The following is a 53,944-nucleotide window of genomic DNA, read 5'->3' on the forward strand; positions in this document are numbered from 1 at the left end:
CGTCCTTAGAGCTGTACGCCAGAGAATGACATGAAGCCCAGCGACATCAGGCCGATGGTGATGAAGGTGATGCCCAGACCCTGCAGGCCATCCGGTACATCGCTGTACTTCAGCTTCTCGCGGATACCCGCCAGCAAGGCAATGGCCAGCGCCCAAGACAGACCCGAGCCCACGCCATATACCACGCTCTCGCCGAGGTTGTAGTCGCGTTCGACCATGAACAGCGTGCCACCCATGATGGCGCAGTTCACGGTAATCAGCGGCAGGAAGACCCCGAGAGCGTTGTAAAGGCTGGGAACATACTTATCGAGCAGCATTTCAAGAATCTGCACGATTGCCGCGATCACGCCGATGTAGCTCAGCAGACCGAGGAAGCTCAGATCGACGTCCGGCAAACCGGCCCAGGACAAAGCCCCGGCCTTGAGCAGGTAGACGTAGATCAGGTTGTTGGCCGGTACGGTAATGGCTTGCACCACGATGACCGCGATGCCCAGACCGATGGCCGTCTCAACCTTCTTCGAGATGGCGATGAAGGTACACATGCCGAGGAAGAACGCCAGGGCCATGTTCTCGATGAACACGGCGCGGACGAACAGGCTGATGTAATGCTCCATTAGTAAGCCTCCTTGTTAGAGACTTGCGGGGCCATCTTGAAGGAAGGCTTCTCAACCTGATCCTTCTTCCAGGCGCGAATGGCCCAGATGAACAGGCCGATGAGGAAGAATGCCGAAGGTGGCAGCAGCATCATGCCGTTAGGCAGGTACCAGCCACCGTCATTGACGGTCGGCAGAATGGTGTAGCCCATCAGCTTGCCGGCACCTGTCAGCTCGCGAATGATACCCAGCGCGATCAGCATGGCGCTGTAGCCCAGCCCGTTGCCGATGCCGTCGAAGAACGACAGTACCGGCGGGTTCTGCATGGCAAAAGCTTCAGCACGGCCCATCACGATACAGTTGGTGATGATCAGACCGACGAACACCGACAGCTGCTTGGACAGCGAGAAGGCATAAGCCTTCAGCAGCTGATCCACCACAATCACCAGCGAGGCGATGATCACCATCTGCACGATCATTCGGATCGAGCTGGGGATCTGGCTGCGAATCATCGAGATGAACAGGTTTGAAAAGCCCGTCACCAGCGTCAACGCTACCGACATCACCAGGGCAGTGTTCAGGTTGGAGGTAACCGCCAGGGCCGAACAGATCCCGAGAATCTGCAGACCGATGGGGTTGTTGTTGAAGATCGGATCGAACAGAACTTGCTTGATAGTGGGTTGCGACATGCTCATGCCTCCCCTGTGCGCAGATTGGCGATAAAGGTGCCGAAGCCGTTTTCACCCAGCCAGAAGTGCAGCAGATTGTTTACGCCGTTGGTCGTGAGGGTCGCACCGGCCAGACCATCGACCTGATGTTGAGCCCTCGGGCTCTGCGGATCGACGTTGCCCTTGACGATCTGCACAGCCAACTTGTTGCTGTCATCGAACAATTCCTTGCCCGGCCACAGGCCGCGCCACTTCGGATTGTCGATTTCGCCTCCGAGGCCAGGCGTTTCACCGTGCTGGTAGAAGCCGAAGCCGGCAACGGTATCCAGGTCGCCTTGTACCGCCATGAAGCCATAAAGCGTCGACCACAAACCGTAGCCGCGAACCGGCAGGATCAGCGTGTCGATATCACCATCCTGGCCCTCAACGATATAAACGGTGCTGTAACGCTCACGGCGCTTGATCGAAGCGATATCCTGGTTGCCAGGCAGCGCCTTGGACAACGCCGGATCCTTCGCCGCCACCAGCGGATCGAATGTCTGGGCATCGAACTCGTCGCTGAACCTGCCGGTTTCCAGATCGACCAGTCGGGCCACGATACGCTCGTCGAACAGCGACTTGATCTGATTACCGGACATGCCTGGCTGGCCCAGGCCGGCGATAGCGAGGATGCTGCGCTGCTTGTCCAGCAGACGGTTTTCTTCCTGGGTCGGGCGCAGCGCCACGGCGGCGCCCGCCACGAAGATGGAGCACACCAGGCAGACCAACAGGGCTACCGTCAGCGTGCGGACGGTGGATTCTTTCTGACTAGACATTACGTGCCAGCCTCCGCTTGATATTGGCCTGGATGACGAAATGGTCGATCAGCGGCGCACACAGGTTGGCGAACAGGATCGCCAGCATCATGCCTTCCGGGAAGGCCGGGTTGACCACGCGGATCAGCACCACCATCACACCGATGAGAATGCCGAACACCCATTTGCCGGTATTGGTCATGGAGGCCGAAACCGGGTCGGTTGCCATGAAGATCAGACCGAAGGCGAAACCACCCACCACCATATGCCAGTACCACGGCATGCCGAATAGTGGATTGGTGTCGGAGCCGATCAGGTTGAACAGGTAGCTCAGGGCAATCATGCCGATCATCACACCGGCGACGATGCGCCAGGAGGCAATCTTGGTCAGCAGCAGGATTGCACCGCCGATGAAGATCGCCAGCGTGCTGGTTTCACCTATGGAGCCATGCATGGTGCCGATGAAGGCATCCATCCAGCTGATGCCGTTGTCGATCACGTTCTCGATGCCGCCGACGAAGCCGAGGCTCAGCGCGGTCGCGCCGGAGAAACCATCCACAGCGGTCCACACCGCATCCCCGGACATCTGCGCCGGATAGGCGAAGAACAGGAAGGCACGCGCGGTCAGCGCCGGGTTGAGGAAGTTCTTGCCGGTACCGCCGAAGATTTCCTTGCCGATCACCACACCAAAGCTGATACCCAGCGCAACCTGCCACAGCGGGATGGTCGGCGGCAGGATCAGTGCGAACAGTACGGAGGTGACGAAGAAGCCCTCGTTGACTTCATGCTTGCGGATGGAAGCGAACAGCACTTCCCAGAAACCGCCAGCAATGAAGGCCACCGCGTAGATTGGCAGGAAGTAAGCCGCGCCCTGGATGAAGTTGTCCCACAGGCTGTTCGGATCGAAGCCGGCAAACATGCCGATCAGGCCGAAGCGCCAGCCGTCCTGCGCAGCCAGAAGATCCGGGTTCTGCGCAAAAATCAGGTTGGCCTGGTAGCCGGTGTTCCACATACCGAAGAACATCGCCGGGAACGTACACAGCCAGACGGTGATCATCATGCGCTTGAGGTCGATACCGTCGCGCACGTGAGCGGTGGTCTTGGTGACGCTGCCCGGGCGATAGAGGAAGGTATCGGCAGCTTCGTACAGTGCGTACCACTTCTCGTACTTGCCGCCTTTTTCGAAATGATGCTCGATCTTGTCGAGGAATGCGCGAATGCCCATGCCTTACCCCTCCTTCTCGATGCGGGTCAGATTGTCCCGCAGGATCGGGCCGTATTCGTATTTGCCGGCGCAGACATAGCTGCACAGCGCCAGGTCCTCCTCATCGAGCTCCAGGCAGCCAAGCTTCTGCGCCACCTCGGTATCACCGACGATCAGCGCACGCAGCAGTTGGGTCGGCAGAACGTCCAGCGGCATGACCTCTTCGTAGTTGCCCACCGGCACCATGGCGCGCGGGCTGCCATTGGTGGAGGTGGAAAACGCGAACTTCTTGCCGGCACTCAGCTTGGAAATGAAGATATTCAGCACCGAGTGCTTTTCGACACCCGCACGCATGTAATGCAGCATCTCGCGCTCCTTGCCTTCACGCAGGCAGGAGACTTGCTGGTGGTAACGCCCCAGATAGGCAAAGGCGCCATGAGCGGTACGCCCGCCCAGCACCGAACCGGAAATCACGCGATTGGCCCCAGGCTGCAGCTCGCCAGCACTCAGCTCATCCAGGTTGGCACCCAGTCGAGTGCGCAGCAGACGCGGATTTTCCACCACCGGACCGGCCAGCGACACGACGCGCTCAACCGAAATGCGCCCCGTCGTGAACAGCTTGCCGATGGCGATCACGTCCTGATAGCCGATGCTCCAGACGCTCTTGCTGGCGCTTACCGGATCGAGGAAATGAATGTGGGTGCCGGCCAGCCCCGCCGGATGCGGCCCCGCGAAGGCTGCAGTCTGCACCTTGGCCAGGCTCTCGCCCGGCAGCGCGCTTTCCGGCGCCTTGCACAGAAATATCTTGGCCAGGTTGCCGAGCACCTTGAGCCCCGCCTCGAAATCGCCCGCCTGCTCGCCGATGACCACCGACGGATCGGCCGCCAGCGGATGCGTGTCGATGGCCGTCACGAAGATCGAACTGGGCGTTGCGTCGATGGCCGGCACCTTGCTGTAAGGGCGGGTGCGCAGAGCTGCCCAGAGACCGGACTGCTGCAGGTTCTCACGAACCTGAGCGTCACTGAGCGCCTCCAGCTCCGTGGCAGCATACTGACTGAACGTCAGCTCATCCGTGCCGTCGAGGTCGATGACCACCGACTGCAGGACACGCTTTTCGCCACGATGAATGGCGCTGACGACACCCGCGCCAGGCGCGGTGAAATGAACCCCCGGAGACTTCTTGTCGGAAAAGAGGATCTGCCCCAGTTTGACGCGATCACCGACCTGAACCTCCATGGTCGGCTTCATGCCTGGGTAATCGAACCCTATTACGGCGACGCTTCGCACGGGCCTTGCGGCCTCGATACGCTGCGTCGGCGCACCTGTAATGGGCAAATCAAGCCCACGTTTTATATTGATCATCGGCCCGCCTAACCACTGATTTTCAGAACCTGGGAACCCCGACGACTAGCGAAAAGTCCAATTGCTCAACACGCGCCATTAAGTTAATGGCGCGACGCTATGTCGCGGAATGTAGAAATCTGCACGATTATAAGGGCCGTCAGCCTTGAGTGGCCACCCAAGTGCTTTCAAATTTTGACTGACGACAAGCGCGCCTTGCCAAATAAGCAATAAAGGTCGGCAATCCACAGCAAGCCGGTCATTTCAGGCCTCGACATTTGCGCCGCAGCACTAACAACTGCAACGAATAAGCCACAGGAGCTCGGCCATGCCTTTCAATGCAAACTACGCCACCGATGTACCCACACGCGCCGAAGTGGATGCGCTGACGGGTTTCACTTTGCTGGAATTTGGCACCGGATGGTGCGGCCATTGCCAGGCAGTGCAACCCCTGCTGGCCACCGCAATGACCGACCGGGACATTCATCACTTGAAGATAGAGGATGGGCCGGGCCGCCCGCTGGGCCGTTCGTTTCGGGTCAAGCTCTGGCCGACACTGATCCTCCTGCGCCAGGGAGAGGAACTGGCCCGTCTGGTTCGCCCGACGAGGGCGGAGGATATCGCCCAGGCGCTGGACCTGGCAGGCAGCAGGGGCGCCAACATGGCATAATTCGCAACCCTGTCTGGCCCACAAGCGAAATTCGTTTATGCCTCACGAAAACAAAAGACTCCATCTGTATGGCATCAAGGCCTGCGACACCATGAAGAAGGCCCGTACCTGGCTTGACCAGCAGGGGCTGAATTACACCTTCCATGATTACAAGAGCGCCGGCATCGACCACGCTCATCTGCAGGCCTGGTGCGACGAACATGGCTGGCAGACCATCCTCAACCGTGCCGGCACTACCTTTCGCAAGCTCGACGAGACGCAGAAGGCCAACCTTGACCAGGCCAAAGCTATCGCCTTGATGCTGGCGCAGCCCTCGATGATCAAGCGCCCGGTGCTCGACCTTGGCGACAGAACACTGGTCGGCTTCAAGCCCGATCTCTATGCCGCCGCGCTGACCGAGACGAACTGAGCGCGCTCGCCGCAAGCGCCTGCACCCGACAAATTCAGGATTACTCATGAACAACACGCTTTTCAGCCTCGCCTTCGGTGTCGGCACCCAGAACCGCCAGGGCAGCTGGCTCGAAGTCTTCTACGCACAACCCCTGCGGCAACCCGCCCCCGAGCTGGTCGCCGCCATCGCGCCGCTGCTGGCTTACGAAGGCGGCAACCAGGCCATCGCCATTACCATTGCCCAGGCCGCACAACTGGCCGATGCGATCAAACCGCTGGATGCCGCTCAACATGCGCTGCTGACTCGCCTGGCCGAAAGCCAGCGTCCACTGGTGGTCACCCTACTGGCAGAAGATGCCGCACCGACCTCCACACCCGAGGCCTACCTCAAGCTGCACCTGCTGTCTCACCGCCTGGCCAGACCGCATGAACTGAGCCTGGCCGGTATCTTCGCCCTGCTGCCCAATGTCGCCTGGACCAACCAGGGCGCCGTGGACCTGGCCGAACTGGCCGAACGTCAACTGGAGGCACGGCTGAAGGGCAACCTGCTGGCAGTCACCTCAGTCGACAAGTTTCCGAAGATGAGCGACTACGTGATTCCCACCGGCGTGCGCATCGCCGATACCGCGCGCATCCGTCTGGGTGCCTACATCGGCGAAGGCACCACGGTGATGCATGAAGGTTTCGTCAACTTCAATGCCGGTACCGAAGGCCCCGGCATGATCGAAGGCCGTGTCTCGGCAGGCGTCTTCGTCGGCAAGGGTTCGGATCTCGGCGGCGGCTGCTCCACCATGGGCACCCTCTCCGGCGGCGGCAATATCGTCATTTCCGTGGGCGAAGGCTGCCTGATCGGCGCCAATGCCGGCATCGGCATTCCCTTGGGTGACCGCAACACCGTGGAGTCAGGCCTGTACATCACCGCAGGGACCAAGGTGAACCTGCTCGACGAACAGGGCGAGCTGGTCAAGGTGGTCAAGGCGCGCGAACTGGCTGGCCAGACCGACCTGCTGTTCCGTCGCAACTCCCTGAGCGGCGCCGTGGAGTGCAAAACCCACAAATCCGCCATCGAACTGAACGAGGCGCTGCACGCGCATAACTAAGCCGATCAGAGGCGCTGGAGGCTGGAGGCGAAACGGAGAGCGTGCTGTGGCGTTCTCGTCCAGCCTTCAGCCTCCAGCGGCTTTCAAACTCCGAGCCGAAGGGTCGAACGATGTCTCTGGTATCTCCCTGGCGTTCCGACTTTCCTGCCCTGGCCATTCTCGAAGCCCAGGGGCAGACCTATCTCGACAGCGCGGCGACCTCGCAAAAGCCCCAGGCGCTGATCGATGCGCTGACCGGTTACTACACCAGCGGCACCGCCAATGTGCATCGCGCCCAGCACCAGACCGCCGAGCGGGCGACACGGGCCTTCGAGAATGCTCGGATCAAGGTAGCGCACTGGTTGAACGCCCGCAGCCCCACCGAAATCGTCTTTACTCACGGCGCCACCGAAGCGCTGAACCTGCTGGCCTATGGCCTGGAACATCTGCTGCGACCGGACGACGAGATCGTTGTCAGCGCTCTCGAACACCACGCCAACCTGCTGCCCTGGCAACAGCTGGCCAGGCGGCGCGGCGTCAAGTTGGTGGTTTTGCCGCTGGATGCACACGGCCTGATCGATCTGGAAATGGCCGCAAAACTGATCGGGCCGCGCACACGCCTGCTCGCCGTCAGCCAGCTGTCCAATGTCCTGGGTGCCTGGCAACCTCTGGCGCAGTTGTTGCCACTGGCCAAGGCCCAGGGCGCGCTGACCATCGTCGACGGCGCCCAGGGCGTGGTGCATGGGCGGCATGACATGCAGACACTGGCCTGCGACTTCTACGTACTGTCCAGCCACAAGCTCTATGGCCCGGAAGGGGTCGGCGCGCTTTATGGTCGCGGCGAATCCCTGCTCAAGCTCGACCACTGGCAGTTCGGTGGCGAGATGGTCCGGGTGGCCGACTTCCAGAGTGCCGAATTCCACGCCGCGCCACTGGGTTTCGAGGCCGGCACCCCGCCCATCGGAGCGGTGATCGGCCTCGGCGCAACCCTGGATTACCTGTCGAAACTGGACGCCACAGCCGTAGCCGCTCACGAGCAGAAACTGCACAACCAGTTGCTGAGCGGATTGGCCGCCTGCCCAGGCGTGCAGCTGCTAGGCAACCCCCAGGTGGCGCTGGCCAGCTTTACCGTCAACGGCATTCATCATGGCGATCTGGCGCATCTGCTGACCGAACAGGGCATCGCCGTGCGCAGCGGAACCCACTGCACACAACCGCTGATGAAGACTCTGGGCATCGATGGCGCCATTCGCGTATCGCTCGGGCTGTACAGCGACGGCGGCGACCTGCAGCGTTTCTTCACCGCGCTGGAGCGTGCACTGGAGCTGCTGCAATGAACGACCTGCCGACTGCCGCTCGCGAGGTACTGGTTGAATTCCAACAGGCAGCCGGCTGGGAACAGCGCGCGCGCCTGCTGATGCAATGGGGTGATCGACTGGAACCGGTCGACGAGGACGAGCGCAACGAAACCAACCTGGTCAGCGGTTGCGAAAGCCGGGTGTGGCTGATCGGTGACAGACCGGGCCATCACTGGCATTTCCGCGCCACCAGCGAAGCACGCCTGCTGCGCGGCCTGCTCGCCGTGCTGCTGGCGCGCGTCAATGGGCTCGACAGCTACCAGCTGTTGCAGCTCGACGTCACGCACTGGTTCGAACAGCTCGGTCTGTCCCGGCAGCTGTCGCCCTCACGCAGCAATGGCATGAATGCGGTACTCGAACGCATGCACCACATCAGCCAGCATGCGGGTTAAAGCTACCTGCCGGTTCGAGCCAGACAGCCGCAGCCATCCGACCCGAGGCGAATCAGACTGTAGCCTGGATTAGCCGAAGGCGTAATCCGGGTTTCCGAAGGCGTAATCCAGATATTGAAGACGTAATCCTTTTACGCCTTCAGATCAACCCTTGAGCTTGATCGCGGTCTTGGCCACCAGCTCGCCCTGGTAGCGGGCGATGGTCAGTTCCTTGGTGGAAGGCTGGCGCGAGCCGTCGCCACCGGCAATGGTCGAGGCGCCGTAGGGCGTGCCGCCGTTGGTTTCGGAAATATCGAAGAATTCGCCGATACCATAACCGGTCGGCACGATGATCATTCCGTGGTGCGCCAGGGTGGTCCAGGTAGAGGTGATGGTCATCTCCTGGCCACCGCCGGTGCCGGTGGAGGTAAAGACGCTGGCGACCTTGCCGTGCAGCGCGCCCTTGGCCCAGAGCCCGCCGGTCTGGTCGAGGAAATTGCGCATCTGCCCGGACATGTTGCCGAAGCGGGTGGGTGTGCCGAAGATGATCGCATCGTAGTCGGGCAGTTCGCTCGGGCTGGCCACCGGCGCAGCCTGGTCGGCCTTGCCGCCAGCGTTTTTGAACACCTCTTCAGGCATCGTCTCCGGCACCCGCTTGATGGTCACCTCGGCACCCGAAACGCCGCGCGCGCCTTCGGCGATGGCGTTGGCCATGGTTTCAATATGGCCGTACATGGAATGGTAGAGCACAAGAATCTTCGCCATTATTTCTTCCTCTTTGATCAGATCAGGTTGAATTGCCAGCCCGCTCAGCGGACATCCACCAGCACCACTTCGCTATCTTCCAAGGCTTTCACGCTCAGCAGAACCTCATCACGCACCGCCACGCCGTCGCCACTGCTGGCAATGACATCACCGACCTCGATCCGTCCGCTGGCCGGGACCAGATAGACCTTTCGGCCTTCTTCAATCGGGTATTGGGCAACCTGTCCGGCAGAAAGTGTCGCCGCCACCAGCCGCGCATCGGCGCGAATCGACAGGACGTCGGTGTCGTCCTCGATACCGCTGGCCAGGGTCACGAAGACGCCGGCGCGCTCACCTCGCGGAAAAGGCTGCGTACCCCAGCTCGGCGGCAGGCCGCTACGATCAGGGTAGATCCATATCTGGAAGAGTTCGCAGGTTTCGTCTTCCCGGTTGAATTCGCTGTGGGCGATACCGGTACCGGCGCTCATTACCTGTACGTCGCCGGCCAGGGTTCGACCTCGGTTACCAAGGCTGTCCTCGTGCGTGATAGCGCCCTTGCGCACATAGGTAATGATTTCCATGTCGCGGTGGGGATGAGTGGGAAAGCCTGAATGAGGCGCGATACGATCGTCATTCCAGACGCGCAGCCGTCCCCAGTGCATGCGCAGCGGATCATGGTAGTCGGCAAAGGAAAAATGATGACGGGTATCGAGCCAGCCATGGCTGGCTCTACCCAGTTCGCTACGTGGACGTAATTCGATCATTGCTTGCAGCCTCGCTCACTGGATGCCGGCCCCGCGTTTCAGCAGGGCCATGGCCTTGATTGAGACCATCTTCTATCGAATACACTCCCTTATGGTTGGAATTTACTGCGCAAAGCCATCGATAAACTCGATATATCGATAGCTTTTACTGTCAGCCAAGCGTCAGCGGCACGAACAAGGCGATCAGAATCCCCAGCAGACTCATACCCAGCGCCGCGAAAGCGCCGCATTCCTCACCCTCTTCCAGAGCACGCGCCGTGCCGATGGCGTGGGCATTGATGCCGTAGCTCAAACCACGCGCAGCCGGATGATCGACGCCGGCCCAACCCAGCAGCAGCGGCCCCAGTGCCGTGCCTATCACCCCGGTGAGCATTACGAAGACCGCCGCCAGCGAGGCAAGACCGCCGATCTGCTCGGCCACCAGCATCGCGATCGGCATGGTCGCCGCCTTCGGCGCCAGGCTCATCAGCACCGTCATGTCCGCGCCCATGATTCCCGAGATCACCAGAGTCAGCCCTACGCAGAGCACGCCCCCCACCCCCAGCGTGATCAGGATCGGCCAGAACAACTGCCGGATGCGCCGCAGATGACGATACAGCGGTATCGCCAGCGCCACGGTGGCCGGACCGACCAATATGGCGATCATCGACGCGCCTTCGCGATAGGTCTGGTAATCCAGCCCACTCAGATGCAGCACGCTCACCACCAGCAGCATGCCGATCATCACCGGCTGCAGCACCAGCCAGCCACTGCGGCGGTACAGCGCCAGGGCCAGCTGAAAAGCGATCAGGGTCAGGCCCGCCGAGAACAGCGGATGCTCCAGGGTCAGCGTCCAGACCGTGGCCAGGTCGAGATTGCTCATGCCTTGTCCTCCTGACGGCGATCCATGCGCCGGATCAGCACCTGCATCAGCCAGCCGCAGAACGGCACGGTGATGATCAGCGACAGCACCAGGCCAGCGGCGATGGCCGGCAGGTCACCCAGCAGCGCATCACTGCTGGTCATGATGCCTGCCGCCGGAACGATCAGCAGCAGCGGCAGATATTGCAGCAGCAACGCAGCGGTTTTCTCCAGCGGCTCGGGAATGCCCCGGCGCAGCAGCAACGCAATGAACAGCAGCACCATGCCGATGATGGGACCGGGCAGCGCCGGCAGCAGCAGGAGATTTATGACGCTGCCGAGCAGCTGCAGCAATATCAGCCAGGTCAGGCCTTTGAGAATCATGGTGGTTCCTTGCACGTCAGGCAGAACGGAGAAAGCCCGCCAATCGCAGCCAGCACGGCAAGCGGCTCTGCGAGCTTGCGCAGAATGGCGTCTTTGTACGGCGAAACAGGCGACTATCGCCCAAATAGGCACTCGCTAACAGAGTCAGATGCACCCTAATAATACGGATCAGTTGCCAGCACACCAAACCAGCTGACATAGATCAGTACAGATTCATCCACTTCCTGAAAGCCATCTTTTCACACCAACTGATCCGTATTTTTGAAAAACATCTGAGTCTGTTACTCAAACAGTATCCCATCGATCATCCACCCCCGCCTGAAAGCCTGAGGGGGCAATGCCATGACCGAACGAATTACAGCCAGGATCATCGACACCGTTGACCCGGACAAGCCCATACGCCTGACACCAGCCCAGGCCGGCGGGCCTATTCATACCCGCAGTTTCAGCGGCCTTTTTCGCAACCTGCGACTGTTTGGCACAGGCATTCTGTTTCTGCTCTATTTCGGTACGGTATGGCTGAACTGGAATGGCCGGCAGGCGGTGCTCTGGGATATCGGCAAACAGCAGTTCCATATCTTCGGCGCCACCTTCTGGCCGCAGGATTTCATTCTGCTTTCGGCGCTGTTGATCATTGCCGCCTTCGGCCTGTTCTTCATCACCGTCCTGGCAGGCCGCATCTGGTGTGGCTATACCTGCCCACAAAGCACCTGGACCTGGATCTTCATGTGGGCCGAGAAGGTCACCGAAGGCGACCGCAGCCAGCGCATCAGGCTCGACGCCGCGCCCTGGTCGACCGGGAAAATCCTGCGTCGCACAGCCAAGCACGTACTCTGGCTTGCTGTGAGCCTGGCCACCGCGCTGGCCTTCGTCGGCTACTTCACGCCGGTCCGCGAGCTGGTGCGTGATGTGTTCACACTGCAAGTGGGGGTGACGACCGGCTTCTGGCTGTTCTTCTTCACCGCCGCCACCTACATCAATGCCGGCTGGCTGCGCGAGAAGGTCTGCCTGCACATGTGCCCCTATTCGCGCTTCCAGAGCGTGATGTTCGATGCCGACACCCTGGTGGTTTCCTACGACACAAGCCGCGGTGAGCAGCGCGGCGCACGGCGCAAGGACAGCGACCCGCGTGCGCAGAGCCTCGGCGATTGCATCGATTGCACGCTGTGCGTGCAGGTCTGCCCCACCGGCATCGACATTCGTGACGGCCTGCAGCTCGATTGCATCAGCTGCGGTGCCTGCATCGATGCCTGCAACGAGGTCATGGACAAGATGGGCTATGACCGAGGTCTTGTGCGCTATACCTCCGAACACGCCCTGCAGGGTGGCAAAACCCGGCTGCTGCGCCCCCGCCTGATTGGCTATGCGGCGGCGCTGCTGCTGATGTTCGGCGCCTTCGGCTGGGCGCTGGCCGAACGCCCCCTGCTCTCGCTGGATGTCACCAAGGACCGCACCCTGTTCCGCGAGAACGGCCAGGGCCAGGTCGAGAACATGTACAGCCTCAAGGTCATCAACAAGACCCAGCAGCATCGTCAGTACGCCGTATCGCTTGGTGACGGGCCGTTCCAGTTGCAGGGCTCGCGTGAACTCAGCCTGGCGCCGGGAGAAATCTTCAGCCTGCCGCTGAGCGTGGCGCTGGTCGATGCCGGAAAGACCCAGAGCCTGAGTCGCCGGTTGCAATTCGAGGTACGCGACCTGAACGATCCAGCCAGCGTGGCGCGCGCCGACAGTACCTTTGTAGCACCGACCAACCGCTGATAACGCATGCGCCTAGCCATCCTGGTGCAGTATCGTCCCAGGCAATGCCGCACCGAGCCCGGACACGATGAAACGCTACGAGAAATTCGCTGACGAGATTGCCGAACTGATCCGCACCGGCGCGCTGGAACCGGGGGAAAAGGTACCCTCGGTACGCCACGCCAGCCGTACCTGGGGCATCAGCCCGTCCACGGTGTTCCAGGCCTATTACCTGCTGGAGGATCGCGGGCTGATCCAGGCGCGAGCGCGCTCTGGCTATTTCGTACGCGAGCATGCCAAGCGCCCGCTGCATGAACCGGATGTCAGCCCGCGCCCAGCCGAAACCACCGAGGTTGACGTCAGCGAACTGGTGTTCTCGGTACTCGGCTCGCTGCGTGATCCCGATACGGTGCCATTCGGTTCGGCCTTCCCCAGCGCCGACCTGTTTCCACTGCAGCGGCTGGCGCGCTCGATGGCGCAGAGCGTGCGCGACATGCCGGCGCGCGAGGTGATCAGCGAGATGACCAGCGGCAATCCCGACCTGCTCCGGCAGATCGCCCTGCGCTACATGGTCGGCGGCGTGAGGCTGCCGATGGAAGAACTTGTGATCACCACTGGCGCCATGGAAGCGCTGAATCTTTGTCTGCAAGTGGTGACCGAGCCGGGCGATCTGGTCGCCATCGAAGCGCCGGCCTTTTATGCCACGCTGCAGGTGCTGGAGCGCCTCAAGCTCAAGGCCGTGGAAATCCCGGTACATCCACGCGAAGGCATCGACCTGGATGTTCTTGCCGACAGCCTCACCAACCTGCCGATCAAGGCCTGCTGGTTCATGAGCAGCCTGCAGAATCCCCTGGGCGCCAGCATGAATGAAACTCGCAAGCGGCAGCTCTACGCGCTGTTGCAGCGTCATCAGGTGCCGTTGATCGAGGACGATGTCTACGCCGAACTGTATTTCACCCGCGAGCCGCCGAAGCCGGTCAAGAGCCATGATCGCGACGGCCTGGTGATGCACTGCGGCTCGTTCTCCAAGAGCCTGGCGCCGGGCTACCGGGTCGGCTGGGTCGCCGGTGGACGCTATGCCGAGCAGATCAGTCGGCTCAAGCTGATGACCACCATTTCACCTTCAGTGCCGGCGCAGGCGGCCATCGCCGACTATCTGCAGCATGGTGGCTACGACCGCCACCTGCGCAAGCTGCGCCACGCGCTGGAAATGCAGCAGGGCGCCATGCTCGCCTCCGCCGCCCGGCATTTTCCCGCCAGCACGCGGGTGACTCGCCCGAGCGGTGGCTACTTTCTCTGGTTCGAATTCCCTGAGCAGGTCGATTCGCTGCAACTGCTGCAGCTGGCGCTGGCCCAGGGCATCAGCCTGGCGCCCGGCCCGATCTTCTCCGCCACCCGGCGCTTCAGAAACTGCGCGCGGCTGAACCACGGCCATCCCTGGGATGCCCGCAGTGAAAAGGCCATGGAGCTGCTGGGACGGATGATCAAATCGTTCTGAATGAACCATAGAACCGAACTCGTTCGGCCTTTGCGAGGACCTGCATTCAGGGTTTCGCGTCCGCACCGGCGGTCAGGGTGGGCTTTATCGGCTGCGCCGCAGGCTGGCACTGCGCCTGCTCACCGCCCTGCAGATAAGGTTGGAGAATCGGCGCCATGCCCTTGAGCACCTGCACCGGCAAGGCCGAAGTGAAGCGGAAGCTGTCCGCCTTGTGCCCCGGCACGTAGGCCGTCAGGGTGCCGAAGTGATTCGGGCCGAGGAAGAAGACGAAGGTGGCGGTGCGATTCATCGCGGCGGAGCTGATCAGCCGGCCACCGGCACCGATGGTCTGGATTCGGTTGTCGCCCGTACCGGTCTTGCCGCCCACACGCATGGGTTCGCCATCAGCCTGCAGGAAACTGCCTCGCAGGCGACGGCCAGTGCCCTCCTCGACCACACTGTGCAGCGCTGCGCGCAAGGCGGCTGCCACTTCGCTCGGCAGTACCCGCTCACCGGTATCCGGGCTGATGCCCAGACGCGTCTCGTAGGGTGTGTCGCGGGCAAAATGCAGGCTGTCGATGCGCACGCTCGGCAGCCGCACGCCGTCGTTGACGATGATGCCCATCAGTTCCGCCAGCGCCGCCGGGCGATCGCCGGAGCTGCCCAGCGCGGTGGCCAGCGAGGGCACCAGATGCTCGAAGGGATAGCCCAGGCGCTGCCAGCGGCGATGAATGTCGGTAAAGGCTTCCACTTCGAGCATGATCCGGATGCGGCTGTCGCGAGCGCTCTTGTGACGACTGCGGAACAGCCAGCCATAGACTTCCTGGCGCTCGTCGGCGCTGGCGGCAATGGCCTCGACGATACCCGCCTCGGGATACCTGATCAGATAACCGAGCAGCCACAGATCCAGCGGATGCACACGGGCGATATAGCCCTGATCCGGCAGACTGTAGGCGCCGGGGCCGTAGCGTTCATACAGCGAGGCGAGCGCAGCATCACCCAGCGCGGCATCGGGCAGGCGCGCCGTGAGAAAACGGTCGAAGTCCGCGCGGCCAGCATCCGGCATCAGATAGCGATGGACGGCAGCCAGGCGTGACGGCGTGGGCCGTATGCCATCGAGCAACACTTCGATACGCTCATCGGCGCTCTTGCCCCGGTATTTTTTCCAGAACCGCAGCAGGAACACAGAACCTTCACGATCGGCAAAACGCTTCAGGTATTCACTGCGCTGCGGATTGTCGTCATCCTTCAGCAGCTCGGCGCCATTGGCCGTCTGGTAGGTGCTGTAGCTCACCAGATCACGCATCAGGCGCACGAACGGCAGGTTGATCGACTCCCGCAGCGCTTCGTGCATGGTGGGCAGGCGACTGTCATCCTCGCGACGGAAGTTGCCGAAGCTGTGCATGCCGGCACCGGTGAAGAAGCGCTCGCCGGGGCTGGCCGAATAGCGCCGTTCGAGCGCCGCATCGAGCATCGCCGGCAGGCTGGGCTCAGGCGTCCGGATCAGATATCCCAAAGCCCAGCGCGTCAGCGGATCATGCGCCTCGACCTGGCGCAATTCATCACGGCTCAGCCGGACATGACGCTCGTACAGCTCGGCGATGATTTCGAGATAGGTGGTCAGCACGCGCAGCTTAGCCGTGGAGCCCAGCTCCAGCTTGCTGCCCTCGTTGATGTCGAACGGCTGGTTGGTGTTGTCGGTCTGCACCCTTACGCGAAAGCCCTGCTCACCGCGCTCGAACAGGGTGAAGCTGTAGCGAACGTCGGCGGTGCGCTCCGGCGACAACATCCGTTCGCCAAACAACCCGACCTCGCCAGCGAACCCAGGGTCGGCCAGGCGCTCGAGATAGGCGCTGATCTGACTCTGCAGCTCGCCATGCAGCGGTGTGGTTGCCGCCAGATCAAGGCGATCGAGTTCATACAGCGACACGCCCAGCAGGTTGCTCAGGCGCATCCGTGCGGCGCTGATGCCCTTGTTCGCAGCCACTTCGCGGATGCCCGGCTCGCGGCGCAGATCACGGAACACCACCTGCTGTTGCAGGGCCGCATCGCGCAGCCGGGTGTCGATCACGCCGCCGTTGGCCAGCAGGCGCAGATGGCTGTCGGTGAGTTCCGCCAGCTCCTTGTGCCCGGAGACGAGGTAATAGGACGGGCGACGCTGGGCGATCAGCAGAGACAGCACCTGGCGCAGCGCCAGGCCTTGGGCTTCGAGGGGCGTATCGGCATTGCGGCGCGAGTCGAGCAGGCGGTTGACCTCGGCGAAGTCAGCGCCGAACCAGAGCCGCAAGCCATCGGCGATGCCATGCACCTCGCCATGCCCGTAAGCGGCGGACAGGGGCACGCTGTTAAGGTAGTCACGCACGATGTGCTGGCGCGCGTCTATCGTCAGTTGTCCCTGGCTATAAGCCCGCACGCTGGCGGAAACCATCTGCCGGAGCTTCTCCTCGGCGCTGCCGGTCCGGCCTTCCGGCGAATGCCGGTATTTTTCCACCTGAGTCGCCAGCGTACTGCCGCCAGCCGTCTGTCCCGGCAGCCCAAGCTGCCTTTCCACCTGGGTGATGACCGCTCGGGTGAAACGCGGCCAGTCCACCGCCGGATTGGCCAGCGGACGCCCGGCATCGAGCAGCCCGCGATCCTCGATGAACAGCAGGCTCATAGCCACCAGGGGCGGCACCTCCTCGAAGGTTTCGTAGTACTGGTGCGGGTAACTGTTGGCGTACAGCGGCTCGCCGCGACAATCATCGATGCTCAGCCCGGCCTGGAACTTTTCCAAGTAGGGTACGAAGAAACCCCGGCTGACGTAGCGCTGCAACGCCGGCGAAAAGCGCACCTGTTGCTCGATGGCGAAGCCATTGGCCTTCAGCCGTTCAAGAAAATCCGGCAGTTGCGAGTAACCCAGGCGACGGTCGAAAGGCCCGGCCTCGGGAAACAGGATGCTGGGGCTGGCGCCGGGCTTGAGCTGGTAATCGAGATTGTCGGCGTAACGGCTCAGCCATAGCGCCTGCAGCTTGGAGCTGTGCATTTCATGCCAGGCCGCGTAGCCGCCACCAGCCAACAGGGAAACGATCAGCAGCCAGCCCATACGGCGTGCCAGTCGGCGACCGTTGCTGGTTTTCTTTCCCGCCTCGCCGGGTATTGGCGCACGCTTGCCGCTACCCGCACGGGATCTGTCGGACCGCCATACTGCGCCCATTGTTTTCGGCCTGGCTTCCTGGGGAGTCATGACCTGAGCGTAGCTTATGGCGGTTCGTCAGTCAGCCCCTTCGCGCCCCCTGAACCAGGCCGTATAGAGCCCCGGCAGAAACAGCAGCGTGAACGATCAGCCCGCTCATGATGGCTACCGCCATGAGGCAAGTGGACTAAATCTCGACACTACCCTGCAGGTACTTCACCACGCCGCCAGCAACGAATACACGCTCACCCTCAACGCGGCAGTGCAGCAAACCACTGCGCCTCGAAGCTTGCAGCGCGACGAGCGACGACTTGCCCAGACGCGCGGCCCAATAGGGCGCCAGGCCGGCATGGATGGAACCGGTGACCGGATCTTCATCACCGCCGTTTGCGGGCCAGAAATAACGCGAGGCGAAGTCCTGCCGGTCGCCAGGCGCCGTCACCACCACATCCAGCGGCGCCAGCGCCTTGAGCGCTTCGAGATCAGGCGATGCGGCACGCACCTGCGCTTCGTCTGCATAGACGACGAACCAGGCCTGAGGATTCTTCAGCACCGCCTCAGGGACGATATCAAGAGCATCCAGCAAGGCTTGCGGCGGCTCGGCGACCGGCTCCGGCGCACGATTGGGAAAGCTCATTTCCAGCAGCCCATCATCGCGTCGGGTAAGCGGGATATCCCCTACAGCAGCGGCACGAAAGGTCAGCGGAGCCTTGGCAACCCCCTGCTCGAGGATCACGAACGCGCTGGCCAGCGTCGCGTGACCGCAGAAGTCGATTTCAGTCAGCGGCGAAAACCAGCGAATATGGAAGGCGCCATCGGGTTCACGGACGAAGAAGGCTGTTTCCGAAAGGTTGTTTTCCGCAGCGATGGCCTGCATCTGCGCATCACTCAGCCACTGTTCCAGCGGCACCACGGCGGCCGGATTGCCCTTGAAACGTTCATTCGTGAAGGCATCGACCTGGAAAATTGGCAACTGCATCTCAAACATCCTCGCGGGCTCACCATCGGCTGCCGATCAGCCTATTCGTCTTTGATCATTTCCGAAACTGAGCCTCGTTGGCTATTTCACTTATGGTGGCATGGCCGCGCCAAGCCACCAAATGCGAGCCAGACGTCGCTTCAGATCGGTTCACATAGGACTGCACCCAGCCGGGATAGAACCCCAGGCCGTGAGCTCCCGCCGATCCACCGGTTGAATATCTCCAGGTTTGGCATTTGGCTTTTCGGGTTGGCCGAGCGTGTCTCCCCCGAAAAAGTAGCGGGTATCACGCCACGGGTATTGACCGGATCCTGGCGGAACCCGGCGTAGCCAAGATGACTTTGTACAAGCACTTCAATCCAAGGAAGAGTTGATCCTTGCAGTGCTGGAAACTCGCACGCCAACTGCAATATCTGCTCGAAGGCGCGCTCAGCATGGCCCACATCAAAGGCCCCGGCGAACAGGCGCGGGATGCCAAGGATGCCGCACAGCTGCTACTCAGCGCCGCCGGTATCTGAGCCGGCGGCTATGACACGACCCAAAAGTCGCTCAGTTTCTGGCGACTTCCTTCTCATGGACGCGAAACCACGTCGCATAAAGCGCCGGCAGAAACAGCAGCGTGAGCACGGTGGCGACGATCAGCCCGCCCATGATGGCCACCGCCATAGGCCCGAAGAACACGCTGCGTGACAGCGGGATCATGGCCAGCACCGCCGCCAGCGCGGTCAGCACGATGGGCCGGAAGCGACGCACGGTGGCGTCGATGATGGCGCTGAATCGATCATGCCCGGCGCCAATGTCCTGCTCGATCTGATCGACCAGAATCACCGAGTTGCGCATGATCATCCCCGACAGCGCGATGGTGCCGAGCATGGCGACGAAGCCGAATGGCTGGCCGAACAGCAGCAGGAACAGCGTGACACCGATCAGCCCCAGAGGCGCCGTGAGAAAGACCATGACCGTGCGCGAGAAGCTCCTGAGCTGGATCATCAGCAGGCTCAGCACGACGATGATGAACAGCGGTATGCCGGCGTTCACCGAAGCCTGGCCACGGCTGGAGTCCTCCACGGAACCACCGACTTCCAGCAGGTAGCCGCCGGGCAGCGCCTTGCGCACCTCGCTCAGCGTCGGCTCGATCTGCCTGACCAGCGTGGCCGGCTGCTGCTCACCGTAGATATCGGCGCGCACCGTGACCGTCGGCAGGCGGTTGCGGTGCCAGATCACCCCTTCCTCGAAGCCGTATTCCAGGGTCGCGACCTGTGCCAGCGGCACGCTGCGCCCGCTGGCGGTGGGAATCGCCAGGCTGGGCAGCATCGACAGGGTTTCACGCTCGCGTGCGGTGCCGCGCAGGAGGATTTCGATCAGTTCGTTGTCTTCGCGAAAGCGGCTCGCCGTGGCCCCGGTGAAGGTGCGCTGGAGAAAACCCGACAGCTCCAGCGTGCTCACGCCGAGGGCGCGGGCACGGTCCTGATCGATATTCAGCCAGACCACCTTGCTCGGCTCCTGCCAGTCGAGGTGGACGTTGACCACATGCGGATTCGCCCTCACCTTCGCGGCCACCTGGCGGGCCAGGTCGCGCACCACATCGATATGCTCGCCGGTCACCCGGAACTGCACCGGATAGCCCACGGGCGGGCCGTTCTCCAGGCGGCTGACGCGACCGCGCAGGTTCGGGAAGTCATGTTCCAGGCGCTCGATCAGCCAGCTGCGCAGGGCTTCACGCTGCTCGATGCTGTCGGCCAGCACCACGAACTGGGCAAAGCTGGTCGCTGGCAGCTGCTGGTCCAGCGGCAGATAGAAACGGGGCGAACCGTTGCCGACATAGGCGACGTAGTTGTCGATCCCGGCGCGCGCCTTGAGCATCTCCTCCAGGCGCCGCACCTCGGCTTCGGTGGCCTTGAGCGATGCACCTTCGGCCAGTTTCAGGTCAACCATCAGCTCCAGGCGACTCGACGCCGGGAAGAACTGCTGCGGAACGATGCGGAACAGCCCAATGGAGGCGACGAAGAGCAGCAGCGTCAGCACGATCACCGTCTTGCGCCAACGCACGCAGAAGTGGATCAGCCGTCTCACCCGTAGGTAGAAAGGCGTCGCATAGGGATCATGGCCACGGTCGCTGCCGCCATGTTTCTGCGCATGGCGCAGGGCCAGATCCGGCAGCAGCTTCTCGCCCAGTAGCGGCACGAACATCACCGCCGCGATCCAGGAGGCGATCAGCGCGATGGTCACCACCTGGAAGATCGAGCGTGTGTATTCGCCCGTGCTGGACTGCGCGGTGGCAATCGGCAGGAAGCCGGCGGCGGTGATCAGGGTGCCGGTGAGCATCGGAAAGGCCGTGCTGGTCCAGGCGAAACTGGCGGCCTTGAGCCGGTCGAAGCCCTGTTCCATCTTGATCGCCATCATCTCCACCGCGATGATCGCATCGTCCACCATCAGCCCCAGCGCCAGCACCAGGGCGCCGAGGGATATCTTGTGCAGACCTATATCGAAGTAGTGCATCGAGGCGAAGGTCATCGCCAGCACCAGCGGGATCGACAGCGCCACCACCAGGCCGGTGCGCACACCGAGGGAAAAGAAACTCACCAGCAGGACGATGACCAGCGCCTCGATCAGCACCTTGACGAACTCGCCGACACCGGTTTTCACCGCCGCCGGCTGGTCGGAAACCTTGCGCAGCTCCATGCCCGCAGGCAGTTCCTGCTGCAGGCGGGCGAACTCGCTCTGCAGCGCCTCGCCGAGCAGGAGGATATCGCCGCCGTCCTTCATGGATACCGCCAGGCCGATGGCCGGCTCGCCCATGAAGCGCATGCGCGGCGCCGGCGGATCGTTGAAGCCGCGATAGACCTGCGCCACATCGCCGATGCGGAAGGTCCGCCCCGCTACCCGGATGGGGAAATCACGAATCTGCTCGACCGTCTCGAAGCTGCCCGTCACGCGCAACTGCACGCGGTCGCTGGGCGTTTCGACGAAGCCCGCCGACATCAGCGTATTCTGCGCTTCGAGCGCCTGTCTCACCGCTTCGAGCGGCACGCCGAGGGTGGCCAGCTTGACGTTGGACAGCTCGATCCAGATCTTCTCGTCCTGCAGGCCGATCAGCTCGACCTTGCCGACACTCTTGACCCGTTGCAGCTGCAACTGGATGCGGTCGGCGTAATCCTTGAGCACGGCATAATCGAAACCCTTGCCGGTCAGCGCGTAGATATTGCCGAAGGTGGTGCCGAACTCGTCATTGAAGAACGGCCCCTGCACGCCAGCGGGCAAGGTATGCCGGATATCGCCGATTTTCTTCCGTATTTCGTACCAGAGATCGGGAATCTGCCGGGAGCGCAACGAATCGAGGGCCATGAAGGTCACGTTGGATTCGCCCGGTCGCGAGAAGGAGACGATACGTTCGTACGCGCCGGTCTCCATCAGCTTCTTCTCGATGCGCTCGGTGACCTGGCGGGACACTTCCTCGGCGGTGGCGCCGGGCCAGTGGGTCTGGATCACCATCGCCTTGAAGGTGAACGGCGGGTCCTCGCTCTGGCCGAGCTTGCCGTAGGAGAGCACGCCCACGGCGGCCACCAGCAGCATGAGAAAGACCACGATCTGCCGATTGCCCAGCGCCCAGGCGGAGAGGTTGAAGCGCATCGCGATTACTCCTGGCCAGCCAGCGCAACCGGACGATTGTCGCGGTCGATGGGCCGGACCGCCTGGCCTTCATGCAGCAGCTGCACACCGGCCATGACGACCCAGTCATCGGCCCGCAGCCCCGCCAGCACCGGCACCTGGGTTTCGCCGAAGGCGCCGATGCGCACGGCGACGCGCTCCAGGGTGGCCTCTTCCGTCACTCGCCAGACATACGCCTTGCCCTGCTCGGCGGTGACGGCGGACAACGGCACCGCGAGCGATACTTCCTCGGCGCTGCGAATCGACACCAGCGCGCTCTGGCCCAGTTCGACCGGCACATCGGCCTGGGTAAAGGCCACCCGCGCCGAATAGGTCCGCGACTGTTCATCGGCCGCCGGCGACAGCTCGCGAATCCGCCCCGGATACTGCTTGCCCGGCTGTGACCAGAGCTCCACCGCAACCTCCTGCCCCACCGAATAGCGCTCCAGCGCCTGTTCGGGCAGGTTGATCGACACCTCGCGTTCACCGTCGGCGGCCAGGACAAAGGCCGTCTGGCCGGCGGCGATCACCTGGCCGACCTCGACGCGGCGCTGGGCAATCACCCCGTCACGGCTGGCGCGCAACACGGCGTAATCAACCTGATTGCTGGCCACGTCGAACTCGGCACGCGCCTGCTGCAAGCGTGCCTGGGCGGAACGGTAGGCATTTTCCGAGGCGTCGAACTGCGAACGGCTGACCAGTTGCCGCTGCATCAGGGTCTTGTAGCGCTCGTGCTCGGCCTGCGCGACCCGCAGATTCGCCTCGGCAGCCGCCACCTGGGCGCGAATACCTTCGAGCTGCAGGCGCACGTCCTGCGGATCGAGGCTGGCCAGCGGCTGATCCTTGCGCACGCGCTCACCGGCCTCGACCAGGCGCTCGACCACCTTGCCGCCGATACGAAACGCCAGCTCGGGCTCGTAACGGGCATGGATCTCGCCCGGATAGCTTGCGAAGGCTTCGCTCGCCGGTTGCGGCTGGATCACCATCACCGGGCGCACCGAGACGGATTCGGGCTCACCGTTGCCACAGCCGGCCAGCAAGGCTAAACCAAGGGCACCGATGAAAAGCAGGGCAGGTCTGGGCACGCGGGTTCTCTCTCGCAAAACGAACGTGAATACTTATACTGCCGGGTATAGTAAAAATAACCAAACCAGCCAGTCCAGTATTAAACGTATCCCATGATTGAAGACCTGCCCGCTCCATCCGGCCCTGGCCGACCGAAGGACCCCGCCAAGCGCGAGGCGATACTTGCCGCCGCGCAGACACTGTTCCTCGGCAACGGCTACGAGGGCAGCAGCATGGAGGCCATCGCCGCCGAGGCCGGGGTTTCCAAACTCACGCTGTATAGCCATTTCAAGGACAAGGAAGCGCTGTTCGCCGCTGCGGTGAAGACCACCTGCGAAACGCGCCTGCCGCGCAAACTGTTCGTGCTGGCAGAGGATTGCTCGATCCGGCAGGCATTGCTCGATCTCGGCCATGCGTTTCAGGATCTGGCCAACAGTCCCGAATCCATTGGCCTGCACCGCGTCATGGTGGCGCTGGCGACGCAGAATCCGGGGCTGTCACGGATGTTCTACGACGCCGGTCCGCAGCGGCTGCTGCAGGATCTCGAACAGCTGCTGGCCCAGGCCCACGCACGCGGCCTGCTGGCCGTGCCGGCCCCCAAGCACGCCGCCGAGCACTTCTGCGCACTACTCAAGGGCGGCACACATTTCCGTCTGCTGATCGGCTACGACACTGCGCCGGATGCCGCCGAGGCGCGCAGGCATGTGGAGGATGTGGTCACCCTGTTCCTGCGCGCTTATGCGGCTGGAGATTAACTGCGCTGGCTGAACTACAGCGCCGACAGGGTGCGAAATTCATCCTGGGCGAGCTGATCGGTCATGCCGCTGACGAAGTCCTGCAGCATCCGGCAGCGGTAGTAGAACGCCCACAACGGCTGGTCGGGCGAACCTTCGGGGTGGTTCTTCAGCGCTTCGTGATAGGCCTTGATCAGCTGGCTGGGCAAGCGCCTGGCCAGCATCTGCAGGTGCGGTTCGCTGCGGCAGACGCCTTCGGTCAGAGCATGGAACACCGGCACGGGAACCCCCAGCAGCGGCGCGTAGCTATCCAGCAATCCCTGCAGAATCCGGTAGCCCTGAAGTTGCAGCGTATCCACCTCGCGATGACAGAAGACATGCTCCGTCGCCACGTCCTTGAAGGTCTGCACGATGGCATTCTCCAGGCTGGCATCCTCCAGCAGGGCGCGGTCCAGGGTGCCGTGGTACACCGCCTCGATATGCTCGATGAACTGCCGGGCCGCGTGCTGCACCAGGGGATGCACCATGTTCACCCGCAGCCAGATGAAGAACTCGCCAACCTTGTTGATCGTCTCCTTCTGCGCCCGCGCTTCGGCATAGGCGACCATGCTGCGAAAGCTGCGTCCGGTCGTGCCGATCGGCTCATCCGGCGAGCCGTGCTCGGCGAACTTGTCCACCAGCAACCGGGCCAGTTGCTCGATGCTGAAGATGCCCTTCTCCACCGAATCCTCGATATCGGCCAGGCAATAGGCGATATCGTCAGCCGCCTCCATGATGTAGGCGAGCGGATGGCGCGTGCCGGGCGCCAGCCCCAGGGCCGCCTGCAACTCGCTGACGAAGGGTTCCTCGGACAGATAGAAGCCCGGCTTCTTCAGCAGATAGGCCCCTGGCGAGTCTTTCGCCGGTTTCGGCGCATAGGCGGCACGCACGTACTTGAGCAGCCCGGCGGTCTGGGTATAGGTCAGGTTCAGCCGCTGCAGGCTGACCACCAGGCGAATCGCCTGGGCATTGCCTTCGAACGCCCTCAGATCGTTCAGCATCCGCGCACGCAAGGCCTCGTTGCCCTGCCCGCCCGGCACGGCAGCGTCGAACAGTGCCTCCAGATGACGCGTGAACCACTCGCCAATGGCGAATTCACCAAAATGACCGAAAGGCGGATTGCCGATGTCGTGCATCAGGCAGGTCATTTCCACCAGGCTTTCCAGCGCACCTTCCAGGCCGTCCAGCCCATAGTCGCGGGCCTTGTCGCCGAGCTGCTTGTACAGCGTGCGCACGATGAAGCGACCGGTCTGCTGCACTTCCAGCGAATGCGTCAGGCGGCTGCGTACTGCGGCATTGCGCTCCAGCGGAAAGACCTGGGTCTTTTGCTGCAGACGGCGCACGCCGGCGGAATTGATGATGCGTCCACGGTCGCTTTCAAGCTGATCGACGATCAGCGTCAGGTCGCATTCCGATGCCTTGAGTTCTCCTTCCACCCGGCCATAGGGCCGCTGGCGGGAAATCTTGTTCTTGAAGTTCACAGGCACCGGCATGGATCGCACTCGCAAAACGAAGAAGAGACGAGCCTAACGCGGCACGCCGGGTTTACCAAGGCGGCCTGAACGCCGGAAGCCCAAACATCACCTCAGGTCGAAGACTGTCTCAGGGCCGTGCGCATCCGACCGAGCAACCAGCCGCCGCCCACGTTGATCACCAGCCCCAGCATCACCAGCAGCGCGCCGAGGGTCTGCAGCAATCCCAGGTGCTCATCGAGCAGCCAGGCCGCCGAAGTGAGACCGACTACCGGCACCAGCAACGAGAACGGCGCCACAGTGCCGGCCGGATAGCGCGACAGCAGACGGCTCCACAGGCCGTAGCCGAGAATGGTCGCGCCAAAGGAGAGATAAGCCAGCACCAGGAGCGAATCCAGCCCGATGCCACTCAGGGCCGTCTCGATGCGTACCGGGCCTTCCAGTAGCCAGGAAAGCGCGAAAAACGGCAGCGGTGGAATCAGGCTGCCCCAGACCACCAAGCCCACCAGATTCACCTTGCCCACCTTGCGCGTGACGATATTGCCCAGCGCCCACATCGAGGCCGCGCAGATGGTCAGCACGAAGCCGGCCAGGGTCATGCTGCGATCATCCTGCAGGCCGATCAACAGCAGGCCGCCCGCGGCGACCAGCAGGCCGATCAGGTTGGCCACGCGCAGGCGCTCGCCCAGGAACAGCGCCGCGAAGAACAGCGTGAAGAAGGCCTGGGATTGCAGCACCAACGAGGCCAACCCGGCGGGCATGCCGACGTTCATCGCGGAGAAGAGAAAAGCGAACTGACCCAGGGAAATCGTCGCGCCGTAGGCGAACAGCCAGCGCAGCGGCAACTGCGGGCGCTTGATGAAGAATACCGCCGGAAAGGCCGCCAGCAGGAAACGCAACGCGCCCAGCAGCATCGGCGGAATATCTTCCAGGCCAACCTTGATCACCACGAAGTTCATGCCCCAGACGACGATCACCACCAGGGCCAGCAACAGGTCTTTGGGCGACATGGCACAACGTTCCGGGTAAAGAACTCATTAAAGCCGGGTTCTGCGAACTTGCCCTCGTACAGCCAGCAACGGTTTTGGCCATACAGTTGGCCTGATCGCGCTCACATCCTCACCCGTCACATATCGCGGCCCGTGCCAGCGTTGCCCGCAACGGCTAGAATCGACGCCTGAACGAAACCAGAGAAGCAGCCATGGGCGCACAGTGGAAAGCAAAGCATAAAGAAGCGGCAGCCAACGCCAAGGGACGTACCTTCGGCAAGCTGGCGAAAGAGATCATGATCGCCGCGCGTAGCGGTGCCGATCCGGACATGAACCCGCGCCTGCGCCTGGTGGTGGAACAGGCGAAAAAAGCCTCGATGCCGCGCGAAACCCTGGAACGCGCCATCAAGAAAGGCGCCGGCCTGCTTGGCGAAAGCGTGCATTACGAGCGCACCACCTACGAAGGCTTCGCGCCGCATCAGGTGCCGGTGATCGTCGAGTGCCTGACCGACAACGTCAACCGCACCGTGGCCGAGATTCGCGTACTGTTCCGCAAGGGTCAGCTGGGTGCTTCGGGGTCGGTCGCCTGGGATTTCGACCATTGCGGCCTGATCGAAGCGGCGCCCGCCAGCGCCGATGCCGATCCGGAACTCGCCGCAATCGAAGCCGGCGCCCAGGACTTCGAAGAAGCTGACGAAGGCGCCTGGCTGTTCATCAGCGACACCACGGACCTGGATACGGTCTGCCGCGCCCTGCCCGAACATGGTTTCAGCGTGCAGTCGGCACAGCTCGGCTATCGCCCGAAGAACCCGGTAACCACACTGTCCGCGGAAGAACTCGAAGAAGTCGAAGCCTTCCTCGCCACCATCGATGCTCACGACGACGTGCAGAACGTCTACGTCGGGCTGGCAGGCTGACGGCTGCACGATACCGATTGATCGCCTTTGTCAGCAGGATATGCCCATGAGTACCAACAAACCGAACACACCTTACGCCCAGCGCGAGCAGGGGTATCGTGAAAAAGCCCTGAAGATGTACCCCTGGGTGTGCGGGCGTTGCGCCCGTGAGTTTTCAGGCAAGCGTTTGAGTGAACTGACGGTCCATCACAAGGACCACAACCACGACAACAACCCTGAAGACGGCTCGAACTGGGAACTGCTCTGCCTGTATTGCCACGACAACGAACATTCACGCTATACGGATAATCAGTACCAGGCCGAAGCCCGGCCCGGCAGTGACCTGGGCCCGAAGGAAACCTTCAAGGCCTTCGCCAACCTGGCCGACCTGCTCAAGAAAAAGCCGGACTGAAACCAGCCCGGCTTTTTCGCTGCAATCTATTTCTTTTATTTCACCAGCAGGACCGGCACCGACACCTCATGAATCACCCGGTTGGCGACCGAGCCCAGCAGCATGCCGGTGAAACTGCCCAGGCCGCGCGTGCCCATCACCACGGTATCGCAACCCAGGCGCTTGACGGCCTCATTCACTTGCTCGGCCACGTTGCCCAGAGCGGCATGGCCTTCATGGGCAATACTCGCCGCCTGCAACACCGTCGTCGCCTCGGCAATGATGGCGCGCGACTTGGCCAGAAGACTGTTGTTGAGATCCTCGATCATATTGGAGGTGACGTATTCGCCATAGATCACTGGCTCATGCTGGGCATTGAGCACATGCACTTCGAGCGGTTTGGGTGCATCGGTGGCGAGATTGACGATGTATTGCAGCGCCCGTCTGGAATTGTCCGAGCCATCGAAAGCGAGAAGAATATTGCGCATGTCGAACCCTCCATGAAATATGTGAAATCAGCATAACCCAATGCACGGACGCTTCGACCATACACATAGCCATTCATTGATCTGCAGCATGCCCGCCAAACCACGGAGCAGAAGCGCGGAAGAAATCGACCGCCAACATGACCAGAACCACCATGCTCGATGACCGGCTGCGCCTGCTGCCAGACGAACACAGGCCACTTCTGGAGAAATTCTACCGTGCCCATCGCAGCCATATGCGCGTTCAGGGCGGAGCACACTGCTGGGTCGCTGGCGCCACTGAAATCATGGCAGCACTCTGCCTGACCAGTGTCGAGAACGGGCACTGGCTGACCGGATTACTGGTGGCACCGGAGCAGCGCAAAAAAGGGCTGGGCGCACGCCTGGTAACCAAGGCAATGAGTGAAAGCACGGGACCAGTCTGGTTGTTCTGCGTTCCGGAGTTGATACCCTTCTATCAGCGACTCGGCTTCAGCGAAAGCACGCTGCTGCCCGAATCACTGGCCTCGCGCCTGCTGCGTTACAACCGCAACAGAACGCTGACGGCGCTACAGCATGATAATGGAGGCAGATAGGCTGAGAGTAGCCGCTCGGCTGCTCCTGATGCTCAGTTACGGAGAAATGGGGTCGCTGGCGGGGAAGGTTTCTTCCAGTGCTTCATCGAGCTGGTCTTCGTCCGCCTCGTCCGGACCGCGGTCGACATGATCGTCTTGCGGCTGTTCCGGCTGTGAAGGTTCGTGCGAGGGTTTGCCGTTCATGATGAGCTCCTGCGAGTTGGTCATGAGTTTAGTCTGCCAATCGCGGAAGTCGTTCCGAGAAGCCGGCTGGCGGTCAGTTACCACTCACCTGCCACGTCACTTTATTGCACACAAAAAAAGGGGCGGGGTTTAAGCCCCGCCCGCCTCCTTCCATGCTTCCTTCTATTTCCTGCTCATCGTCCTGATGAAGCCACTTCTTGCGGCTGTTCCTGACCGACATCCTTGCCGGCTGTGCCTTGTCCCTGAGCACGGCTGTGATATTAAGCATCTGGTCGCCCACGGCAACTCGCAGAAAATTTATGCCGAATCAGAAAAACTCAACGGTATTGAAATTTTTTACTTTTAAATCAATTGCTTAAGTTATACATAAGCTTGGTAACAGAGGGCTTTTCCGTTTTTTGCTTACACCTCGCGTAAGCGAATGCTTACACACAATACAGCCTTGGAAAGGCTTCAGAGCACGGAGGGATTAACCTGACAGGTGCTCTTCTCGCACACAGAAGCATGCACTCGCACTGGAAGAGCGCACAGCCCCTTGCCAGTATCTGGCAAGGGGCTGGCAGATCAGCCGTTCGTTAACCGAACAGCGCTTCGCTGGACAATCCATTGCGCTCGAAAATCTCGCGCATGCGCTTGAGTGCCTCGACCTGGATCTGACGCACCCGCTCGCGGGTCAGGCCGATTTCCTTGCCGACTTCCTCAAGCGTACAGCTCTCATGGCCGCGCAAACCGAACCGCCGAATGACTACTTCCCGCTGCTTTTCGGTCAAGTCGGACAACCACTGATCGATGCTGGCCGAGAGATCATCATCGAGCAGCAGCTCACAAGGATCGTTCGGCTTGTCATCGCTGAGGGTATCGAGCAGCGTCTTGTCGGTGTCCGGGCCGAGCGACACATCCACGGAGCTCACCCGCTCGTTCAGCCCGAGCATGCGCTTGACGTCGGCAACCGGCCTTTCCAGCAGGCTGGCGATTTCCTCGGGGCTGGGTTCGTGGTCGAGCTTCTGAGTCAGTTCGCGAGCTGCGCGCAGATAGACGTTCAGCTCCTTGACCACGTGAATCGGCAGGCGAATGGTGCGGGTCTGGTTCATGATCGCCCGCTCGACAGTCTGCCGAATCCACCAGGTGGCATAGGTGGAAAAACGGAAGCCGCGCTCGGGGTCGAATTTCTCTACGGCCCGGATCAGCCCGAGGTTGCCCTCTTCGACCAGATCCAGCAGTGACAGCCCGCGATTGACGTAACGCCGGGCGATCTTCACCACCAGCCGCAGGTTGCTTTCGATCATGCGCTTGCGTCCCGCCGGATCGCCCTTTCGGGCCAGACGAGCGAAATGCACTTCTTCTTCGGGGGTCAGGAGGGGGGAAAAGCCGATTTCATTGAGGTACAGCTGGGTCGCGTCGAGCGCCCGGTTGTAATCGATGAATTTGTGTTGCCTGGCGGTTGTAGCCCCCGAGCGGGAGCCGATCGAGCGAACGCGGGTGGTGTCGCTGGAGCGTTTCGATCCAGCAGTCTGGTCCATAAGTAGAACGCTATCGTCTACGTCAAACTCCGGCACTTCTTTTTTGAGAGCCATTATTGTTGTCCTGTTCTGAGTTCGACAACAGGCTCGGGTGGCACGCAATCCCTGGCAACACACGAGCCCCCTGTGACCGGAACAGGCAGGCCTCAGCTCAAGGTTTGGGCAGGTATTGCAGAGGATCTACAGGCTTGCCCTGGCGGCGAATCTCAAAGTGCAGCTTCACCCGGTCGGTTCCAGTCGATCCCATCTCGGCAATTGTCTGCCCAGCTTTGACTTGTTGGCCTTCCTGAACCAGCAGCCTGCGGTTGTGGCCGTAGGCACTTACATAGGTATCGCTGTGCTTGATGATCACAAGTTCGCCGTAACCCCGTAAACCACTACCGGCGTACACAACAGCCCCATCAGAAGCAGCTAAAACAGGCTGTCCTAATTCCCCGGCGATATCAATGCCTTTATTCAAACTACCGTTTGAGGAAAAACGACCGATGATCTGCCCTTTCGCCGGCCATGCCCAGCCGCTTGCCGAACGGGACACCGGCGTGACCGGGGTGGTGGCTTGCGGGCTCGCCTGGGGTGCCCTGGTGATGGGTGGCGGCGCAGGCACTGGCGTTGCGACCACTGGCGCATTGGCGCGAGGTGCCGGTACAGGTGATGGGCTTGCAGGCCGTGTGGCGACACTGCGCGGCGCACTGCCGCTGAACTGGATGCGCTGGCCAGGGTGGATCACATGCGGCGGGCCAATACCGTTAAGCTGAGCCAGTGCCTTCCAGTCCCAGCCGAAGCGAAAGGCGATGGACCAGAGGGTATCGCCACGCTGAACGATGTAATGGCCACTGGTCACGCGATCACGAGTGTTGCGATCAACTACCTGCACACCCCCCGTAGGCGAGCTCGCACAACCGGCCAGCAAAACACCGGCCAGCACCATGACCAGCGCAGCATGGGCCGAAGGCTTGCGAATCCACCGCACAACTGCTGTGAGCCTCAACGAACACTCCCTGGACTTAGTCTGCTCAGACGTTCTGAGCCATAGGCTGACGCCGACCGGCAAACCATTCAAGCCCCACTACCAGCACAATGCCTGCAACAGCCATCAGCACGGCCAGCATGAGTTGCGGGTCCTGCCCGGTGAGGCTGGCATAACTGTCCGGTGAAATATTCTGCTCCAGCAAGGGCGTACGCTCACCCTGGGAGTTGGTGCGCCAGGTGAGTGTTTCCTTCCAGGGCCAGACCTTGTTCAGCGAGCCCAGCATCAAGCCGGTGAGAAAGGCCAGGGTAAGGTCGCGCCAGCGCTCGAGCATCCAGCTGAGCACACGCGCGAAGCTCAGAATACCGACCAGGCAGCCTGCTGCGAAAATTGCCAGTATGCCGATATCGAGTGTTTTCACCGCTGCCAATACAACCGGGTACAAGCCCAGCAATACCAGAATGAAACTGCCGGAAATGCCCGGCAGGATCATCGCGCAGATCGCGATGGCGCCTGCGAAGAACAGGCTCAGACCGCTGCTGCTCCACTGTACCGGAGCGGCCACGGTGATCACGTAGGCGAAGGCCACGCCGAGCACCAGCCCGACGACACGCGACAGGTCCCAGCGCTGGATTTGCTTGCCGACCAGATGCACCGATACCAGGATCAGACCGAAGAAGAACGACCAGATCAGGATCGGATGCTCCTCCAGCAGGTAGCTGATCAGCTTGGCCAGGCTGAACACGCTGGTGAAGATCCCGCCCAGCAGAATCAACAGGAAATTGGCATTGGCCGCCTTCCATGCGTCTTGAACACGCCCACGCAGCAACAGCAACGCCGCGCCTGGAATTGCGCCAATCGAGCGAAGCAACTCGTCATAGATTCCGGTAATAAAGGCAATGGTGCCACCGGACACCCCTGGAACCACATCGGCGGCGCCCATGGCGATGCCCTTGATGTACAGCATTAAAGCGCTCTTCATGCTTCCTTCCGCTGAGTCTTCAAACTACAGGTCCATTGAGCAGCGGTACGAAGCGCACGGTATCCAGCAGATGCCGGGAAAAACCGTCTTCCTCACGAACGATCAACATCAGTTGCTGAATCTCACCCGCCCCGACCGGAATCACCAGACGCCCACCGGGTGCCAGTTGATCGAGCAGGGCTTGCGGCACGTCCGCTGCCGCCGCAGTCACGATGATGCCGTTGTAAGGCGCCAATGCCGGCCACCCTTCCCAGCCATCACCCCAGCGAAAGACCACATTGCGCAACTTCAGTTCGGCCAGGCGCTCCTTGGCCCGCTCCTGCAGCACCTGGATTCGCTCGACCGAGAACACCCGCTCCACCAGTTGCGCCAGCACAGCGGTCTGATAACCGGAGCCAGTGCCGATCTCCAGCACCTTGTCCAGCGGGCCGTCGGCCAGCAGCAGTTCGCTCATGCGCGCAACCATGAATGGCTGCGAGATGGTCTGATTGTGGCCAATGGGCAGCGCGGTGTCCTCATAGGCACGGTGCGACAGGGCCTCGTCGACGAACAGATGACGTGGCGTGCGTCGAATGACTTCCAGCACGTGTGCGTTCGACAAGCCCTCATCATAGAGGCGCTGAATCAGACGATCACGGGTACGTTGCGAGGTCATCCCGGTTCCGTGGCGCATCAGATTCTCCTGTCCAAGATGATTCACAGCACCCCCTCCAGCCAACGGTCCAATCCCTGGAATGCTTCGCGAAAGGTGCGATCGAGTTGCAATGGCGTGATCGAGACATAACCCTGCATCACTGCATGGAAATCGGTTCCCGGCCCGCCGTCCTCGACGTCGCCGGCCACGGAAATCCAGTAGCCATCCTTGCCGCGCGGATTGGCCTGTTTCACCGGCGGTTTGGCCCGGCTGCGATGGCCGAGACGAGTCAGTTGGATACCACGGATATGGTCCAGCGGCAGGTTGGGCACATTGATGCTCAGCACGGTGCGCGGCGGCAGATCGAGCTGGTCATGCTTCTCCACCAGCTTGCGCGCGATATAAGCCGCCGTTGGCAGGTTGTCCGGCGAACGCGAGACCAACGAAAAGGCGAATGCCGGCTTGCCGGTGAAGCGCCCCTCGATGGCCGCCGCTACGGTGCCCGAGTAGAGCACGTCATCGCCCAGGTTGGCGCCCAGGTTGATACCCGAAACCACCATGTCGGGCGCCTCGTCGAGCAGGCCGTTGATCCCCAGGTGCACGCAATCGGTGGGTGTGCCGTTCACGCCGATGAAACCGTTCGGCATGGTCGTCGGGTGCAGCGGGCGATCCAGCGTCAGCGCGCTGCTGGCGCCACTCATGTCCTGGATGGGGGCGACCACCCGGCACTCGGCATAATCCGCCAGCGCGTCATAAAGCGCGGCGAGCCCAGGTGCATACACCCCGTCGTCGTTGGCGATCAGAATACGCATCAGATGTCCGTCTGCCCTGCCAGGCTGACCAGCTCGCGCACCACAGCGGTGGCGAAGCATCCGGTCGGCAGGACGAATTCAAGTTGCAGAATGTCAGGCCCCGGATAATGCCACGACAAGCCGCCAATGGGGAGGCGAAGAATGCGCCGCTCATGCTTCATTCCGGCTTCTGCGAGCCACTTGGCGATTGCCGGCTCAAGCGCCGCGATATCCGCCTCCAGGGCTTGCGTTGCACCACCCGCAGGCGATTCGCCAGCCCCCCACAAGGGGCCGGTGGGATGGAGATCGAGCATGGTCAGGCGCGGGTCGGCGCATTCGGCTTCGCCAGCGGGAAAGAAGCTGCGGCTGTCGGTAAAGGCCAGCAGGTCGCCGACTTGCGCCTGGCGCCAGGTTCCGGCGGCGACACGTTCGGCCAATACCCGATTGAACAGGTAACTGCGCCCCGCCGAAAGCAGCCGCGAGCGCAGGTTGCGCTGTACCGGCAACTCCTGTCGCTCGGCATATTCGCGCGCACCAAGCACATTGCCGCCCTCGAAACCGAAGCGCTGCAGGCCGAAGTAGTTGGGCACGCCGTGCGCCTTGATGCGCGCCAGACGCACCTCCAGTTCGGCGCGATCGGCTTCCAGTTGAGTCAGGCGCAGGATGAAGCCGTTGGCCGAATGGGCGCCGCGCTGCAGCTTGCGCTGATGGCGACTGCGCTTGAGTATGCGCAGCGTCTCGTCCTCGGCCTTGTCCAGCACAGGATCGGCCTTGCCCGGCAGGTGCAGGCTGAACCACTGGCGAGTCAGCGCCTGACGGTCCTTGAGGCCGGCATAGCTGATGCTGCGCAGTGGCACGCCGGCGGCGCGGGCGATGCGGCGCGCCGCTTCCTCGGTATTGAGGTTGCGTTTCTCGACCCAGAGCCAGAGATGCTCGCCCTCGCCGGACAACGGAATATCCAGCACCTCATCGACCTGGAAATCCTCGGCCACCGCCTTGAGCACGGCGCTGCCACACGGACCGCCATGCGCCCGTGGCCCCAGCAACTGGTCTTCAGTCATGCGCGGACCAGCAGCGCGACCGCATGCACGGCGATGCCTTCTTCGCGCCCGACGAAACCCAGCTTCTCGGTGGTGGTGGCCTTGACATTGACCTGATCCAGCTCGACCCGCAGATCCTCGGCGATCAGGCCACGCATGGCCTCGATATGCGGGGCCATCTTCGGTGCCTGGGCGATGATGGTGGCGTCGACATTGCCGACCTTCCAGCCCTTGGCCTGCACCAGCTTGAGCACATGACGCAACAGCACCCGGCTGTCGGCGCCCTTGAACTGCGGGTCGGTATCGGGGAAATGCTTGCCGATATCGCCCAGCGCCACCGCGCCGAGCAGCGCATCGCTGAGCGCGTGCAGCAGCACGTCGCCATCGGAATGCGCCAGCAGCCCGAACCTGTGAGGAATCCGCACGCCGCCCAGCGTGATGAAATCGCCCTCGCCGAAGCGATGCACGTCGTAACCGTGGCCGATACGCATAGATAGAATCCTTGGAAAACTCAGCCGGCGATTCTACAGGAGCCGGCACGCCTTGAGCCGATAGAGAGCGACAGCGCTCTGCAATCGATGGCGGCGATATCCACCATCAGCCGAATCGATCCTGTATCGTCCTTCACCGATATATAGTTCGTCCCACTCCGATATACGGTCCGAGAACACCCCATGCCCGACGATTTCGACGACATCATCAAGGCACTCGCCCACCCACTTCGCCGGGAAATCCTGCAGTGGTTGAAAGAGCCGCAGCTGTACTTTCCCCAGCAGTACCACCCGCTGGAAAACGGCGTTTGCGCCGGACAGATCGACCAGCGCGCCGGGCTGTCGCAGTCCACGGTTTCGGCCCACCTGGCCACCCTGCAGAAAGCCGGGCTGATCAGCAGCCAGAAAATTGGCCAGTGGCATTTCTTCAAGCGCAACGAGCCGGCCATCCAGGCGTTCATCGAGCGCATCGGCCAGCAACTCTGAATTCCTTCGCATCCCAAACAGGAGCGGTATCGCTATGCCCACACTTTTCGACCCCATCAGAATCGGCGACCTAGAACTGCCCAACCGCGTCATCATGGCGCCCCTGACCCGCTGCCGCGCAGAGCCGGGGCGCGTGCCGGGCGAGCTGATGGTCGCGTATTACGTCCAGCGCGCCAGCGCCGGCCTGATCATCAGCGAAGCCACCTCGGTAACCCCCATGGGCGTCGGTTACCCGGATACCCCTGGTATCTGGTCCGCCGAACAGGTGCAGGGCTGGAAGAAGATCACCGATGCCGTTCATGCCAAAGGCGGCAAGATCGTGCTGCAGCTCTGGCATGTCGGGCGCATCTCCGATCCGATCTACCTTGACGGCCAGCTGCCGGTCGCACCCAGCGCCATCCAACCCGCCGGCCATGTCAGCCTGGTGCGCCCGAAGAAACCTTACGAAACCCCGCGTGCGCTGGAAACCAGCGAGATCGCCGGTATCGTAGAGGCCTATCGCAAAGGTGCCGAAAATGCCTGGGAAGCCGGTTTCGACGGCGTGGAAATCCACGGCGCCAACGGTTATCTGCTCGACCAGTTCCTGCAGGACAGCACCAACCAGCGTACCGACCTGTATGGTGGCTCACTGGAAAATCGCGCGCGGCTGATGCTGGAAGTCACCGATGCCGTGATCGGCGTATGGGGCGCAGGTCGCGTCGGCATGCACCTGGCCCCCCGCGCCGACGAGCATGACATGGGCGATTCCAACCGCGCCGAAACCTTCGGCTACATCGCCCGCGAGCTGGGCAAGCGCGGCGTGGCGTTTATCTGCACCCGCGAGAAAGTTGGCGCAGACAGTCTCGGCCCGCAACTCAAGCAGATCTTCGGCGGCGTCTATATCGCAAACCAAGGTTTCGACAAGGAACAGGGCAATGCCTGGCTGGCCGAAGGCAAGGCCGACGCGGTGGCCTTCGGTGTTCCCTTCATTGCCAACCCCGATCTGGTCGAGCGCCTGCGCCAGGACGCGCCCCTCAACGAACCGCATCCGCAGCTGTTCTACGCCCCGGGTCCCGAAGGTTATACCGACTATCCGACGCTCTGAACCCTTAGAACCTGCTGGCCATCGTGGGAGCGGGCCATGCCCGCGAACCATGCTCAGCACCCGCGCGAGCCCGTTCGCGGCCAGGAGCCGCTCCTACAGTGTGCAGTGCGAGAGCCTTTGTGGGAGCGACCTTGGCCACGAAGCGATGCGCAGGCCTGACGGAAACCAACCTCGTCACGCCCGCGAATGCGGGAGCCCAGTGTGGTTGCGGGGTTACCCGACGGCACTGGGTCCCCGCGTTCGCGGGGATGACGGGGCGTGCGGGGATGATAGGACCGCGCGGATGGTTCGGGCATTGGTTCGCGGACAAGTCCGCTCCTACAGGATCGGCGTGACAACTGGGACACATAGTCTTTTCATTTGTCGCCACGCATAAAAAACCCCGAGCAAGCCCGGGGTTTTTTATGGTGCGGGGGTCGGCTTACATCATGCCGCCCATACCACCCATGCCGCCCATGTCCGGCATGGCCGGGGCAGCCTTGTCGTCGACCACTTCGGCGACCATGGCTTCGGTGGTGACCATCAGACCGCCGATGGAGGCTGCAGCCTGCAGTGCGGAACGGGTGACCTTGGCCGGATCGAGGATGCCCATCTCGATCATGTCGCCATAGGTGTCGGACGCGGCGTTGAAGCCGTAGTTGCCTTCACCCTGCTTGACCTTGTCGACCACCACGCTCGGCTCGCCACCGGCGTTGGCGACGATCTGGCGCAGCGGAGCCTCGACGGCGCGACGCAGCAGCGCGATACCGACGTTCTGGTCTTCGTTGTCACCCTTGAGCTCGGAGATCGCCTGCAGCGCGCGCACCAGCGCGACACCGCCGCCAGGCACCACGCCTTCTTCGACGGCTGCACGGGTGGCGTGCAGGGCGTCTTCGACGCGGGCCTTCTTCTCTTTCATCTCAACTTCGGTACCGGCGCCGACCTTGATCACGGCAACACCGCCGGCCAGCTTGGCCAGACGCTCTTGCAGCTTTTCCTTGTCGTAGTCGGAGGTGGTTTCTTCGACCTGCTTGCGGATCTGCGCAACGCGGGCTTCGATGTCGGTCTGCTGGCCGGCACCGTCGATGATGGTGGTGTTTTCCTTGTTCAGCACGACGCGCTTGGCGTTACCCAGGTGCTCCAGGGTAGCGGTTTCCAGGCTCAGGCCGACCTCTTCGGAAATCACGGTAGCGCCGGTGAGGATGGCGATGTCCTGCAGCATGGCCTTGCGGCGATCGCCGAAGCCTGGCGCCTTGACCGCGGCGACCTTGACGATGCCACGCATGTTGTTGACCACCAGAGTGGCCAGCGCTTCGCCTTCGACGTCCTCGGCAACGATCAGCAGCGGACGACCGGCCTTGGCAACGGCTTCGAGCACCGGCAGCAGTTCGCGGATGTTGCTGATCTTCTTGTCGACCAGCAGCAGCAGCGGGCTGTCCAGCTCGGCCACCATGGTGTCCGGCTTGTTGATGAAGTAGGGGGACAGGTAGCCACGGTCGAACTGCATGCCTTCGACGACGGACAGCTCGTTCTCCAGGCCCGAACCTTCCTCGACGGTGATCACGCCTTCCTTGCCTACGCGCTCCATGGCTTCGGCGATAATGTCACCGATGGAGTTGTCGGAGTTGGCGGAGATGGTGCCGACCTGAGCGATGGCCTTGGAGTCGGCGCACGGCTTGGCCAGGTTCTTCAGCTCGGCGACGATGGCGATGGTGGCCTTGTCGATGCCGCGCTTCAGATCCATCGGGTTCATGCCAGCAGCGACGGCCTTCAGGCCTTCGTTGACGATGGCCTGGGCCAGGACGGTAGCGGTGGTGGTGCCGTCACCGGCTTCGTCGTTGGCCTTGGAGGCAACGTCCTTGACCAGCTGGGCGCCCATGTTCTCGAAGCGGTCCTTGAGCTCGATTTCCTTGGCGACGGAAACGCCGTCCTTGGTGATCAGGGGTGCGCCGAAGCTCTTTTCCAGAACCACGTTGCGGCCTTTCGGGCCGAGGGTCGCTTTTACCGCGTCAGCCAGGACGTTTACGCCTGTCAGCATCTTCTTGCGTGCGGAATCGCCGAACTTGACTTCTTTAGCAGCCATTTTGATTGATCCTCAATACTTGAATATGGATGGAGATTCGCGAGGGAATCAGGCTTCAACGACAGCGAGGATTTCGTTCTCGCTCATCACCAGCAGATCTTCGCCGTCGACCTTGACGGTGTTGCTGCCGGAGTAAGGACCGAATACCACCTTGTCACCGACCTTGACGGCCAGCGCACGCACTTCACCGTTGTCCAGCACACGGCCAGTGCCCACAGCAACGATTTCGCCCTGGTTCGGCTTCTCGGCAGCGGAGCCCGGCAGGACGATGCCGCCTGCGGTCTTGGTTTCTTCTTCGCTGCGACGGATTACGACGCGGTCATGCAGAGGACGAAGCTTCATTGTCGATCTCTCCTAACAGAGTGGTTCCATGCCGATGCATCTCATCGGCGGGTTGGCAAATCCGGCGGTGCCGGTTGCGGCCCGCAGCGCGGGCCGCAGAAGACGGACTGTCAAAATGCGACAGCGACCTTGCGGTGACCGCTACATGCGGGCGGGGAAAATGATTTCAAGGGTCAGTCACCATTTTTTTGCAGCTGGAGAGTGCCGGACATGCCTGCGCATGCCCCGCGAATCGAAGGGCACGTCATTTGTCGCGACGTTCCCATTCACCTTCGATCACGTTCGGGCGCTGGGCGCCGGTGGGCTGCTCATGCTGCCGGCGAAGCTCATCGGCAAAGGCGCGGCGACGTTGCGCCTGGGCTTCGGCACGGCGCCCGAGCACGCCCAGAAACAGCTTGCGCGAGGGCGGGAACAGCAACAGCAAGGCGACGAAGTCACTGATAAAACCCGGCAGGAACAACAGGCCGCCGGCGACGACCATCAGCATGCCCTGGAGCATTTCACGCTCCGGCAATTCACCCCGCGCCAGCCGCTCACGGGCACGCCAGGCGGTGGCAAAGCCGGCAAAGCGCATCAGCAGAATCCCGGCCATGCCGCTGAGCACCAGCACGAGAAGGGTCACCAGCACCCCGATGGAGCTGCCGACCTGGATCAGCAGCGCCAGCTCGGCCAACGGGAACAGGAGAAAAAGCAGCAAGAAAATTCGCATCAATAATCCTTGGCGGAAGAACGGCTTCCGATTCTGTGTAGATGACGGCACCGGGTAACGAATTCAAGCCGGGTGACGGGCAGGCTGTAACCGGATTATTCGCCTTGGCTTGTCGTTGAAAACTACCGGATAAAGCTGAAGTCAGGCTGAATCAGGCGCGGGCCATGCTCACCAGTGCCTGCCGCACCTCGATGGCGGTCGAGCAGGCGGACGGAAACGGCAACCAGTGGACCGCCTGCCCGATACGCAGGTGAAAGCCCTCGGCATCGATCCCCACCATTCGCGCTTCGGGCGTGGCCGGCAGCCCCGCCTGCCCGACGTAATGGGCGATCGCCGCGGCATGGTCGGCGTTCATGTGTTCGAGCATGCCGCCCTCATCGCCCTCGGCACCGGCAAAGGGATTGGCCAGTGCGACCTGTTCCAGCCAGTGAATGGCGCCGAAGCCGCCGATGAAACGCCAGCGCACCGGCTGCAGGACCCAGAAATCGAAATCATGCACGCGATGGTAGTCGCGCGACTCGGGGAAGTAACGGTAATAGCGCTCAGCCGCCGTCTCGACCGACAGCGGCTCACTCAGCTGTCGCGCTTGGGCCATGAGCGTCAGGCGCCCGTTGAGCTGCACATCCTCGACGTCACGCTCGGCAACCAGCAACGAGCAGCGCGGATCGGCCTGAAGATTCCGGGTGTGCTGGGCAATCCGGCTGATCAATATCAGCGGCCAGCCCTCCTCGCTCAGGCAATAGGGAACGACCGAGCCGAAGGGAAAGCCCGGCATCGCCAGGGAGTGCGTGGAGAGCACGCCCCGGTATTCCTTGAGCAGTAATAGTCGGGCATTCTTGACGGCTTCTACGCTCACCTTGGGCTCCTCGGACGGCTGACTGTCGCGTCAGCATAACCTGCCCTCTGAAGGCGTCGCGATACGCATCGACTATAAAAACGGGAGATTGGCATGCAGCTCAAAGACAAGGTCATCATCATTACTGGCGGCGGGCAGGGCCTGGGACGCGCGATGGGCGAATACCTCGCCGGCAAGGGTGCCCGCCTGGCGCTGGTCGACCTCAACCAGGAACGCCTCGATGAAGCAGTCCAGGCCTGCAAGCATGCTGGCGGCGATGCCCGCGCCTACCTGTGCAACGTCGCCGACGAGGAGCAGGTCAGCGGCATGGTGAATCAGGTCAGCGAGGACTTCGGCGGGCTCGATGGGCTGGTCAACAATGCCGGCATCCTGCGCGATGGCCTGACGATCAAGGTCAAGGATGGCGAGCTGTCGAAGATGAGCCTGGCGCAGTGGCAGTCGGTGATCGACGTCAACCTGACCGGCGTCTTCCTCTGCACCCGTGAAGTCGCGGCCAGGATGATCGAGTTGAAGCGCCAGGGCGCGATCGTCAATATTTCCTCGATTTCCCGCGCCGGCAACATGGGCCAGGCCAACTACTCCGCCGCCAAGGCCGGCGTCGCCGCCGATACCGTGGTCTGGGCCAGGGAACTGGCGCGCTACGGGATCCGTGTGGCGGGCGTCGCACCCGGCTTCATCGAGACCGAGATGGTCGCCAGCATGAAGCCAGAAGCACTGGAAAGAATGACTGCCGGAATTCCCCTGAGACGCCTGGGCACCCCGCTGGAAATCGCCCATTCGGTGGCCTACATCTTCGAGAACGATTACTACACCGGGCGGATTCTGGAGCTCGATGGCGGGCTGCGGCTCTAAAGGGCGGCTGGAGGCTGGAGGCTGGAGGCTGGAGGCTGGAGGCTGCCCAGCATGTGGGCTTTTCCGTACGGCCTTCAGCGTTCCAGCGCTTTTATCGGCTTTACGTCCTTACCAGCCTACGCCAAAGCCGATGGTGTAGCGGGTTTCGTCGGTTTCGTTCTCGGCGCCGCTGACGATATCCCGCTCGGCCTTCATGTTCAGCGAAGCCCAGTCGGTCACCTTGTAGCGCAGCCCGATTTCGGCATCCAGCGCGTAATCAGCCACGTTTTCCAGCGGCTTGCCGATTTCGCCGGTGCTGAACAGTTCGAATGTCTTGCCCACCAGATAGCGGTTGTAATCCCACTTCATCGCGGCCAGGAAGAATTCATCCTTGCTGCCGTCGGCATATTCGTAATCGCTGCGGTTGATCAGCGAAGCCAGCGAGAAGGCTCCCAGCTCGTTGTCCCAGAACTGGTAACCGGGACCGGTACCTATGGTGCGCTGGCGACGAACATCCTCGATCTGATCGCGCTTGTAGCTCAGGCGCCCCTGCCAGAACCAGTGCTCGTCGAGGAAACGGTCGAGCGCGTATTCGGCATCCCAGTTGTCGGTGACGGTCACGCCGTCGCGATATTCGCGGTTGTAGCTGCCGGTACCGTTGTGCCGCCACAGACCATGCCGCGCCTTGGTGTCGAAGGACACATCGTAGTCATCGGTATCGGTTTCGGCGCGCTTGTAGTCCATCGCCACGTCGATGTTGCCCTTCCAGGAAAAATCCTGAATCAGCGGCTTGGGATGGATGATCTGCGAGATGCTCGCCAGCTCCACCGTGCGTGGCGCGGCGCCATTGGCGAGGATAACCTTGCCATCCTCGCTCGCCTGTAGCGACTGGATCACTTCGCCAGTAACCTGATCCTGCTTGATCAGCAGTTTCTGGTTGCTTTCCAGCGTGGCGATGCTGCTCCACTTCAGTGGAATCGAACCGCCATAGTCGGTCTCCAGGAGCAGCTTGCCGCCGTCCAGGACACTGATCTTGCCGGTCAGGCGATCACCATTCTTCAGCCATACGGTATCGGCGAGCAATGGCAGGGGGAGCGTGACCAGGGTCACGCACAACAGGGTTCTGGGAAGCATATAGATGTACTGGATATCTGATCGAGTGGATTAACAAGCCATTGAAGGGCCGCATTATCCTTATGCTGGTGGTCACAGCAAGCACTGACCGCCAGGCGGAAGACGAGTTCATCAGGACCTGTTCAAAGTCTCGCGAGCTAGAGCAATGCAAGGCGCAACGACCAACGGGAGTAACAGCCGGAAGGCTGGCCCGAAGGGCGAGCGTAGCGAGTCAAAACAGGCGAGAAACGTAGCGCAGCGAAGTAACAGCCGCAGGCTGGCCCGCAGGGTGAGCGCAGCGAATCACGCGGAGTTTACAGCTGTAAATGAGCAGTACTCACTTCGTTCGCCCTCCGGGCCGCGCTAAAGCGCGTTAGCCGCAAGCGGCTTTCCGAGCCTGTTTTTAACGCAGCAGTGCCGACGCGCAGCAGACTTTGAACAGGTTCTAAGGAAGCCCCATGCCCGAACAGCCACCCTTGTTACCATCCGGCGCCGATGCCGAAGCACGCCGTGCCGCCGTCTATCTGGTGATGGCGCAGATTCCCGAAGGCAAGGTGGTGAGCTATGGCGAGCTGGCGGCCATGGCCGGCCTTGGCCGTGCCGCGCGCTGGGTCGGGCGGTTGATGTCGCAGCTGCCGGACGACACCCGTCTGCCCTGGCATAGGGTGATCGCCGCCGGCGGTCGCCTGAGCCTGCCAGCGGGCAGCGCGGCAGGCCATGAGCAGCGAGAACGCCTGCGCGCCGAGGGCCTGACCATCATCAATGACCGGGTGAACATACGTCGGCACGGCTGGCATTCATTCGAGCACAGCGAGTAGAGTGCGCCTTTTGTCTTTTTCAGCCGACAGATCATTCCATGTCCCGTGAAACCTGGCGCGATGCACTCGCCGCCTATGCCAGCCCCGCCTCGCTGACGCTGCTGATCCTCGGCTTCGCCGCCGGATTGCCGGCGATCCTGGTGTTTTCGACGCTGTCGGTGTGGCTGCGCGAAGCCGGCGTCTCGCGGGAAACCATCGGCTTCGCCAGCTGGATCAGCCTGGCCTACGCTTTCAAGTGGGTCTGGTCACCGATGCTCGACCAGTGGCGCCTGCCGTGGATCGGCGCACTTGGGCGTAGGCGCTCCTGGCTGGTGCTGTCGCAGGCGCTGATCGCCATCGGCCTGGTGGGCATGGCGCTGTGCAACCCGCAAACCAACCTGACCATGCTGATCGCCCTGGCGGTGATGGTGGCGTTTTCCTCGGCGACCCAGGACATCGCCATCGACGCCTACCGCCTGGAGATCGCCGAAGACAAACTGCAGGCGACCCTGGCCGCGAGCTACATGACCGGCTATCGCGTCGCCATGCTGCTGGCCAGTGCCGGCGCCCTGTTTCTCGCCGAATGGCTGGGATCGAGCAGCCTGGAATACGACCAGGCCGCCTGGACCCTGACCTATCTGGTGTTCGCCTTGCTGATCGTGCCGGGCTTCATCACCAGCCTGCTGATTCCCGAGCCCGAAGCCGCCGCCCCGCTGCCCAATGAGCCATCGCGCTATACCTTCAACCATCAACTGGCCGCCGTTGGCCTGCTGCTGGTGCTGCTGATTTCCGTCCCGGCGATGATCAATGCGCTGATCGCCCAGGCCTGGCCGCGAGCACTGCTCTATGCACTGTTCATCCTCGGCAGCATTTCGCCCGTGGGCCGCTCGCTGCTGGTGCCGGTACGGCACATTCTCGGCCAGGCCGGACATAAGCAACGCCCGCAACGTTTCGATTTCGCGCACCAGGCGGTGTCGGTGATCGTGCTGATCATCCTTATCGTTTCCACCACCGGCATGTTCCAGTCCTACTGGGGCGGCTACTGGCCACGCGGCACCATGTACCTGCTGATCTGCTGGGGCTGCCTGTCCGCTCCCGGGCGTATCCTGATGGGGCCGGTACTGACGCCGATCACCGACTTCATCGTCCGCTACCGCTGGCAGGCGCTGCTGTTGCTCGGGCTGATCGCCACCTATCGGATGTCCGACACGGTGATGGGCGTGATGGCCAACGTGTTCTACATCGACCAGGGCTTTTCCAAGGACGAGATCGCCAGCGTCAGCAAGGTGTTCGGGCTGATCATGACACTGCTCGGTGCGGCCTTCGGTGGCCTGCTGATCGTGCGTTTCAGCATCCTGCCGATCCTCTTCATCGGCGGCGTCGCCTCGGCGGCGACCAACCTGATGTTCATGGTGCTGGTGGAAATGGGCGCGAATCTGCAGATGCTGATCGTCACCATTTCCTGCGACAACTTCAGTGGCGGGCTGGCCTCAACGGCCTTCGTCGCCTACCTGTCGAGCCTGACCAACCTCAAGTTCTCGGCCACCCAGTACGCGCTGCTCAGCTCGCTGATGCTGCTGTTGCCGCGCCTGCTGGGGGGCTATTCGGGCGTGATGGTAGAAAGTCTCGGCTACAGCAACTTCTTTCTGGTCACCGCCCTGCTCGGGGTGCCGACGCTGGTGCTGATCGCCTGGCAATGGACGCGCAACCGCCAGCACCCCGAAGCGGCGCGGAACACGCCGTCTTCGGAGCACGGCTGACGGTTCAGCCCTGAACGACGTGCAGCTCGCGGCGCGGCAGCGGAACGCCAATGCCGGCCTCGGCGAAACGCTCCTTGAGCTGTTCGGTGAACGCGAACGTCACCGGCCAGAAGTCACCCGTGGCGACCCAGACGCGCAGCGACAGGTTCACCGCACTTTCCCCCAGCCCGGTCACGAACACCACGGGCTCGGGGTCACGCAGCACGCGCGCATCCTCGGCGATCTCCAGCAGAATCTTGCGGGCCAGCCTGATATCCGCGCTGTAGGCAATGCCGACGTTGATGTCCGCGCGCCGGCGCTGTTCGCGTGAATAGTTGGTGATATGGCCGTTGGACAGGCTGCCGTTGGGCACCACGATGGTCTTGTTGTCGGCGCTCTTGAGTACCGTATGGAAAATCTGGATGGAATGGACGGTGCCCGCCACGCCCTGGGCCTCGATCCATTCACCGACCCGAAACGGACGAAACAGCAGGATCAGCACACCACCGGCGAAGTTGGCCAGGCTGCCCTGCAGGGCCAGGCCCACCGCCAATCCGGCCGCACCGATCATGGCGATGAACGATGTGGTTTCCACACCGACCATCGAAGCCACGCTTATCAGCAGCAGGATCTTGAGCGCTACCCCAACGAGGCTTTCGATGAAGCCATGCAGCGAGGGATCGACCTGACGGCGACGCAGCAGCGCGCCAAGCCTGCCCGTCAGTTTGTTGATCAGCCACCAGCCGATCAGGAAGGTGATCAGCGCCAGCAGCAGCTGGGCCGAGTACTGCAGCACTATGGGCAGCCATGCCTCGGACAGGCCGACCAGATATTCGATATTGACATCCATGATGTACGGACTCCTGAGAGCAGAGCACACCGATCGTGCGGTGTGCTGGGGCAAAGCGGGAGAAAAGCGGCGGGATCAGTCGCGGAAGTTGTTGAACTGCAGCGGCATGCCGAAATCCTTGGCTCGCAGCAGGGCGATGGCCTCCTGCAGATCGTCGCGCTTCTTGCCGGTCACACGGACCTGCTCGCCCTGGATGGCCGCCTGTACCTTGAGCTTGGCATCCTTGATATGGGCGACGATCTTCTTCGCCAACTCCTTGTCGATGCCTTCACGCAACGTTACTTCCTGCTTGACCGTCTTGCCTGAGGGATAGGCGTCCTTGATCTCCAGGCACTGAACATCGATCTTGCGCTTGACCAGGCTCAACTTGAGGATTTCCAGCATCTGTTCCAATTGAAAATCCGCTTCAGCGGTCAGGTGAACGGTCAACTCCTTGAACTCAAATGTGCCTTTACCGCGCAAATCGTAACGTCGGTCCAGTTCCTTGACCGCGTTGTCGACGGCATTGGTGACTTCGTGTTTGTCCAGTTCGGACACTACGTCGAATGAGGGCATGGGCTTGCTCCATTAATATGAAACGGCACGATGGTGTGATCCAACGCGCTTAGCTTGTCGGTTAAAATGGGCCATCATTATAGCCGCTCGATCCGTAAACGCCCGGCCACACGACCTGTTGCTGACTCCCTCCTCCAACCGAGTCCATGAATGCCCAACCCACACCTCAGCATCCTGGTAGTCGACGACGCCAAGTTTTCCAGCGTCATGATTGGTCGCGCCCTGGCCAGGGCCGGTTATGAGGACATACGCTTCGCCAGCAGCGCCAATGCAGCGCTGGCGCTGATCGAACAGCGCCCGGCCAGCGTGCTGCTCGCCGACTGGCTGATGCCGGAGATGGACGGCCTGGAACTGACCGCCCAGGTGCGTCAGCAGGACGAAATGTCCAATCACTACACCTACATCATCCTGCTCACCGGGCGCGACGGCGACGACGTGCTGAACATCGCCTTCGATCGTGGCGTGGATGATTTCATCAGCAAGTCAGCGATGAGTGAGCAACTGGTCCCGCGGGTCTATGCTGCCGACCGGCTGTGCGGCTCGCTGCAACGGCTCATGCAGGAAAATCGCCTGCTCACCGAAAACATCGCCAGCCTGGAAAAGCGTAACCAGATCGACCCGATCACCGGGCTGGGCAATATGCGCTACCTGCGACAGAAGCTCGGCGACAGCCTGCGCCAGGTCGAAAGCCGTGGCGGCGCGCTCTGTTACCTTCTGATCGGCCTGCCGGAAATCACCAGTCAGCGGCAGCGCTATGGCGAGCAGTTCTATCAGGAACTGTTGCGCGGCGTGGCGCGACGCCTGCAACAACTGGTGCGCCCTCTGGATACGCTCACGCGCCTGGACGACAGCCATTTCGGCCTGCTGGCACTGGTCGACAACCCGCAGGAATGCTCCCCCAGCAGCTTCAAACGCCTGCACGAAGGCCTGAATATCAAGGCCTTCAAGACCAGCGAAGGCTTTATCTCGCTCAAGGCCGGCATCGGCCTGGTCAGTCTCGACACCAACAGCCTGCCCGTCGATCCCCGGCTGGTCATCGAGCGCGCCGAGGCGTTGCTTGCGGACGCCTACAGCACGGGCCGCATCGTGCCATTGCGCCTGAAAAAAACCGAGCAATGAGCACCCCCTGGCACGTTCTCGGCGCAGGCAGTCTCGGCTGCCTGTGGGCAACGCGCTTGAGCCGTGCCGCAATACCGGTACGCATTATTCTGCGCAACACCCGAAGGCTTGCCGACTACCGCACCGCCGGCGGTCTCGGCCTGACCGAGGAAGGCCGGACCAGCCTGCATCCGATCACCGCCGAACTGCCCGAAGCGGCTGCTCCCATCCAGCGATTGCTGGTTGCCTGCAAGGCCTATGACGCCGAAGCCGCCATTGCCGAGGTAGCGACACGCCTGCAGCCAGACGCTGAAATTCTCCTGCTGCAGAATGGTCTCGGCAGCCAGCAGGCCGTGGCGGCACGCTGGCCGGACAGCCGCTGCTTCTTCATCTCCAGCACCGAAGGCGCCTGGCGTTCAGCGGACTTTCAGGTGGTACACGCCGGCCACGGCCAGAACTGGCTTGGCGATCCCCTCGACCGGAACCCACCGCCCTGGCTAGCCGAGCTGGCGGCGGCAGGCATTCCCTGCGACTGGACAACCGATATCGAAGCCAGGCTGTGGCGCAAGCTCGCCCTCAATTGCGCCATCAACCCCCTCACCGTTCTGCATGACTGCCGCAACGGAGAGCTACTGGCGCACCGCGAACAGGTGCACCGGCTGTGCGACGAACTGAGCCGGATCCTTCAGGCCTGCGGCCAGGCCGAGGCGGCCCGCGCGCTCGAAGAGGAGGTGCTGCGCGTCATCGTGGCCACCGCAAACAACTACTCATCCATGTACCAGGATGTGCACAACGGACGCCGTACGGAAATCAGTTTCCTGCTCGGCTACGCCTGTCAGGCGGCACGACAGCATGGGCTGGAAGCTATCGAGCTGAACGCACTGCTCAAGCAACTGCAAACATTCCTCGTGCAGCACGGATTGCCGCAGGACTGAGGCCCCGCTACCCTGCGCAGACGCCCTTCGCCCGTGCCCGCCATGACTCTGCGCCAGCGTCTCGAAAATCTTCCGGTCGGTCGCAAGCTGTTGATCGCCCCGCTCGTCCTGCTTGCCGCCGTGCTGCTGGTCTCCAATCTGACCTTCATCAGCGCGGCCTACTGGATCTCGCGCCAGAGCGTCGCCCCCCAGGCAATGCACACCCTCGGCGCGCTGTTCGCCACGCCCGAACTGAGCCAGCAAGCCCTCGAATCGGAAGCGACCGCCAATGCACTGCTGGGCAAACTTGACGACTATGCGCCGCTGCGCGCGGCGGTAATCTATGACGCTGCGGGCCAGCGCTTCGCGCAGCTGCATCGGGGCGAACCACTGGCCCTGCCTGAGCAGACCAGCCAGCTTGAGCATTGGCAGAAAACCGAAATGCGCGCCAACCTGCTGGTCGAACTGCCCCAGGCCGCAGGCCCGCCAGGGCATTTGCTGATCGTTGCCAGCAGCGAACTGCCGGGCGCCTTCTACACCGGCACCCTGACGGCCAGCCTGGCTATCCTGCTGGCCAGCCTGCTGCTGTGGATACTGGTCGCGCGACAGATTCGTCAGTTGATTACCCGCCCGATCCGCGACCTTGAAGCCCTTACCCGCCAGGTCACCCGCGAGGAAAACTATTCGCTGCGCGCCAAACCTCGCAACCAGGACGAAATCGGTCGCCTCGCCGATGCCTTCAACACCATGCTGTCGCGCATGGACGCACGTGAACAGCAACTCAAGCGCGCCCGCGACGACGCTCAGGAGGCCTTCGACCATGCACAGGGTCTGGCCGAAGAAACCCGGCGCTCCAACCGCAAGCTAGAACTCGAAGTCCAGATCCGCAGCAAGATCGAACTCAAGCTCACCGGTTTCCAGAACTACCTCAACAGCATCATCGACTCCATGCCCTCGGTGCTTATCGCGCTGGATGAACAACTCCACGTGACTCAGTGGAACCAGCAGGCCAGTGCGCTTTCCGGCACGTCCCTGGTCGATGCGCTGAACCAGCCGGTGTTCATTGCCTTCGAGCCGCTGCGCCCCTTTCTCAGCCAGATTCGCCGAACCTGCGAGCATCATGAGGTACAGAAGATCGAACGTGTCACCTGGGCCTTCCACGAAGAACCCCGGCAGTATGCGCTGACGCTTTACCCGCTGATGGGCGGTGCGGGGCGGGGCGTGGTGATCCGCATCGACGACATCACCGAGCGCATCAACATGGAAGAGCTCATGGTGCAGTCGGAAAAGATGCTCTCGGTCGGCAGCCTGGCCGCCGGCATGGCCCATGAAATCAACAACCCGCTCGGCGCCATCCTGCATAACGCGCAGAACATCCGTCGACGACTGTCACCCGACCTGGAACGCAACCGCGAAGCCGCTGAAGAAATCGGGCTGCGCCTGGAAGCGGTCAACCAGTACCTGCAGCGACGCGAAGTGCCACAGCTGCTGGACGGCATCCAGCAGGCCGGCTCACGCGCCGCCCGGATCGTCAGCCACATGCTCAGTTTCAGCCGCCTGAGCAATCGCCAGCTGGCCGAGTGCCAACTGAGCGAGCTGATCGACCAGGCGCTGGAAATTGCCGGTAACGACTTTGCCCTGACGGACAATTTCGATTTTCGCGCCATCGAGATTCAGCGCAACTTCGATCCGAAGGTCAGCCGGGTTCCCTGCATCGGCAACGAGCTCGAACAGGTGCTGCTCAACCTGCTGAAGAATGCCGCTCAGGCCATCCATCAAGGCCCGCACAGAAGTCACGGGCAGATTATCCTGCGCACGCGCCTGAACCCGCCGTGGGCCGAAATCCAGGTGGAAGACAACGGCGGCGGGATTCCCGAACATATTCGCAAGCGGATCTTCGAGCCCTTCTTCACCACCAAGGAAGTGGGCCAGGGGACCGGCCTGGGACTGTCAGTGTCCTATTTCATCATTACCAACAACCACAAGGGCCAGATGGAGGTGCATTGCAGACCGGGCCAGGGCACCACTTTCACCCTGCGCCTGCCGTTGGCATCGGGCTCGGAAATCACCAGTAACTGAACAGGACACATTCATGGGCAATCGACTTTCAAAAATCTACACGCGCACCGGCGACAGCGGCGAAACCGGCCTGGCCGATGGACGCCGGGTGCCCAAGGATCACCCACGCGTCGAAGCCATGGGCGAGATCGATACCCTCAACAGCCAACTGGGCCTGCTGCTCGCCGAACTTGCCGAAAAGCAGGGGCACTGGCCAGGCCTGGCTGAGTTGATCGAGGTACTGGGGCCATGCCAGCATCGCCTGTTCGACCTGGGCGGCGAACTGGCGATGCCCGAATATCAGGCACTCACCGAAGGCGAAGTGGCGCGTCTGGAGGCAGCCATCGACCGCTGGAACGAAGAGCTGGGACCGCTCAAGGACTTCATCATGCCCGGCGGCTCGCGCCTGATCGCTCTTGCCCACCTGTGCCGTAGCATGGCGCGTACCAGCGAAAGACGCTGCCAGCAGCTCAACGCCAGCGAGCCCTTGCGCCCGGTGGGCCTCGCCTACCTCAACCGTCTGTCGGACCTGCTCTTCGTCGCCGCCCGGCTGATAGCGCGCCGCCAGGGCTGCGCGGAAATCCTCTGGCAGGCCGCCCGCGCGCCGGCTTGAGGCGAAGTGTTGGATTACGCCTGCGGAAACCCGGATTACGCCTGCGGCTAATCCAGGCTACGAGGCTGAACCGGCACGCCGCATCTTCAAACGTAGGTCCAAGGCGTAGGTCGGGTCACGCTTCATCGACCCGACGAGCGGAGCTTCGGACAGGGTGAGGGGCGAGCCAATACGCGAGGCTTCAGAAACCAGGGCTGTGCAACCTGCCCAGACGCCCGCCGACCACCATCTCGGTCGCCCAGCCGACCAGAATATCGGTATAGGTTTTCTGGCAGCTTTCACTGGTCAGGCCATGATCGGCGCCAAGGATGATGCGATGGGTCAGCGAGTGCGTCTGATGAAACGCCGCGCGATAGCTCATGATGGTCGCGTGCGGAACCAGATGGTCGAATTCGGATTCGACCAGCAGCACATCGCCGCGAAAATCAGCGCAGGCCGCCAGAGCGCGATTCTCTTCGGGCATCACACGCCGCCCTCGTAGCTGGTTGAGAATGTCCCGATCCAGTTGCCGTTTGGGCACCATCCAGTCGTCATCCCGATACAACGCCGGCACCCGCATGGCGAGCCATCTGACAGGTCGCAATGCAGTCAGAAGCGCTGCCAGATAACCGCCATAACTGGTCCCCACCACGGCAATCGCCGAAGAATCAATATGCGGATGCTGCGCCAGCAGGTCGTAGGCGGCGAGCAGGTCGTTTAGATTCTGCTCGCGCGTCACCGTCTGCTGCTGCGCCAGCGTCAGGGCATGGCCGCGCAGGTCGAACGACAGGCAGATGCAGCCCAGCCCGGCAATGCCTCGGGCGCGCGTCAGGTCACGCTCCTGGCTGCCACCCCAGCCATGTACGAAAAGCACACCGGGCAACTTCGTCGGTGGCGTCAGGAAGGTGCCGGCGATGTGCTCGTCATCGACCAGGATGTCCACGGGTTCACTATGGGTTGCCATATTCCTCCAGGGTGACGTACTTGGTGATGAAACCGACCTCTTCGTCCTCGCCGCTAAAAAGCACCGTTGCGCTCTCGGGCACCGGCTTCGCCTCTCCGTAGAGTTCCACGGTCGACGCCTGCACCACACGCCTCTGACCGCCCTGGGCAAAGGCTTCGAGCGCGGCGATCTCGGCACCGCTGGCGCCTCCGATTCGCCAGGACTGCTCCAGCACACCGGAGCAGGCACGGCCTCTGCCATCCACGCCCTGGGCGATGTCGTAGTTACGCCGTGAGGCATGGAAATCCCGGAAACAGACCGAGGCAGCGACGTCATACACCTGCGCCTGGGCGATGGCCAGGCGGGTCTTGTCGGACAGGTCGAGCTTGAGCAAGGCGTCGAAATCACCCTCGACAACCACCAGGTCCGAGCCGCCATAGACGGTCTCGCCGGCATTATCCTGAGTCAGGCGTTGTGTGCCGTAGTAACTCAGCACCTGCGTGGCCACACGAACCTGCCCGACGCTGAAGGTCGTCACGCGATCCAGATTGCTTTCGAGGACCAGCCCATACTGCGAAAGCTCGGTCTCGTCGATATGCTCCAGCGCCTGGTCGAGCGCCTGAACACCATCCACCCGCTCCTGCCCGCGACCACCGGTGGCGCGCACCGGCTTGAGCCGTAGCGGCCCTTCATGCAGCAAGCGCCTTCCGGCCTCGCGGGCATCGTGCAGGGAGAATACGCTGTAGCCAGCCAGCACACTGCCCTTGACCCGGCTCGCAAAACCGCGCGACCAGCCCATGGGCGAATCGGCATTGGGCCGCAGCAGGGGGTGAGAGATAGCCTTGGTCTCGACGAAGGCATAGGGCACGACGCCACCAAAGAGGTCCTGCTCATCTTCGATGCCCAACTCGCGCGCCGACTCGACGCCCACAAGCGTACCGGATGGCACAAAGTAGAGCTGCTGGGAGTAATGGGCGGCAGGGTCATATTCACCGAGAAAAACCAGGCCCTGCAGCGCGGCCAGGCGTCTGGCCAGTTGCTCGTGCACGGCTTTTTCGTGCAGGGGTTCACGGGAACGGTTGGCCAGGGTCACCACGGCCCCGCGGGAATTTTGCGGCGCATCCGCACTCGTCATAGATGGACTCGCTCCATGGACTGCTGGTACATGCAAAGAAGCGGCGTCTGAGCCCTTCCTCGCTCGTTGCCACCCGAGCCAAAGCGGAACCGGTGTAGTCAATAGACCGCTGATCTCGGCCATCTATCCGTCAGGGACATATGACGCAAAAGGGGGAGCAGACCGAAATCTGCTCCCCCTTTTGCGTTGCAGCGCTGCGTTAGGCAACCGGCGACGTGCTGCGGATCAGGTGATCGAAGGCGCTCAACGAAGCCTTGGCGCCTTCGCCCAGGGCAATGACGATCTGCTTGTAGGGCACCGTGGTCACGTCGCC

At 62.2% G+C, this 53,944-nt stretch carries 54 protein-coding genes and 1 pseudogene; 21 read left to right on the forward strand and 34 right to left on the reverse strand.

Annotated elements, in window-relative coordinates; all coding sequences use genetic code 11:
• Positions 1-5 precede the first annotated feature (5 nt).
• Genes nqrE through G7020_RS02670 form a run of 5 tightly spaced genes read right to left on the reverse strand, consistent with a single transcriptional unit; the run spans position 6 to position 4,621 of the window.
• The gene (gene nqrE, locus G7020_RS02650; RefSeq protein WP_181082390.1) at positions 6-614 is read right to left on the reverse strand and encodes an NADH:ubiquinone reductase (Na(+)-transporting) subunit E; all 609 of its coding nucleotides are present in this window, start codon (positions 612-614) and stop codon (positions 6-8) included.
• Positions 614-1,288: an NADH:ubiquinone reductase (Na(+)-transporting) subunit D gene (locus G7020_RS02655; protein WP_181082391.1), complete on the reverse strand. Its 675-nt coding sequence runs from the start codon at positions 1,286-1,288 to the stop codon at positions 614-616. The genes nqrE and G7020_RS02655 overlap by 1 nt, the downstream gene beginning before the upstream one ends.
• Entirely contained in the window at positions 1,285-2,076 is a 792-nt protein-coding gene (locus tag G7020_RS02660) for a Na(+)-translocating NADH-quinone reductase subunit C (protein WP_181082392.1), read from the reverse strand. Before G7020_RS02660 ends, G7020_RS02655 begins: the two co-directional genes overlap by 4 nt.
• Positions 2,069-3,280 carry an NADH:ubiquinone reductase (Na(+)-transporting) subunit B gene (locus tag G7020_RS02665; RefSeq protein ID WP_181082393.1) on the reverse strand — a complete coding sequence of 404 codons (1,212 nt, stop codon included), beginning with the start codon at positions 3,278-3,280 and terminating at the stop codon, positions 2,069-2,071. Before G7020_RS02665 ends, G7020_RS02660 begins: the two co-directional genes overlap by 8 nt.
• 3 nt (positions 3,281-3,283) lie before the next feature.
• Positions 3,284-4,621 carry a Na(+)-translocating NADH-quinone reductase subunit A gene (locus G7020_RS02670; protein ID WP_181082394.1) on the reverse strand — a complete coding sequence of 446 codons (1,338 nt, stop codon included), beginning with the start codon at positions 4,619-4,621 and terminating at the stop codon, positions 3,284-3,286.
• Positions 4,622-4,928: 307 nt separating this feature from the next.
• On the opposite strand from G7020_RS02670, the gene G7020_RS02675 reads away from it, so the two are divergent.
• From G7020_RS02675 to G7020_RS02695, 5 genes are all read left to right on the forward strand, one after another.
• Positions 4,929-5,270, forward strand: coding sequence for a thioredoxin family protein (locus G7020_RS02675; RefSeq protein WP_181082395.1), 342 nt, complete (start codon positions 4,929-4,931; stop codon positions 5,268-5,270).
• A 37-nt stretch (positions 5,271-5,307) separates the two neighbouring features.
• Positions 5,308-5,679, forward strand: coding sequence for an ArsC family reductase (locus tag G7020_RS02680; RefSeq protein ID WP_181082396.1), 372 nt, complete (start codon positions 5,308-5,310; stop codon positions 5,677-5,679).
• Between the two features lie 46 nt (positions 5,680-5,725).
• Positions 5,726-6,760 carry a 2,3,4,5-tetrahydropyridine-2,6-dicarboxylate N-succinyltransferase gene (gene dapD / locus G7020_RS02685; RefSeq protein WP_181082397.1) on the forward strand — a complete coding sequence of 345 codons (1,035 nt, stop codon included), beginning with the start codon at positions 5,726-5,728 and terminating at the stop codon, positions 6,758-6,760.
• A 110-nt stretch (positions 6,761-6,870) separates the two neighbouring features.
• On the forward strand, positions 6,871-8,076 hold the full coding sequence (locus tag G7020_RS02690) for an aminotransferase class V-fold PLP-dependent enzyme (RefSeq protein ID WP_181082398.1): 1,206 nt from the start codon (positions 6,871-6,873) through the stop codon (positions 8,074-8,076).
• Positions 8,073-8,489, forward strand: a complete 417-nt coding sequence (locus tag G7020_RS02695) for a SufE family protein (protein ID WP_181082399.1) — start codon at positions 8,073-8,075, stop codon at positions 8,487-8,489. The genes G7020_RS02690 and G7020_RS02695 overlap by 4 nt, the downstream gene beginning before the upstream one ends.
• Before the next feature lie 144 nt (positions 8,490-8,633).
• Here the strand turns inward: G7020_RS02695 and wrbA are convergent, their stop codons facing one another.
• From wrbA to G7020_RS02715, 4 genes are all read right to left on the reverse strand, one after another.
• Positions 8,634-9,233 carry an NAD(P)H:quinone oxidoreductase gene (gene wrbA / locus G7020_RS02700; RefSeq protein ID WP_181082400.1) on the reverse strand — a complete coding sequence of 200 codons (600 nt, stop codon included), beginning with the start codon at positions 9,231-9,233 and terminating at the stop codon, positions 8,634-8,636.
• Positions 9,234-9,277: 44 nt separating this feature from the next.
• Complete coding sequence (locus G7020_RS02705; protein ID WP_181082401.1) at positions 9,278-9,976, reverse strand: pirin family protein; 699 nt, start codon at positions 9,974-9,976, stop codon at positions 9,278-9,280.
• 151 nt (positions 9,977-10,127) lie between these two features.
• Positions 10,128-10,838, reverse strand: a complete 711-nt coding sequence (locus tag G7020_RS02710; RefSeq protein WP_181082402.1) for an LrgB family protein — start codon at positions 10,836-10,838, stop codon at positions 10,128-10,130.
• Entirely contained in the window at positions 10,835-11,200 is a 366-nt protein-coding gene (locus G7020_RS02715; protein ID WP_181082403.1) for a CidA/LrgA family protein, read from the reverse strand. The genes G7020_RS02710 and G7020_RS02715 overlap by 4 nt, the downstream gene beginning before the upstream one ends.
• Before the next feature lie 342 nt (positions 11,201-11,542).
• On the opposite strand from G7020_RS02715, the gene ccoG reads away from it, so the two are divergent.
• Both ccoG and mapR read left to right on the forward strand, forming a co-directional pair.
• Positions 11,543-12,958, forward strand: coding sequence for a cytochrome c oxidase accessory protein CcoG (gene ccoG, locus G7020_RS02720; RefSeq protein ID WP_181082404.1), 1,416 nt, complete (start codon positions 11,543-11,545; stop codon positions 12,956-12,958).
• A 67-nt stretch (positions 12,959-13,025) separates the two neighbouring features.
• On the forward strand, positions 13,026-14,435 hold the full coding sequence (gene mapR, locus G7020_RS02725) for a GntR family transcriptional regulator MpaR (RefSeq protein ID WP_181082405.1): 1,410 nt from the start codon (positions 13,026-13,028) through the stop codon (positions 14,433-14,435).
• Between the two features lie 46 nt (positions 14,436-14,481).
• On the opposite strand, the gene G7020_RS02730 is transcribed toward mapR, so the two are convergent.
• On the reverse strand, positions 14,482-17,607 hold the full coding sequence (locus G7020_RS02730; protein WP_181082406.1) for a biosynthetic peptidoglycan transglycosylase: 3,126 nt from the start codon (positions 17,605-17,607) through the stop codon (positions 14,482-14,484).
• Between the two features lie 166 nt (positions 17,608-17,773).
• Positions 17,774-18,553: a PhzF family phenazine biosynthesis protein gene (locus tag G7020_RS02735; RefSeq protein WP_336509694.1), complete on the reverse strand. Its 780-nt coding sequence runs from the start codon at positions 18,551-18,553 to the stop codon at positions 17,774-17,776.
• Positions 18,554-18,801: 248 nt separating this feature from the next.
• Here G7020_RS02735 and G7020_RS02740 point away from each other — a divergent pair.
• Positions 18,802-19,083: pseudogene (locus G7020_RS02740) on the forward strand (TetR/AcrR family transcriptional regulator).
• A 31-nt stretch (positions 19,084-19,114) separates the two neighbouring features.
• Here the strand turns inward: G7020_RS02740 and G7020_RS02745 are convergent.
• Both G7020_RS02745 and G7020_RS02750 read right to left on the reverse strand, forming a co-directional pair.
• Positions 19,115-22,195, reverse strand: a complete 3,081-nt coding sequence (locus tag G7020_RS02745; RefSeq protein ID WP_181082408.1) for an efflux RND transporter permease subunit — start codon at positions 22,193-22,195, stop codon at positions 19,115-19,117.
• Between the two features lie 5 nt (positions 22,196-22,200).
• Positions 22,201-23,298, reverse strand: a complete 1,098-nt coding sequence (locus G7020_RS02750) for an efflux RND transporter periplasmic adaptor subunit (protein WP_336509693.1) — start codon at positions 23,296-23,298, stop codon at positions 22,201-22,203.
• Positions 23,299-23,391: 93 nt separating this feature from the next.
• On the opposite strand from G7020_RS02750, the gene G7020_RS02755 reads away from it, so the two are divergent.
• Positions 23,392-24,033, forward strand: coding sequence for a TetR/AcrR family transcriptional regulator (locus G7020_RS02755; protein ID WP_181082409.1), 642 nt, complete (start codon positions 23,392-23,394; stop codon positions 24,031-24,033).
• Between the two features lie 14 nt (positions 24,034-24,047).
• Here the strand turns inward: G7020_RS02755 and dgt are convergent, their stop codons facing one another.
• Together dgt and G7020_RS02765 are read right to left on the reverse strand one after the other, a co-directional pair.
• A complete protein-coding gene (dgt, locus tag G7020_RS02760) occupies positions 24,048-25,544 on the reverse strand; it encodes a dGTPase (protein WP_181082410.1) in 1,497 nt (498 codons plus the stop codon).
• A 92-nt stretch (positions 25,545-25,636) separates the two neighbouring features.
• Positions 25,637-26,533: an EamA family transporter gene (locus tag G7020_RS02765; RefSeq protein WP_181082411.1), complete on the reverse strand. Its 897-nt coding sequence runs from the start codon at positions 26,531-26,533 to the stop codon at positions 25,637-25,639.
• Positions 26,534-26,724: 191 nt separating this feature from the next.
• Here G7020_RS02765 and G7020_RS02770 point away from each other — a divergent pair, with 191 nt between their 5' ends.
• Together G7020_RS02770 and G7020_RS02775 are read left to right on the forward strand one after the other, a co-directional pair.
• On the forward strand, positions 26,725-27,429 hold the full coding sequence (locus G7020_RS02770; protein ID WP_181082412.1) for a YebC/PmpR family DNA-binding transcriptional regulator: 705 nt from the start codon (positions 26,725-26,727) through the stop codon (positions 27,427-27,429).
• Positions 27,430-27,475: 46 nt separating this feature from the next.
• Positions 27,476-27,820 carry a YajD family HNH nuclease gene (locus G7020_RS02775; RefSeq protein ID WP_181082413.1) on the forward strand — a complete coding sequence of 115 codons (345 nt, stop codon included), beginning with the start codon at positions 27,476-27,478 and terminating at the stop codon, positions 27,818-27,820.
• 35 nt (positions 27,821-27,855) lie between these two features.
• Here G7020_RS02775 and G7020_RS02780 read toward each other — a convergent pair whose 3' ends face one another.
• Entirely contained in the window at positions 27,856-28,287 is a 432-nt protein-coding gene (locus G7020_RS02780; RefSeq protein ID WP_181082414.1) for a universal stress protein, read from the reverse strand.
• A 137-nt stretch (positions 28,288-28,424) separates the two neighbouring features.
• Between G7020_RS02780 and G7020_RS02785 the strand changes: the two genes are divergently transcribed.
• Complete coding sequence (locus G7020_RS02785; RefSeq protein ID WP_258189222.1) at positions 28,425-28,859, forward strand: GNAT family N-acetyltransferase; 435 nt, start codon at positions 28,425-28,427, stop codon at positions 28,857-28,859.
• Between the two features lie 36 nt (positions 28,860-28,895).
• Here the strand turns inward: G7020_RS02785 and G7020_RS02790 are convergent, their stop codons facing one another.
• From G7020_RS02790 to ispF, 8 genes are all read right to left on the reverse strand, one after another.
• On the reverse strand, positions 28,896-29,042 hold the full coding sequence (locus tag G7020_RS02790) for a hypothetical protein (RefSeq protein ID WP_181082415.1): 147 nt from the start codon (positions 29,040-29,042) through the stop codon (positions 28,896-28,898).
• A gap of 575 nt (positions 29,043-29,617) precedes the next feature.
• A complete protein-coding gene (rpoS, locus tag G7020_RS02795; RefSeq protein WP_181082416.1) occupies positions 29,618-30,616 on the reverse strand; it encodes an RNA polymerase sigma factor RpoS in 999 nt (332 codons plus the stop codon).
• Between the two features lie 97 nt (positions 30,617-30,713).
• Positions 30,714-31,550 carry a peptidoglycan DD-metalloendopeptidase family protein gene (locus G7020_RS02800; RefSeq protein WP_423835540.1) on the reverse strand — a complete coding sequence of 279 codons (837 nt, stop codon included), beginning with the start codon at positions 31,548-31,550 and terminating at the stop codon, positions 30,714-30,716.
• Between the two features lie 25 nt (positions 31,551-31,575).
• A complete protein-coding gene (locus G7020_RS02805) occupies positions 31,576-32,511 on the reverse strand; it encodes a DUF368 domain-containing protein (protein ID WP_181082417.1) in 936 nt (311 codons plus the stop codon).
• Positions 32,512-32,530: 19 nt separating this feature from the next.
• Positions 32,531-33,166, reverse strand: a complete 636-nt coding sequence (locus tag G7020_RS02810; RefSeq protein WP_181082446.1) for a protein-L-isoaspartate(D-aspartate) O-methyltransferase — start codon at positions 33,164-33,166, stop codon at positions 32,531-32,533.
• Between the two features lie 41 nt (positions 33,167-33,207).
• Positions 33,208-33,957 (reverse strand): 5'/3'-nucleotidase SurE, encoded by a 750-nt coding sequence (surE, locus tag G7020_RS02815; protein ID WP_181082418.1) that lies wholly within the window; start codon positions 33,955-33,957, stop codon positions 33,208-33,210.
• Positions 33,957-34,997: a tRNA pseudouridine(13) synthase TruD gene (truD, locus tag G7020_RS02820; RefSeq protein WP_181082419.1), complete on the reverse strand. Its 1,041-nt coding sequence runs from the start codon at positions 34,995-34,997 to the stop codon at positions 33,957-33,959. Before truD ends, surE begins: the two co-directional genes overlap by 1 nt.
• Positions 34,994-35,467 carry a 2-C-methyl-D-erythritol 2,4-cyclodiphosphate synthase gene (gene ispF / locus G7020_RS02825; RefSeq protein WP_181082420.1) on the reverse strand — a complete coding sequence of 158 codons (474 nt, stop codon included), beginning with the start codon at positions 35,465-35,467 and terminating at the stop codon, positions 34,994-34,996. Before ispF ends, truD begins: the two co-directional genes overlap by 4 nt.
• 183 nt (positions 35,468-35,650) lie before the next feature.
• Between ispF and G7020_RS02830 the strand changes: the two genes are divergently transcribed.
• Together G7020_RS02830 and G7020_RS02835 are read left to right on the forward strand one after the other, a co-directional pair.
• Positions 35,651-35,953, forward strand: a complete 303-nt coding sequence (locus G7020_RS02830) for an ArsR/SmtB family transcription factor (protein WP_181082421.1) — start codon at positions 35,651-35,653, stop codon at positions 35,951-35,953.
• 34 nt (positions 35,954-35,987) lie between these two features.
• A complete protein-coding gene (locus tag G7020_RS02835; protein WP_181082422.1) occupies positions 35,988-37,037 on the forward strand; it encodes an alkene reductase in 1,050 nt (349 codons plus the stop codon).
• Between the two features lie 421 nt (positions 37,038-37,458).
• On the opposite strand, the gene groL is transcribed toward G7020_RS02835, so the two are convergent.
• The 4 genes from groL to G7020_RS02855 form a co-directional block, all read right to left on the reverse strand.
• Positions 37,459-39,099, reverse strand: coding sequence for a chaperonin GroEL (gene groL, locus G7020_RS02840; RefSeq protein ID WP_181082423.1), 1,641 nt, complete (start codon positions 39,097-39,099; stop codon positions 37,459-37,461).
• A gap of 48 nt (positions 39,100-39,147) precedes the next feature.
• A complete protein-coding gene (locus G7020_RS02845) occupies positions 39,148-39,441 on the reverse strand; it encodes a co-chaperone GroES (protein WP_084304326.1) in 294 nt (97 codons plus the stop codon).
• Positions 39,442-39,685: 244 nt separating this feature from the next.
• Positions 39,686-40,150, reverse strand: coding sequence for an FxsA family protein (locus G7020_RS02850; RefSeq protein WP_181082424.1), 465 nt, complete (start codon positions 40,148-40,150; stop codon positions 39,686-39,688).
• Positions 40,151-40,301: 151 nt separating this feature from the next.
• Positions 40,302-41,006: a DUF2470 domain-containing protein gene (locus tag G7020_RS02855; protein ID WP_181082425.1), complete on the reverse strand. Its 705-nt coding sequence runs from the start codon at positions 41,004-41,006 to the stop codon at positions 40,302-40,304.
• 93 nt (positions 41,007-41,099) lie between these two features.
• On the opposite strand from G7020_RS02855, the gene G7020_RS02860 reads away from it, so the two are divergent.
• Complete coding sequence (locus G7020_RS02860) at positions 41,100-41,858, forward strand: SDR family oxidoreductase (RefSeq protein ID WP_181082426.1); 759 nt, start codon at positions 41,100-41,102, stop codon at positions 41,856-41,858.
• A 108-nt stretch (positions 41,859-41,966) separates the two neighbouring features.
• On the opposite strand, the gene G7020_RS02865 is transcribed toward G7020_RS02860, so the two are convergent.
• The gene (locus tag G7020_RS02865; RefSeq protein ID WP_181082427.1) at positions 41,967-42,971 is read right to left on the reverse strand and encodes a DUF481 domain-containing protein; all 1,005 of its coding nucleotides are present in this window, start codon (positions 42,969-42,971) and stop codon (positions 41,967-41,969) included.
• Positions 42,972-43,408: 437 nt separating this feature from the next.
• On the opposite strand from G7020_RS02865, the gene G7020_RS02870 reads away from it, so the two are divergent.
• Both G7020_RS02870 and G7020_RS02875 read left to right on the forward strand, forming a co-directional pair.
• Positions 43,409-43,768 carry an MGMT family protein gene (locus G7020_RS02870; RefSeq protein ID WP_181082428.1) on the forward strand — a complete coding sequence of 120 codons (360 nt, stop codon included), beginning with the start codon at positions 43,409-43,411 and terminating at the stop codon, positions 43,766-43,768.
• A 38-nt stretch (positions 43,769-43,806) separates the two neighbouring features.
• A complete protein-coding gene (locus tag G7020_RS02875) occupies positions 43,807-45,507 on the forward strand; it encodes an AmpG family muropeptide MFS transporter (RefSeq protein ID WP_181082429.1) in 1,701 nt (566 codons plus the stop codon).
• Positions 45,508-45,511: 4 nt separating this feature from the next.
• Here G7020_RS02875 and G7020_RS02880 read toward each other — a convergent pair whose 3' ends face one another.
• The gene (locus tag G7020_RS02880) at positions 45,512-46,336 is read right to left on the reverse strand and encodes a mechanosensitive ion channel family protein (protein WP_181082430.1); all 825 of its coding nucleotides are present in this window, start codon (positions 46,334-46,336) and stop codon (positions 45,512-45,514) included.
• A 75-nt stretch (positions 46,337-46,411) separates the two neighbouring features.
• A complete protein-coding gene (locus tag G7020_RS02885; RefSeq protein ID WP_181082431.1) occupies positions 46,412-46,891 on the reverse strand; it encodes a YajQ family cyclic di-GMP-binding protein in 480 nt (159 codons plus the stop codon).
• 150 nt (positions 46,892-47,041) lie between these two features.
• Here G7020_RS02885 and G7020_RS02890 point away from each other — a divergent pair, with 150 nt between their 5' ends.
• From G7020_RS02890 to G7020_RS02905, 4 genes are read left to right on the forward strand one after another with little or no spacing between them, the layout of a single operon-like run.
• Positions 47,042-48,010, forward strand: coding sequence for a GGDEF domain-containing response regulator (locus tag G7020_RS02890; RefSeq protein WP_181082432.1), 969 nt, complete (start codon positions 47,042-47,044; stop codon positions 48,008-48,010).
• Complete coding sequence (locus tag G7020_RS02895; RefSeq protein ID WP_181082433.1) at positions 48,007-48,924, forward strand: putative 2-dehydropantoate 2-reductase; 918 nt, start codon at positions 48,007-48,009, stop codon at positions 48,922-48,924. Before G7020_RS02890 ends, G7020_RS02895 begins: the two co-directional genes overlap by 4 nt.
• A 42-nt stretch (positions 48,925-48,966) precedes the next feature.
• The gene (locus G7020_RS02900) at positions 48,967-50,982 is read left to right on the forward strand and encodes a sensor histidine kinase (protein WP_181082434.1); all 2,016 of its coding nucleotides are present in this window, start codon (positions 48,967-48,969) and stop codon (positions 50,980-50,982) included.
• 13 nt (positions 50,983-50,995) lie between these two features.
• On the forward strand, positions 50,996-51,574 hold the full coding sequence (locus G7020_RS02905; protein ID WP_181082435.1) for a cob(I)yrinic acid a,c-diamide adenosyltransferase: 579 nt from the start codon (positions 50,996-50,998) through the stop codon (positions 51,572-51,574).
• A gap of 181 nt (positions 51,575-51,755) precedes the next feature.
• Here G7020_RS02905 and G7020_RS02910 read toward each other — a convergent pair whose 3' ends face one another.
• From G7020_RS02910 to G7020_RS23960, 3 genes are all read right to left on the reverse strand, one after another.
• A complete protein-coding gene (locus tag G7020_RS02910) occupies positions 51,756-52,517 on the reverse strand; it encodes an alpha/beta hydrolase family protein (RefSeq protein ID WP_181082436.1) in 762 nt (253 codons plus the stop codon).
• Positions 52,504-53,631 carry a DUF3182 family protein gene (locus tag G7020_RS02915; RefSeq protein WP_181082437.1) on the reverse strand — a complete coding sequence of 376 codons (1,128 nt, stop codon included), beginning with the start codon at positions 53,629-53,631 and terminating at the stop codon, positions 52,504-52,506. Before G7020_RS02915 ends, G7020_RS02910 begins: the two co-directional genes overlap by 14 nt.
• A 199-nt stretch (positions 53,632-53,830) precedes the next feature.
• On the reverse strand, positions 53,831-53,944 hold a 114-nt coding region (locus G7020_RS23960), incomplete at its 5' end, for a hypothetical protein (protein ID WP_258189232.1).

Origin of the sequence: Stutzerimonas stutzeri (genome assembly GCF_013522825.1) — a bacterium.
Lineage (GTDB): Bacteria > Pseudomonadota > Gammaproteobacteria > Pseudomonadales > Pseudomonadaceae > Stutzerimonas > Stutzerimonas stutzeri_AK.

What these genes read in the sequence shown, in the direction of transcription:
- nqrE (WP_181082390.1), bottom strand. Translation starts at nt 614, where the DNA reads ATGGAGCATTACATCAGCCTGTTCGTCCGCGCCGTGTTCATCGAGAAC.
- G7020_RS02655 (WP_181082391.1), bottom strand. Translation starts at nt 1,288, where the DNA reads ATGAGCATGTCGCAACCCACTATCAAGCAAGTTCTGTTCGATCCGATC.
- G7020_RS02660 (WP_181082392.1), bottom strand. Translation starts at nt 2,076, where the DNA reads ATGTCTAGTCAGAAAGAATCCACCGTCCGCACGCTGACGGTAGCCCTG.
- G7020_RS02665 (WP_181082393.1), bottom strand. Translation starts at nt 3,280, where the DNA reads ATGGGCATTCGCGCATTCCTCGACAAGATCGAGCATCATTTCGAAAAA.
- G7020_RS02670 (WP_181082394.1), bottom strand. Translation starts at nt 4,621, where the DNA reads ATGATCAATATAAAACGTGGGCTTGATTTGCCCATTACAGGTGCGCCG.
- G7020_RS02675 (WP_181082395.1), top strand. Translation starts at nt 4,929, where the DNA reads ATGCCTTTCAATGCAAACTACGCCACCGATGTACCCACACGCGCCGAA.
- G7020_RS02680 (WP_181082396.1), top strand. Translation starts at nt 5,308, where the DNA reads ATGCCTCACGAAAACAAAAGACTCCATCTGTATGGCATCAAGGCCTGC.
- dapD (WP_181082397.1), top strand. Translation starts at nt 5,726, where the DNA reads ATGAACAACACGCTTTTCAGCCTCGCCTTCGGTGTCGGCACCCAGAAC.
- G7020_RS02690 (WP_181082398.1), top strand. Translation starts at nt 6,871, where the DNA reads ATGTCTCTGGTATCTCCCTGGCGTTCCGACTTTCCTGCCCTGGCCATT.
- G7020_RS02695 (WP_181082399.1), top strand. Translation starts at nt 8,073, where the DNA reads ATGAACGACCTGCCGACTGCCGCTCGCGAGGTACTGGTTGAATTCCAA.
- wrbA (WP_181082400.1), bottom strand. Translation starts at nt 9,233, where the DNA reads ATGGCGAAGATTCTTGTGCTCTACCATTCCATGTACGGCCATATTGAA.
- G7020_RS02705 (WP_181082401.1), bottom strand. Translation starts at nt 9,976, where the DNA reads ATGATCGAATTACGTCCACGTAGCGAACTGGGTAGAGCCAGCCATGGC.
- G7020_RS02710 (WP_181082402.1), bottom strand. Translation starts at nt 10,838, where the DNA reads ATGAGCAATCTCGACCTGGCCACGGTCTGGACGCTGACCCTGGAGCAT.
- G7020_RS02715 (WP_181082403.1), bottom strand. Translation starts at nt 11,200, where the DNA reads ATGATTCTCAAAGGCCTGACCTGGCTGATATTGCTGCAGCTGCTCGGC.
- ccoG (WP_181082404.1), top strand. Translation starts at nt 11,543, where the DNA reads ATGACCGAACGAATTACAGCCAGGATCATCGACACCGTTGACCCGGAC.
- mapR (WP_181082405.1), top strand. Translation starts at nt 13,026, where the DNA reads ATGAAACGCTACGAGAAATTCGCTGACGAGATTGCCGAACTGATCCGC.
- G7020_RS02730 (WP_181082406.1), bottom strand. Translation starts at nt 17,607, where the DNA reads ATGGGCGCAGTATGGCGGTCCGACAGATCCCGTGCGGGTAGCGGCAAG.
- G7020_RS02745 (WP_181082408.1), bottom strand. Translation starts at nt 22,195, where the DNA reads ATGCGCTTCAACCTCTCCGCCTGGGCGCTGGGCAATCGGCAGATCGTG.
- G7020_RS02755 (WP_181082409.1), top strand. Translation starts at nt 23,392, where the DNA reads ATGATTGAAGACCTGCCCGCTCCATCCGGCCCTGGCCGACCGAAGGAC.
- dgt (WP_181082410.1), bottom strand. Translation starts at nt 25,544, where the DNA reads ATGCCGGTGCCTGTGAACTTCAAGAACAAGATTTCCCGCCAGCGGCCC.
- G7020_RS02765 (WP_181082411.1), bottom strand. Translation starts at nt 26,533, where the DNA reads ATGTCGCCCAAAGACCTGTTGCTGGCCCTGGTGGTGATCGTCGTCTGG.
- G7020_RS02770 (WP_181082412.1), top strand. Translation starts at nt 26,725, where the DNA reads ATGGGCGCACAGTGGAAAGCAAAGCATAAAGAAGCGGCAGCCAACGCC.
- G7020_RS02775 (WP_181082413.1), top strand. Translation starts at nt 27,476, where the DNA reads ATGAGTACCAACAAACCGAACACACCTTACGCCCAGCGCGAGCAGGGG.
- G7020_RS02780 (WP_181082414.1), bottom strand. Translation starts at nt 28,287, where the DNA reads ATGCGCAATATTCTTCTCGCTTTCGATGGCTCGGACAATTCCAGACGG.
- G7020_RS02785 (WP_258189222.1), top strand. Translation starts at nt 28,425, where the DNA reads ATGACCAGAACCACCATGCTCGATGACCGGCTGCGCCTGCTGCCAGAC.
- G7020_RS02790 (WP_181082415.1), bottom strand. Translation starts at nt 29,042, where the DNA reads ATGAACGGCAAACCCTCGCACGAACCTTCACAGCCGGAACAGCCGCAA.
- rpoS (WP_181082416.1), bottom strand. Translation starts at nt 30,616, where the DNA reads ATGGCTCTCAAAAAAGAAGTGCCGGAGTTTGACGTAGACGATAGCGTT.
- G7020_RS02805 (WP_181082417.1), bottom strand. Translation starts at nt 32,511, where the DNA reads ATGAAGAGCGCTTTAATGCTGTACATCAAGGGCATCGCCATGGGCGCC.
- G7020_RS02810 (WP_181082446.1), bottom strand. Translation starts at nt 33,166, where the DNA reads ATGACCTCGCAACGTACCCGTGATCGTCTGATTCAGCGCCTCTATGAT.
- surE (WP_181082418.1), bottom strand. Translation starts at nt 33,957, where the DNA reads ATGCGTATTCTGATCGCCAACGACGACGGGGTGTATGCACCTGGGCTC.
- truD (WP_181082419.1), bottom strand. Translation starts at nt 34,997, where the DNA reads ATGACTGAAGACCAGTTGCTGGGGCCACGGGCGCATGGCGGTCCGTGT.
- ispF (WP_181082420.1), bottom strand. Translation starts at nt 35,467, where the DNA reads ATGCGTATCGGCCACGGTTACGACGTGCATCGCTTCGGCGAGGGCGAT.
- G7020_RS02830 (WP_181082421.1), top strand. Translation starts at nt 35,651, where the DNA reads ATGCCCGACGATTTCGACGACATCATCAAGGCACTCGCCCACCCACTT.
- G7020_RS02835 (WP_181082422.1), top strand. Translation starts at nt 35,988, where the DNA reads ATGCCCACACTTTTCGACCCCATCAGAATCGGCGACCTAGAACTGCCC.
- groL (WP_181082423.1), bottom strand. Translation starts at nt 39,099, where the DNA reads ATGGCTGCTAAAGAAGTCAAGTTCGGCGATTCCGCACGCAAGAAGATG.
- G7020_RS02845 (WP_084304326.1), bottom strand. Translation starts at nt 39,441, where the DNA reads ATGAAGCTTCGTCCTCTGCATGACCGCGTCGTAATCCGTCGCAGCGAA.
- G7020_RS02850 (WP_181082424.1), bottom strand. Translation starts at nt 40,150, where the DNA reads ATGCGAATTTTCTTGCTGCTTTTTCTCCTGTTCCCGTTGGCCGAGCTG.
- G7020_RS02860 (WP_181082426.1), top strand. Translation starts at nt 41,100, where the DNA reads ATGCAGCTCAAAGACAAGGTCATCATCATTACTGGCGGCGGGCAGGGC.
- G7020_RS02865 (WP_181082427.1), bottom strand. Translation starts at nt 42,971, where the DNA reads ATGCTTCCCAGAACCCTGTTGTGCGTGACCCTGGTCACGCTCCCCCTG.
- G7020_RS02870 (WP_181082428.1), top strand. Translation starts at nt 43,409, where the DNA reads ATGCCCGAACAGCCACCCTTGTTACCATCCGGCGCCGATGCCGAAGCA.
- G7020_RS02875 (WP_181082429.1), top strand. Translation starts at nt 43,807, where the DNA reads ATGTCCCGTGAAACCTGGCGCGATGCACTCGCCGCCTATGCCAGCCCC.
- G7020_RS02880 (WP_181082430.1), bottom strand. Translation starts at nt 46,336, where the DNA reads ATGGATGTCAATATCGAATATCTGGTCGGCCTGTCCGAGGCATGGCTG.
- G7020_RS02885 (WP_181082431.1), bottom strand. Translation starts at nt 46,891, where the DNA reads ATGCCCTCATTCGACGTAGTGTCCGAACTGGACAAACACGAAGTCACC.
- G7020_RS02890 (WP_181082432.1), top strand. Translation starts at nt 47,042, where the DNA reads ATGCCCAACCCACACCTCAGCATCCTGGTAGTCGACGACGCCAAGTTT.
- G7020_RS02895 (WP_181082433.1), top strand. Translation starts at nt 48,007, where the DNA reads ATGAGCACCCCCTGGCACGTTCTCGGCGCAGGCAGTCTCGGCTGCCTG.
- G7020_RS02900 (WP_181082434.1), top strand. Translation starts at nt 48,967, where the DNA reads ATGACTCTGCGCCAGCGTCTCGAAAATCTTCCGGTCGGTCGCAAGCTG.
- G7020_RS02905 (WP_181082435.1), top strand. Translation starts at nt 50,996, where the DNA reads ATGGGCAATCGACTTTCAAAAATCTACACGCGCACCGGCGACAGCGGC.
- G7020_RS02910 (WP_181082436.1), bottom strand. Translation starts at nt 52,517, where the DNA reads ATGGCAACCCATAGTGAACCCGTGGACATCCTGGTCGATGACGAGCAC.
- G7020_RS02915 (WP_181082437.1), bottom strand. Translation starts at nt 53,631, where the DNA reads ATGACGAGTGCGGATGCGCCGCAAAATTCCCGCGGGGCCGTGGTGACC.